Below are 42,365 nucleotides of genomic sequence, written 5' to 3' on the forward strand. Positions count from 1 at the left end.
ATTATAAAAAATATTATTATAAAGAATAGAATTCTTTACTTTTATAAAAATAATCTATCTAATTTTAAACCATACTAATATTAACATTATTAAAGCTAGAATAATAAACATATATCCTGCAATTTTTACCATTTTTATTACTTTTATAAATATTATATCAGATATTTTTCTTCTATAACTAAAAAAATATAACGGAATATTCTCGCTATTAATTACATAACGATAACAAACTCAAAAATTGATTTACAATAATTAAGATAATTATTACAAATATACAAACCATATAATATACTCTAAAGAAAGTAAATTCTTTTTACTATCGTCACCGTCTTTCATTACGTCTATAAAATTTTCCAATTATTATACTTTACCTTATCTAAAAAATTCTTCTCTTTATTTATTTCTTGTTTCAATTTTAATATTACAGGAGAAGAGTTATTTTCAGTTAAACAATTTAATTTCACCCAACATATTCCTTTAGAATCATTTATTTCACTATCATTTAGATACTCCAAAATATTTTTTTGCAAGGGTTTTATTTCTATGTTATAAAATATCATAATATGATGTGTTGTATGCCCAGTTTCTTCTGTTACAAAGACATCGTATGCCTTTGGGTTATAATACTCTGATATTTCATATCCAGTTTCTTCTTTAAACTCTCTTAACAGTGTTTCCGTTAATCCCTCATAGTCTTTCTGACTTCCACCAGGTAAATCATATCTATTTTTATACGGTCCTTTATTTTTTTTTATACATAACAACTCTCCATTATTTATATATATTCCATAAATTCCTATATGTGTGCTAAGTGTATTCATTTTTTATCACCTCCTTTGGAATCCTATTCGCAACTATGACCCTGTGCTTTGATATTTCTTTAATCCAAAATTCCATATTGTTTTATAGATTAATATAAGAAGAAATGGACCGAATAATATTAGAAGTAACGATTCCAAATTAAAACTATCATGTAAATTTATTAAATTTACCACTGGAAAGTATCCCACAAATGCAAATGGAATAACTATTAGTACTACTTTAATAAAAAATGGATAAATATTAATTGGATAATTTGCTAATTGATATATTTGCCATAAAACTGTTTTTATACCATCATTTGTTATCGAAAAAAAACTAAATGATACTAGTGCTAGATATATAGCCTCTCTTACTAAAACTGCCGATATTATAAACAAAATAAATTTTATTATAAATAAATAATTCACATCAATACCTAAATTATATAGTGAAAAAAACACAATAACTATACCTGTAATTAACTCAAATAAAGCTTCCTCATCTAATTGGAAAATAATAAATTGATAAAGTATATTAAGCGGTCTTAATAAAAACAAATCAAGTTCTCCTGTTTGAATTAAATATGGAACTTCTAATGTTGTAACGAAGAAAAATTCCCATAACGCCGATGTTAATGTTAGAAAACCATATAAAAGTAATAATTGATATAAAGAAAAGCCACCGATTAAATCTGTATAATTTAGCGTAATAAGTAAAATAAATAATGTTGTAAATGTATCAAGTAAATAACCTATATTCCCTATGAAAAAATCAAGTTTATAACTTAATATTCTTTTTACATCCATTTTAAAAAACTCTACATATAAATATAAGTGTTTCTTCATCCTAACCTCCCATTATATCAAACTTCTTAAATACGTACTGTGATAATTTTTTTGAAACTATCAATAGTGTAATCAACCAAAATATTTGTATTCCTAGAATAAATAAAATTTTCCCGAAATCGTTATCATATACTATTATAGAGATGGGGGCATACATTATAGCATAAAACGGAGTAACTTCCGATATTTTCAATAATAATTTTGGATATAAATCTAGTGGTAGTAATCCACCTCCAAAAATAATAAGTAGGGCATTTACTAATTCAGAAATACCATTTATCCTTATAAATACTGTTGACAAGAGTGCAACAATATAACCTAATAAAAATGCAATAATATAACTTAATAAATACACTAACATAAAAAGTATTAATCGATTAAAAGATAAAATTTTAAACACTAAATTATAAAAAAACAAGATATAAACAACTAAAATAGGTAATACTTGAAACTTTAATTTGTATAGAAAGTTACCTAAAGTAGTGAAGAATGTTATAACCAGTAGCCCGTTAGGTCTATTCAAATAATTAATAATATTACCTTTTAAAATTTTGTCAGATACAAAATTTGTAGTTATTTTCATAGGTAATATTATTTGTAGCATAATAGCTAATAAAACATAAGTTATAATTTCATCAATATTAGTAGAATTATATTTTTCAACATAAATCCATATACTGTACTGTACTGTATTAATACCATAGAGAGTGATGCTATTATTTGCATTATTGTATTAAATTTATATTGTAATAAATTTTTATACTGATATAAAGTATAGGAAAAAAATCTATTCATAGTCATCACCTGTCTTATCCTTCACAAGCAATACTTCTTGAAGATCTAAATCCAATACTTCTGTTTGAGTAACGATACTTTCATTCGGTATTAATTTTATTATATCTAACACATTAAATTTAGTTTCATCAAAAACAAATTCTTTAGAATCAATATTTGTGCGTAACGATAATATTCCTTCTTTTTCTAAATCTACCAAGTTTCTTCCATACATTTTTAATTTTTTATATTTATTAAAAATTTTCTTAAAACTTTTCACTTCACCGTCATAGCTTATTTCACCATCACTTATTAAAATCATTCTTTTACATATTTTTTCTATATCTGAAATTTCATGTGTTGTTAATATAATAGTTGTATTATACTTCTCATTTATTTTTAGTATAAGTTCCATAATTTTCTTCTTTATTTCTATATCTAAACCGATTGTCGGTTCATCCAAGAAAACTAATTGGGGTTTATGTATAATACTAGCTATAAACTCTCCACGCATCCTTTGCCCTAAAGAAAGTTGTCTGACTGGTTGATATAAGTATTCTTTTACATTTAATTCTGTTATCAAGTAATCTAACCATTCTTTATTATTCACATCATAAATTTTTGATAAATATTTGAAGGAGTCTATTAATGGCAAATCCCACCATAGATGTGATTTTTGCCCAAAAAGTGCACCTATGTATTTGGCATTTTTTTGTCTGTTAATAAAGGGATCTTTACCGAATACTTTTATAGAACCTTTTGTACTTGTTAATATCCCCAGTAATAATTTTATAGTTGTAGATTTCCCCGCTCCATTATTTCCTATGTATCCTACAATCTCTCCTTCTTTTATACTAAAGTTTATATCCTTTAACGCTCTCTTTATTTTCTTTTCTGTATTAAAAAAACTGATTCTATTTTTAATTATGTAGTCTTTGTTAAGATTATCAACTCTTATTATCTCTTTCATATAGTTCCTCATATTTTTAAAATTTTCTATATATTAATGTTTTGTATATCATAACCATTGTTTTTATGAATTTTCTTTATATATGTCTTTACCATAAATTAGATACCGTTCTTTATCCAAGACTTTTTCATAACTTTTAATATTATTAATACTAAAATAAAAATAGAAACAATATATATTAAAATTTCCGGCATATTTAACATACTATAATCACCTGTAGAAAAATATTTCTCAAAACCCTTGTAAGTCTTATTAGTAGCGTCAAAGAAAGCAAAAGTCGAATTTCCACCTAACATACTGTTTACAACTATTCCTAATATCCAAAAAACTATATTCACTCCAAATGAAAAAAGTATATTAGAAAACAAAAATGCAAATATACCGGAAATTAATAAAATACTAATAATTACACTAATAAAATAAAAACATATTATTAAAAAATCTTTAAAATTATCATAATACAAAGATAATATTATTAAAGCTGATATGGCTGATATAAAATACCAAAAAAAGATCACCAAAAATTTTTGAATAAAATATTTAAATACCGTATAGTTTAAAGTTTTATAAAATATAATATTTTTTTCTTTATAATCTACATTAATAAAATTTATAATAGGAATAGAAATTATTAATGGACCAAACTGAGTAAATACCGTATATACGGATAAGATAAATTGGTAATAATTTACTTGATTTATATTGTCTATAGTTTTCAGTAAAATATATCCAAATATAAACATTATATATGACGAAAACATTATAAATAAAAACAATTTATTATTCAAAGCACGTCTAAATTCCATATTTATATATCCCCTTTTATATATTTTTCAATAACTAATTCTTTGTTTTTATACTCTTTTATATTGTAATTTTCTATTAAGTAATATTTACCACCTAACTCAGATAAATCTGCCATATTATGTGTAATATTTAAACATACGACATCACTGAATTTATTAATATATTTATTTATAAATCTATACAACTCCAGTGTGGTTTGCTTATCTAAGCCATTTGTAAATTCATCAAAAATAATAATTTTAGGTTTTTTCGTTAAATAGAACAATAATTTTAATTTCTGTTTCTGACCATCGCTTAGTTTTGATATTTGAATGTTTTTATCTATGTTATTTATATTAAGTGTATTTTTTAATTCTTCCACAAGATAATCATCTCTGTTTAATACTTTTTCTAAGTCTTTCCACTTTAAATCAGAAGGAATATTACTATATGAAGAAATTACTACTACATCATTTGCACATACTGTACCTGAGTAGTCAAATCTCCCTTTCAATGCCTTTACCATACAAGACTTTCCTGAGCCATTTCTACCTATTAAATGCGATACTCCGCTACTAAACTCTATATTTACATTATCAAATAATTTTTTGTTTTCTATTTTTAAAGAAAAATTTTCAAATTTCACACTTATTATCCTTTCCATATACTTATATCAAATAGATAGAATTATATTTAACAATACTATTATCTTAATAATTACTTTGTTTCTCTTATGAATTTTTTTCATTTATAAAAATATTATATCAAAATAACTAATATGTTCCAATATAATATATTACAAAATATTTAGTTTATACAAATGAGCCTATCATAGAATTTATTTCTACAGTATCTTTTAGGTTGAATTTCTCCTATTATTCTTGTATATTAATATTAATAATCAAAGGAGGTGTTTTTATGAACATCAACACAAATAATTTAGTATCAATAACAGAAGCTAATCAAAACTTTTCTAAGGTTGCACGTATGGTCGATGAGAACGGCTCAGTAGTAATATTAAAAAATAATACCCCACGTTACGTTTTAATAGAATTTAATGAGTTCGAACAAGAACAACAAGCAACTGATGAAGATATTTTAACAATCTCTAAACGTTTAATGAAAAAGAATAAAGAAGCCTATGAGGTTTTGGCTAAATGATTAAACTTACTACAAACCAAGTTTTACTTCTTCTTTTTATATACTAAAAAATAAATAGAAGCGATGGTTTTCTTCCATCCCCTCTATTTATTATACAGCTTATATTTTTGTACTTTGTATCACTTAAAAGTACCGGTATTACTAGAATTGAGTTACTATAACACCATATATAATCTTTTTTATTTAATACCCATTTACTTTTTCTTATGCCCGTATTAAATATATTCTCTATCTTTATTAACATAAATTTAATATTTATTTACAATTTTATATTTTCTAATAATATATTGCAGCTGTTTTTGTGTGATTTTTTCTTTTTTATAATCGATATTTTCCTCAGTCAAATAATTTAAAACTCGTCGTATACTTACATAACCGGTTTTTGCTATAATAATATGGTCTAACATTTCTATTCCTACTATCTCTCCAACTTCTAATAAATTAACCGTCGTTTTAATATCTTCTAATGATGGTGTTGCATCTCCGCTCGGGTGATTGTGAATACATATTACACTTGACGCACTGTTTTTTATTGCATTTTTGAAAATTTCCCGTGGGTGAATAATTGACACACTAAGACTACCTTTAAAGACTTCTCGTTGTTGTAAAATTTTTCCCTTTGTATTAATATCAAGTGTAACGAAAACTTCTTGTGTTAAATTTTCTAATGAAGATTTTAAATAATTCGCTATTACATTGGGATTATTGCATATTACTTCAGGTTGCTCGGTTGCATAAATTCTTCTTGCAAATTCAATATTAGCAAGTATATGAATGGCTTTTTCATCACCAATTCCTTTATGCTTCGTCAATTCATTAAAAGTTACCTCTCGAAGATTTCTTATTCCGCCGGCATCTTTTAAAATACCGGTAGCAAGTTCTAACACATTTTTCTCTTTTGTTCCTGTTCTTAAAAGTATTGCCAAAATTTCCCTATCACTAAGGGATGTTGCACCAAGTGTTCTTAGTTTTTCCCTCGGGCGTTCATCCATCTCTAACTCTTTAATCGTATATCCCTTTACCATAAAATTGCCTCCCTTATTAAAATTATTGTTAAATAGGATAAAGTAATAAACGGTACCAAAGCAATCTTAGACCCTTTTTTAGCTTTCTTTAAAATTAATAACCCTATCGCAAAACTTCCGGCATATAAAAAAGTAAAAATCAATAAATACACTCCCTCATAAAAATTAAGACCAAGAGCTAAAATACAGAAAATTTTTATATCACCGTATCCCATTTTAAAACGTGTTAAAAAATATAAAATATGAAAAAGAACAATTAATTCGAAAAAATTATAAAAAGAAAAAAATTTAAAATTATAAATTACAAAAATTATACTGCAAAATAATAACGGGAAAAATAATTCATCAACTACTTCAAAACACTTCACATCTTCTATAGAAATAAAAGAAACTAAAACAGCAATTACAAGATGAAAAATACTTAAAAAAATAAACTGCTTCTGAAAAATAAAATATAATAAGGTTAACATACTCGCAAAAACTTCATATAAAAAAATATCAATAGGAATATGAGTATGAAAATAACGACAACGCCCTTTATTAATAATAAAACTTACAATCGGTATTAAATCACTTAACCCTAATAGGTGTTTACAACTATCGCAACAACTTCTTCTATACAAAAAACTTCTTTTATTGCTACTATCAACAAAACATTTTACTCCACTCGCAAAAACACTCATTATTACAACATAAAAACAAAGTAATACTCCCTTTTCCATACTATTTCTCCCTAAAATAACATTTATAGCCTTATTGTATCATACTGAAAAATATTTTAAAATAGATTTTAACCTAAAAATAAAGACAGCTTTTTGGCTGCCTTTATCTTTTATGTTTCATTCATTATTTAACAGGTAATACTGCACCATTCCATTTTTCTTGAATGAATTTTTTAGTATCTTCCGATTTTAATGCTTCTAAAATTTTCTTAACAACAATTTTATCTTTATCCCCTTCACGTACAGCCAAAATGTTACCATATGGGTTATCCTCTGTTGCTTCTTCAACCAAAACAGGGTCTTTTGTCGGATTTAAGCCGTTATCAACCGCAAAATTGGCGTTGATAGAAACTAAGTCGCCCTCTCCATTTTCGTAGAATTTAGTCATTAAGGCAGGATCATTCTCGTAACTGAATTTCAAGTTTTTAGGGTTTTCAGAAATATCATCAAATGTAGCTGTTATCGGATCAACACCATCTTTAACTTTTACTAACCCTTTTTTAGCTAATAACTTAATTACACGTCCCCACTCAGATTTATTATTACTTACTAATATTTGTGCTCCATCTTTTAGTTCAGAAACATCTTTTACTTTTTTAGAGTATAATCCGATCGGCTCCAAGTGTACTGCCCCGGCATCTTCAATTTTATAGCCATTTTCTTTAACTGCATTTTTTAAAAACGGTACGTGTTGGAAATAGTTAATATCTATTTCTTTATCGTTTAACGTTTTGTTAGGCACATAATAATCTTGGTAAGTAATAATATCTAATTTGATTCCTTCTTTTTCCAACTGTGGTTTAACATGCTCCAATAATACCGCATGTGGAACGTTAGTTGCTCCTACTTTAACAGTTACAGGATTGCTCGGGTCTAATTTTTCAACATCAATACCTTTTTTCTCGCTTGATTTACTTGAACAAGCTGTTAAAACTACTACAAGTGCTAAAAGACTTGCAACGAATGATAATATTTTCTTCATATGAAAATCTCCTTTTATATTATAATATTTTTTATTAACTGTGAGTTTTCCATAAAATAAAAAACTCCCCTACTCTCCTAAGAGAATAAGGGCGAAATCAATTTCACGGTACCACCTTACTTTTCGTAAATACGAACTCAATCACTACATCTGAATATATTATATATTCAAAGATAATGTGCATTTATAACGTAATGCTCACGAAAAAAGTTTGTTTAAAACTCACTCTTTTTACCATTCAAACCATTTTCATATATCGTCTACATTATGTGCTTACACCTACCCACACTCTCTGAAAAAGTTCTTATATACTACTTATTTGAATATTGGTAATTCTTTAACTTGAGTATATCTTATCATCATCGATATTAATTGTCAATAGTTTTTCTAACTTTTTGCTAAATTTTTTGAAAATTCTTTTTTGTAAGGGTTTTAATTCAGGTAGTTGTCTATTCAAAAAATACATTTTTCTGAGAAATCAATAAAATAACACAAATTTTTTATTTTAAATTATTTTTTTCTAACCACTCGTTTATAATTGATATTGTAACATTTCTGAATTTCGGTGCTTCGTACATATGATCAGAACCTTGAATAATTTTTAATTCAGAATTTTTATAACGTTTTGCTGTAGTTTTTGCGATGTTGGGCGAAACCATTTTATCATCTGTACCGGTTATTACTAAAACCGGTTTGGTTACTTTATCAAAATCGACACTTGCTCCTTTTTGTTTATCTAAAAATGGTAAAGCCATTTGAAAATATACAAAGCCGGACTCCGGAACCAGTTTAGCAAATTCTCTTTCTTTATAATGTAATTCTTGGTTATTCATACAGTAATCATAAAAAGCATGTTTATATGGTGGCATAGGCTTTTTCCAAAAACCCCAACGTAAAAAGTGTTTATAAAAACAAATTACCATATTCGGATAAAAAGCAAAAATTCCGGTAGCCGGTGCCGTTCCCATAAGTACAATACCCTCTACCTCTGTTCTAACAGCTACTAATTGTGCTATTAACCCGCCAAGTGAATGTCCTAATATTATCGGCGGTTCATTTAAACTTTCTACCAGTTGCACAATATCTTCTACATAATCATTAAGGCTTACCGTTCCGATTTTTCTTTCAGCTTCTTTATACGGTAAATCATGGTATCGAAGACTTGGTGTATAAACTTTTAACCCTAATTTTTCCAACTCCGTGGCAAATTCTCCCCAGACACTTCCGTCACACCATGTGCCGTGAATCAAAACGATATTCTTCATAACACTATCTCCTTTAGCAAATTAAATTTTACACTTATTATACTCTAAATAACAAAAAAATAAAATTATTTTGAGAGTGCTTGAAAAATATATTTTTAAAAGTATTTATAATATATAGAACTTTAACATATTCTATTCTTTACACCATAGTTATTACCCTTTTATAAAATAAACTCTATAAATTTATTTCATACATGATTTGCCTTTTTTGTTTCACATTTACTGTATCTCCACAGTTATTTTTAAGTTTATTTTAAGTTTTTATTTGTATTTTTCTGTAAGTCATGATAATATATTTAGTGAGCAACCTAGTTGTGTATTTTTTTAAACACCTATTGATAACGATTATCTCTATCGTGATTTTCTTTAAAAATTATTTTTAAAATACATAACAAAGTTTTGAATAATAAATATACTAAGAGAGGTTATCTTAAATGAAAAAAAATAGTTTATTTACGTTGTTGCTGGCAGGAGTTGTAACAACCGGTGTAAGTGCACCTTATACGGCACTCAATCATAATAACGTAGCAAATGCTACCGATAAAACTGCCGCTACCAACAAAACTTTAGATATTAAAAATCTAAAAGACGGGGAATACTCACTTGATGTGAAAATCTTAAATTTCAGTAATGGAAAAACGGCATCAATGGCAAACGGTGCTGTAAAAAGAGAAAACACACGTCTTATTGTTAGAAATGGGCAATATTTTATCAGACTTTCTTTCCAACCGATTGAACATGGTATGGGAAGTCAAAAATTCAGAGGTTACTTAGGTGATTTAAAATATTACAGCGGTGATAAATCTTATGCTGATAGAATGAAAATCGCTGATAATGAATTTAAAGAAACAACAATAGTAGAAAACTATAACACTAACGAAAAAGATGACTTTTTCGATACTTACAAAAAACACTATCCTTCTCGAACTGCTTATCCTAAGACAGTAGAATATCCTATTGATAAAAATAAAATAACTGCTGATAGCAAACTGGTTACTTTTGGTCAGGTCTACGTTCCTGTTATGGATTCTATTAGTGAGGGTCTTGGAACACAAAACATTATACTAAATCATGATTTTAGTACACTTAAAGTAATTAAAGTAGCAGAAGATCCGAAACCCATTGAACGATATGTTAACATTCATGTTAAAGATGATACTATAGTATCTCCTGTAGTTAGAAAAAATGTTGATACTATCGGAAAATTAGTTCAAGAAAACGAGCAAGAATACTTAGTTCTTACCTATTATAGTAAAATCGGTGAAGGTGAAAAGAATGACGGTCTTCAAAATATTAAATATGCGGATAAAGCTATTGAAAATGCTAAAGACTCTGATTTAAAAACTCCTACAGAGGTAAAAGTAATCCAAACTTTAAAAACTTCCGAAAAGACTTTTGAAATTTCTCAAGCTAAAATCCCCGTTACCGGTAAAAAAGAAGTTTTTGTTTACGGTGATTTTCAATATCCGGCAGGCATATTCAAAAAATACGGAATTGTCTCTTGGGATGATAAAAATGTTAATATCAATAAATCACCTAAAGTAGATGCTCCTAAACTATTCTCTCTTAAACCTGTAGTACATGGAACTACCGTTAAAAAAGCCGGTGACCCTAAGCAGGAATTCGATTTTTCTAAAGACGGTGTTGATTATTCACCATATAACGGTATTAACGGTGATAAATTCAAATTAGCTAATAACTACTTCTTCTCATTAGAAGCTGCATTTGAACGACTTAGTCTTGTGAATACTAAAACTCGTTATCTAAAATATACCTTAGATGGCAGCGAACCGACATTTTCATCACGAGATGCTGTAGCACGTTTTGCTAATGCCAACCCACATAAACCGGAATTTTACTACAACTTAAACATAGATCCTTTTGAAGAAGGTTCAAAAGTACCTACTACCGGTGGAAACTTAACACTAAAAGTAAAAGCATTTAGTGCAGACGGTAAAGAAAGTAGCGAAACAAAAACTTACGTATTACCTTTTGATAAAGAAACACTTGACAAAACAGAAACTACCGTTGACATCGATGGTACCAAGTACAAAGCTACATTATCTTCTGACAGAAAATTCTTACTTGATGAAGATGCACGTCTTGAAGCTACCCCTATTTCTGAAGAAATAATAAATAAAACACTGGACAGTAAGATTAATGAACTTGGCTTAAAAAATGCTAAAACTTTAAAATTAAATATTACTAAAAAAGATGGTTCTAAATTTACTCCTATTACTAAAAACGGTTGGGATGTTGGTGAAAATCCAATCTTTACTTTAAAACTGGAAAATTATAAAGCAACAGCTAACACTCACGCTTATATCTATGAAAACGGTATTCTTCGACCGGTTCCGACAAAAGCTAGTAGAACCGGTTTGGAATTCAATGTTAATAGTGATGAAGCATACTTTGTTATCGCTGAAAAAGATACAAAAGCACTAACTGAAGAAAAAATTGCAGAACTTAAAGAAAAAGCTAAGGAAGCGGAAAAAGTTCTTGCTGAAACTACCAGTATTTCTACTGCAAAATCTAATTTAGAAGCGGAATTACAAAAAGTTAAGAAAAAAATTAAATACAATAGTTTTACATTAAATGCTGTTCTTCTGCATCTGGAAAACATAGATAAAAACCTAAAAATTCTAAAATCTGAAAAAACAACAGATATAAAATACTTGCAAAAAAATGCTAAAACTCTAAGCGATATTGTTGATTCTGATATTTTAAAACAATTATTAACACCTGAAAAACTTGCTTCTTTAAATGAATTAAAAACACGTATGAATAATTCATTAACAGATACCGAAGCACTATCTAAAAATCTAAAAGAATTACAAACCGCATTAAATACATTAGAGTACAAATACCCTACTCAAGACGTTGAGTTCGCTATTAAAAAATTCCATCATCCTGAAGAAACTTCAATGGCAAATAATGTATTTGTTAACAAAGGAAAATTAATCTTCACTCCAACTAAAACTTACTTGGATATTGATTTAAAAACTATGATATTCGGTTCAGTGCATGCTCACTTGTTAGATTTTGATGTCTTTAAAGACCAACTTGATGGAGAAAAACTACCATATCATGTTGTTAATAAATACGATGACCTTAATTCGCTAACCGGAGAAATCGGTAACTTTAATAAAAAATTGCTCGTTGAATTAGAAAAAGATGTAAAAAACAGCTATGATGTTCGTGTACCTAATGACGGAATGGGAACTTCAAGACCGGAGGCAAAATTAGTATTCTCTACTACCATTAATCGTCCTGAAGTGCCAAGTGATGAAGAAATGACAGCAAAAAAACTAAAAGAAACCGTCGAAAATGCAAAAACTGAGATTGAAAAATTATCTGATTTAACTAAAGAACAAAAAGAAAAATTTGTTAAACAATTAAATGATGCAAAAGATATTAATTCAGCTAATAAAATCTTAGAAGATGCGAAAAAACAAAACAAAGAAAATAAATCTGATAAAGACAAATCAGGTAAAAACGATAACGATAACAATAACAACAACAATAACAACAATAATAACAATAACAACAATAACAACAATAATAACAATAATAACAATAATAACAATAATAACAACAATAACAACAATAACAACAATAATAATAATAAACCTACCGATAACGGTAAAAAATTACCTAGTACCGGTATTACAGCCACAACTACTGCCGGCTTAGGTTTCTTAACACTGCTTTTCGCTTTGGTTCTTCGTAGAAAAAACAATAAATAATTACTAAAAAAGGATATACCACTATTAATTTAGTGTATATCCTTTTTATCACTTTGCGAATCGTCTTCAAAAAGTGATTTCCTTTGGAGGCTTTTTATAATTGTTTTATCATGGTTTTAACGGTTTCTTCTATATCATTTGCATATGAGATGGCAGAAATAATTGATACACCGTCTATCCCAATATCTCTAATATCTCTAATATGTTCTGTATTAATACCGCCTATTGCAACGATTGGTAAATCTTTTGCCAATTCTTTTATTTCCTTTAAGCCGGTATATCCTATTGCCCTACCTGCATCATCTTTTGATATTGTTGAAAAAACAGGTCCTACTCCAATATAATCAACATAGTCTAGTTTTGAACTTTTATACTCTGCGGTATTTCCTACTGATAACCCGATAATTGCCTTTGGCAGTAATTTTCGAATTTTTTTCTACATCAATATCTCCTTGACCGACATGAACACCATCTGCTTGAAGCTTTATTGCCAAATCAACATCATCATTGATAATAAATGGTACTTTATATTGCTTACATAGGTTTTGAACCGTTCGTGCCATTTGTTCTTTTTTATCACCTTTTAATGCTTCCACGCCTTTTTCACGAAATTGAAACATTGTTATACCACCTTTAAGTGCTGATTCGACAACATCCGGTAGATATTTATTATCACATGTAGTCGTTCCACAAATAAAATATAATTGTAAAACTTGTCTATTAAACATACTATTTCACCCTTTTATAACGCACTATATCTTCGTCCGTTACCGTATATAAAGCGTTAATAAATTCTACTTTATACGTACCCGGTAGGTCTGCACGTGGCATTTTTTCCGCAATTTCTCCGGCAATATTATATGTCAACATAGCATTCTCCAAAGCGGCTAACGGATTATTGCTATCTACTCCGATAAAACCTGCCAATACCGCACCTAAAAGACACCCTGTTCCTATAACCTTAGGCATCATGGCACTACCATTATATATAGTGAGAACTTCGCCATTTACCGCTATCGCATCTACTTCGCCCGTCACTACTATCGGAATATTATATTTTTTGTTCGCCAATAGTGCCAACTCCGCTACATTATCTACCGTTGCACTGTCAACACCTTTTGACTCTATATCCATTCCTACTAAAGCACCGATTTCTCCTGCATTACCACGTATTACAGCTAATTTATGATTACTAATTAAGTCTTCCAGAACCTTTTTTCTATAAGCACTTGCTCCGCAAGCAACCGGATCAAGCACCGCCGGTACTTTATAACGTTCGGCGAGCGTTAACGCATCTTTGTAAAGTTACCAATTTTCATCGGTTAATGTACCGATATTAATAAGTAATCCACTCGCATAACGTAATAAATCTTCCAAATCATCTTTATATTCACTCATTGCCGGTGATGCCCCGAGTGCTACCAACCCGTTCGCTGTGAAATTTTTCACAACGTCATTAGTAATACAAATAACCAATGGAGCTTTTTCTTTTAATAATTTTATACTGCTCATTATTTTATTCTCCTTTGTATGCTAAATGGTTAACAGGTCCATTCCCATGCCCTATTCCCGGTGCTTCGCTTATCGCCGTTGATATAAATCTTTTAGCTGTTGCCACCGCCTCAACCAAATCACGCCCTTTTGCCAACTCCGCTGTAATGACCGCAGAAAATGTACAACCTGTCCCATGTGTATGACGTGTATTTACACGTTCGCTGAAAAATACATGACGTGAACCGTCTTTGGTAAATAAATAATCCGCAGCATTACCTGTAAGATGACCGCCTTTAATAACAACCGACTGACATCCAACTTCCGATATAATAAATTTCCCTGCTTTATTAATATCCGATTCCGTTATTATTTCAAAATTTACTATTTCTTCTGTTTCCGGAATATTCGGTGTAATAACCGTAGCTAAAGGCAAAATTTCTTGTTTTAAATTTCTTCTTGCCTTATCATCTATAAGTTTATCTCCGCTTGTGGCTACCATAACCGGATCAACTACATACAGATGATTTTTCGGTATATATCGTTTTATTAATCTCATCATATCAGCATTAGCTATCATTCCGGTTTTAATAGCGTGTGGTGCTATATCGTTAAATACACTGTTCAACTGTGCTTCTATCGTTTCTAAATTCAGATGTTGAATATATTGAACACCCAAAGTATTTTGGGCAACAACGCTGGTTACCACTGCCATACCATAGACACCACGTGCCTGAAATGTTTTCAAATCCGCCATAATACCCGCTCCCCCTGTAGGGTCTGTGCCGGCTATCGTCAACGCAATATTTAATTTACTCATTATTCTTTCAACTCCCAACATTCTTGTGTATACGCCATATTAAAGAATTTTCTTTCATGTTCGCAACTTTCCAAAAAATTTTTAACAAGCCGTTTTCTATCAGCAATAGACATATGCTCAGCTAAACGATTAATTATTTTATAATACCAATGTAAACAATCTTTTGCCAAATCTCCGGCATAGAACTCAACCCAAAATTTTAATGGGTGATCGTCTGCCAATTTATTTTCTGCCAGAATTTTCTCTGCTATTTTCGCATAAATCCATGGACATGGCGCCATACCACTAAGTGTTTCTGCCATACCGAAAGCATAGGCATTGTAATACATATGTTTTATATAATGATCAGCCGACGGATACCACTCGCCACCTTTAATAATTTCATTATAATCACGTCCTATATAATCGGCTAAGTTTTTATGAGCGGCAATTTCTTCATTTAAAACAAAATTTATTTGACTTAAAAAGAAATTTTTTTCATCTTTGTTATCACTTTTCGCCAGTAATAATGCGTAAATATCGCTAAAATTAGCTAAATACAACGCATCCGCTTTTAAGTAGTGAACCACTGCTTCCTCTGATAAATCAGCATGAATTAACCCTTGAATAAAGCCGTCATAATAAATTTTATCAATAATCGGCAGTGCCTTTTCTTCCATTATATCTGTAATTTGTTTCATCAATATATCCCCTTAGTATTTTATTTGATTATAAACACAACCTAAAAAACTCCCAAACGTAGTGCATGGGAGTTAAAAAGTGTATTAATATTTACATAAAAAGACAAATTTTCATCACATTTCCTACGCTAGCATTATCTAGTTCAGGTCAAAGGGTCTAACATTCGTTATCTCAGCCTAAAGGCACCCCTAGTGCTTATATTTAATTTACCACCCTATCGTAACAGACTTTTTTTAAAATGTCAATCTTAATGCAATCGTTTTATTTATTTTTATATATCACTTAAATTGCTGATAATTATCTTTATTTTTATAATAAAACAAAGATAATATCCTTATATTTTGCTGAAATTATATATTTTTTTAAATAAATTAAGAATGATTATTATTTTCTTCTTTATTTTTTACAGATTTTATAATATAATATTGCTTAGCGATTTTTTTAAAATCGATTACATATAAATAAGGAGATTTATCAATATGAAAAACAACACATTATTAAAAGTTCTTTCTGCTACGGCAATTTTCTCTGCAATAGCAGCCATTGAAGCCTACAGTCAGGACGAACTTGCATACGCTGCGGAAGATAGTGCTATCCACGCTACAACGGGAGTAAACAAACCTAACACCACCCCGAAAGCACAAACTACCGCTGCTACTTCGACTATCTCTAAACAAGATGGTAAAAACTTAAAAAATGATGAAGGTAAAAAAGTTACAGCTGATAGCTACGAGGCTGCTACATATAAAAATCCGAATAAAGACAGAGAGATTGATTCAAAAACTGTAAAAAAAGAATTTCCACTTAATGTTCAAGGGCATCTAAGAAATGCAAACAATAATGATGAACCGTCACTATATGAACCGGCATTAGATAACAATGTTAAAGTCGAAAAAATTGGTAATAAATACAAATATACATTTAGAATTAAACCGGGAATTACCGATGTCGGTGGAGAATTTTATAATTTTGAATTAAGTAAAATCATATATCAGGATAAGGTGCTGGAATTAAAAACATTAAGCGAAAAACAACGTATTAAAGAAGCATCTATTACATCAGATAAATTATTGGATAAAATTCAATTAGACGGTACTTCTAAATATCCGGACGGACGTGATATGTCTCATTTCGTCACATTGCAACTATATTATGAAACTGCTCGTAAATGGGAAGACAGACCTATTGTTGAAAAAGACGGTTCTACTGAACCGATTACTCCAAAACCTACTAAGCCTACTAAACCTGCAAAACCGGAAAAACCTAAAGAAGAACCTACCCCGGCTAAACCTATTGCTAAAGACCACGAAGCTGAAGCCAACAAAGTTCCCAACACTTTCCCGACTACAGTAAAAGGAGAACTTAACGGGAGAGATCGTAACGAATCTTCTATCTACTCTAACGCCTTTATTAAAGACGTAAAAGTTGAAAAAGTTGGAGATAAATATCAATATACTTTCCAAGTAAAAGAAGGAACATCATCTAATATGTTGCTTCGTAACAAACCGTTTACCCTTTCTAAAATTTATTATAAAGGTAAAGAAATAACACTTACCAAAGTAGATTCAGCTACTAAATTATATGAGGGTAAAATTGTTACCGATAGTTTATTGGACAAAATTCAGCTAGATGTTGTCGTTAATGTAAGGGTAAAAGCCGGTGCAAAACCCCGTTATGAAGATAGAACGACGGAAACTACTTTAGCTTTAAACTTCCCTACGGTAGAAAAAGCTGACAGTCCTTATAATAGCGTTCCGGCTAAACTGCTTAATGCCAATACCGATAATCTTTCTATGGGTAATCCGGCTTTAGTTAGCGAAAAAACTCGTGTTGAAAAAATCGGCAATATCTATCACTACTACGTAACATTCAAAGACTTACATGTAGGACCTATTGTAGGTAGTGTGAGCCGTCTTACAGTTAATGGTAAAGAGGCGGAAGTTAAAGACCTTGGCGGTGATGACCATGAAAAACAATATCACTTCACCAGCTCTGAAAAATTAGCTACTGTTCCTATTACTATGGATATTACCGTTGGTGGAAAATTATTCCATGCAAACACTCCGGCACGTCTATCATTCGACTGGTCTAAAGCTACTCCTTTAACTAAGGAGCAAGTTCCTAATGCCAAAGAAGATAATAAACTTCCAAAAGAACAGAAACCTAGCATTAAAGATGAAAACAAACTGCCTAAAGGACAGGATAAACAAGAAAATAATACTAAAGAAGATAATAAAAAAGTTGAACAAGAAACTTCCGATAAAGAAAAAGATAAAAAACAGGATAAAGATTCTCAGTTTAACAACAATAACTTAAATAATCAAAATTCTATCGGTAATAATTCAACTAATAAAAAAGTATTACCTAATACCGGCGTTGCAACCGCTACCGTTACCGGACTTGGTTTCTTAACTCTTCTTTCTGCATTGGTTCTTCGTAGAAAAATTAATAAGTAGTAAATAATTTTATTAGAGTAGTGTAAATTTTACATTACTCTAATATTTTTTAAATTAAAGATACTAAAAGAATTAATAATGATTATCATTTACTACTTTATTTTTTGTTATTTTTATACTATAATAATAGGTAAGTTAAATAAAATATAAAAAATAAAAGGAGATAATAGATATGAAAAAAAATAATCTATTAAAAGTTTTTTCTGCCGCTGTTATTGTATCCACATTATCAGTGACCGAACTTTCTAATGTGCAATTACCTGCAAAAGTAGCAACAGCTGCTGAAAATACACCTAGTTCAGCCGTGTATGATATTCCTGTTAAACTGATGAACTATTATACACCCAATAAGCTTTCTATGGGTAATGCTGCTATGGTAAAAGCCACCGTACAAAAAGTGGGTAATCAATTCAAATATACTGTAATACTAAAAGATATCACATTTTTAGGAATGAGTGACGGAATCAGAAAATTCTGGGTTGAAGGAAAAGAAATACCTCTTAAATCTATAACTTATCCTGATCCTAAGGTTATAAACCCTGTTCAAGTAGAATTTACGAGTCCTGCACTTAAAAGTTCTTTTGATGTAGAAGTATTTGTTAATGCTATGGAACAAATTATGCCGGGAGGCGGTCGTCAAAAAGCAAAACTTACCTTTGATACTTCAAAAGTCCCTTCTTCAATAAATGATCTTATTTCTGAAGAAACAAAAACTGAAGAAATTCCATATAAAACTACAAAAGTAGAAAACCCTAATCTTGAAAAAGGAACCGAAAAAGTTAAAACACCGGGTAAAAAAGGTGTTAAAACTGTTGTTTATACAGTAGTTACTAAAGCTGACGGTACTCAAACCAAAACTGTTAAATCGGAAGCCGTTACGCAACAACCTGTTAATGAAGTAATTGAAGTTGGTACAAAAGTTGTACAACAAAAACAACCACAAAAAAATATGGTAACTTACTTTGATAATGTCACAGTTAAATTGATGCACGCTTATGAACAAGGTAGACCTTCTATGGGTAATCCCGCTTTAGACGGAATCGTTGTATATAAAGATGGTGATACTTATCACTATATTGTTAAATTCAAAGATTTAACTTTCCCATTTGGTGGAAAATCATTTACCGATGGTATCAAACGCTTCTGGGTTAAAGGGGTTGAATATCCTGTAACACGTACCGGAGGTCCTAACAATCAAGTTCAAGTTCACTTTACAAGTAAGGAAAAATTAACAAACGTTCCTGTTGCTGTGTATGTTCAAACTATGGAAAACATTATGCCGGGAGGCGGTAAACAAAACGCTATCCTAGCGATAGATTGGTCAAAAGCAACTGAACGTCAAGGTGAAGCTCCAGTTGGTGGCGGTGAACCGGGAGGAGGTTCTAATAACGGTATACTACCTAGAACCGGTTTAGAAACATCTTCTTCACTATTAGCAGGTGCTATTACATTAATGGGTGCTGTTTTACTTGGTAGAAGAAAACAAAAATAATAATTAAATATAGTTAGTAGCCCCGCTCTTATTTTGGCATGTTACTACTAACTTTAAAAGCGGGAAAATTTATTCCCGCTTTTTATTTTTGAAAAGATATATTTATTTAGAAAGTGAGTAATAATAATGAAAAAAATATTGAAATTTGTTGCAATAACAATTACTACTTTAGCTTTTATTGTAACATCAAGTAGTGTTCAGTTAAATCATAAAGTTCAAGCTGAAGATAAAGTTTATAGTGTTCCGATTGAGTTATGGCATTCTGAAAATACCGGGCGTTTATCAATGGGAAATAAAGCACTGGCTCCTAAGGCTACCGTTAAGGTTCATGATAATAACACCTCAACAATTACGGTTCAATTCGTTCCGATGGATTTTAATAATATGCACGGTCATTTACTGTCATTAAGCATTTATTCTTCACCAATTTTTTCCGGTAAATTAACTCCGGCTTCTGTCGTAAGCACCTATAACGATACTAACCTTGACGGCGGAACCAGTACCTACCCTAGCAATCTAAGTTTTGACTTCGGAACTGCTAAACCCGATAAAGTCGGAGTTAGAGTTTCTGTTGATGCTATGAATAAAATTATGGGTGGCGACGCTTCTCAAAATGCTATTATAAAATTTAACTGGTCAGCTGTAAAACAGGTTTCAGATAATGAAGATAGTAATGCCGATAAAGATAAAAAAGAAGAGAAAAAGGATGAAAATAAAGCACCGGAAGGATTTGTTACTAAAAAATTAGAAGATTATTTTAAAGAAGATCAAAAAACTAAAAACACCGGTGTTTATAACCTTGATATAACAGGTTCTTATCTAAGTCCATTAACCGGAATTACTGCTGACGGCGGAACTAAAAATGCCGCAATCGGCGAAGGTATGGTTCAAGGGGTTATTTCTCCTGTTAATTCCGGCGGAAACTTAAACGATGCACTTAAAAATCAAAAGGCGGGCGGAGAAAAACGTTGGTCTAAAGCCTTATTACAAAGAACTAAAGACGGAAAATTATATGCTACCGTTCGAATTCACTTAATGAACTGGGTACAACGTAGTAAAGAACAAGGACCATTTATTAAAGTATTGCAAAAAGACGGAGAATTTAAACAAGTTACAGCTTCCGAAACAAAAGTTAATATTGAACAATATAAAGACAGCTATGTTGACTATCGTTTCGAAGTACCGAACGAAAACTTCTTAGCAATGGTTCAAATGTACGTAGAACCTATGAACCGTCCGGTTAGATTTTTCGTTGAAGTAAACACCGATACTATTCAAAACGGAAACGATAATCTTGATATGGAAGTAATAAAAGAAAAAAATTACCTACCGTACTATCTTGGAGGTGGAGCTGTTGTTCTTGTAATAATCGCCGGCATCTTCATTGGCATTAAAAAACGTAAAAATAATGTAGTCACCGAAAATCCTACCGAAGAAATCACAAAAGAGAACGAATAAGAGGTTATATAAACATGAAAAAAAAATTATCACTATTATTAACGATTCTTTTAAGTTTTTCACTGATTTTAACTGCTTGTTCTTCTAACAAGAACGGTAACACAACCGGAGATGATCCGAATATTGCTGATAAGGCTTTTAATGAAACTATTGACCTTACGGGAGTTAACAAAGATAAAAAATCCGAAGAAGAAAACGGTAAACGTGTTGTAATGGATTCTGTTGCTCTTTGTCAAGTTGCAGATGTTCTTGATATTAAACTTGCGGGTATTCCTACAACAAGATTAGGTCATATGCCAAAAAGATATGAAAATACCGTTCAAATCGGCTTGCCTATGAATCCGAATATGGAAGTAATTAAATCAATAAATCCGTCAATCGTTTATTCACCTGATAGTTTACAAGATTGGATTAAAGAAGGATTTGAAAAAAATAATATTCCTTACAAATTTGTCGATATTCGTAGTGTCAGCGGTTTATATTCTGTAACAGAAGATTTAGCTAAAGAGTTTGGAAAAACTGAAAAATTTAACCAACTAAAAAAAGAACATGATACATTTTTTGCAGAGTTTAATAAAAAAATAGCCGATAAGAAGAAACCTAAAGTATTAGTTTTAATGGGATTACCCGGCAGTTACATGGCTGCTACCGAAAAATCATATGTGGGTAATTTAGTAAAACTTGCGGGAGGAGAAAATATTATTAAAGGCTCTGAAGAATTTACACAATTAAACTTAGAAACTGCACTTAATGAAAAACCGGATTACATTTTACGTACTGCACATGCTATGCCTGAAACTGTAATGGAAATGTTCAAAAAGGAATTTGAAACAAATAAAAGTTGGTCGCACTTCGATGCGGTTAAAAATAATAAAGTAATTGACCTTGATAATTCTATATTCGGTATGACCGCTACATATGACTATCAAAAAGGTCTTAATAACTTATACCAAGTATTTTATGGAAACTAATGTTACCAATCCGGAAGTAGCATATGCCTCTTCCGGATTTTTCCTAATAATTACTAAATTATATTTATAAATCTTTACAATCAACTTTATTTATTCGCATTTAGAAAGGAGGAAGTTATGTTGCGTAATAAAAAAATAATCTCTTTTATTATTCTTGTCTTGTTATTGCTGGCAACAATATTTGTTTCTGCAAACAGCGGTAGTATTAAGGCGACCGTTTATGAACTTGTTGTTGGAATTTTTAATAATAAATACGCTAATGTTAATGCTATTGTAGACGTACGTTTCCCTCGTATTGTTATTACGATTTTGGTGGGAGCGGCTCTTGGTGTTAGTGGTTTACTGCTTCAAACCGTCTTAAAAAATCCGCTCGTTGATCCAAGTATTATTGGAGTATCCAGCGGGGCTAATTTATTTTTATATCTTGGTATTGGTCTGTTCCCCCAATTATTAATGTTTAAAACAGTTTTTTCTATCATAGGGGGGATAATTGGGTTTATTATTATCTATTACCTTGCGGGTCATACTAAAAATAATGTCAAAATCATTCTTATCGGTATTGCTATCAGTTATTTCTTTACAGGAATATTAAGTAGCATACAATATATTACTCAATCAAGCCCGTCTACATCATCAGCTTCTAAAACCGTCGCTCTTGGAACCAAAAACTGGGAAGATGTGCGACTTCTTTTAATATGGATTCCGGTGTTATTAATTATCAGTTTGTTTTTAGCAAAACTATGTAATATTTTTACACTTGATGACAATATTATCGCTTCACTCGGAATTAACATTAACAATATACGTTTACTTATTTCATTTGTTGCAGTAGCACTTGCATCTGTTGCAACTGCGGTTGCCGGTGTTTTAGTATTTTTAGCACTTATAGTACCGCATATCGCAAAAATTATTATCGGGCGTAATCATCTCTACACAATACCTTTTAGTGCTGTTTTAGGTGCATTTGTATTACTGCTCTTTGATACTTTAGGACGTGTGGTGTTTGCCCCTGTAGAAATTCCTGCGGATCTAATTATGATGATTATTGGTGGCCCTGCATTTATTATTCTTGTTAAAAGGGGTGTTAACTAATGGAACATATTATTGAAATTAATAATTTATCATTCAAATATAATAATGACACCATGATTTTTAATAATCTGTCATTAGCTATTGAAAAAGGAAAAATTACCACCCTACTCGGCAAAAATGGTTGTGGTAAAAGCACTTTAATTAAAATACTGGCAAAAAATCTTCCTTATCACAGTGGCAGTATTCTCTTGGATAACAAAGAATTAAAAAACTATTCTTTAAAACAACTGGCAAGTACGCTTTCCATAGTTTATCAAAAAAATGAAACTCCTAAAGAAATTACGGTCTATAACATGGTCAGCTTTGCTCGACTTCCATATCAGAATATCTTTTTCTACAGAAAAACACCGGAAGATATAGAAAAAATTGATTTTGCATTGGAACAAACTAATCTTACCGATTATAAAGATAAACGTGTTGATGCTTTATCCGGTGGTCAATTACAACGTGTTTATATTGCGATGTGCCTTGCTCAAAGCACCGATATTATAATACTTGACGAGCCGACAACGTTTCTTGATATTAAATATCAAAAATCAATTATGACATTGGTAAGAGAGTTAAATGCACGTTTCGGTATAACTATTATTATGGTGCTTCATGATATTAACCAAGCGTTGACATACAGTGATAATATTATAGCATTGCATAACGGCACGGTAGTGAAACAAGATAAAGCAAGTGAATTTTATGATACAAAACTGCTAAATACCATTTTTGATGCTGATATACAGATTAGAGATAAAACTGTTATTAGCTGGTAATACTAAAAGCCTAGAAAATTTCTAGGTTTTTTTAACGGTTTTTATCTATAAAAATATGTATTTTCTTATATCTAATAATTTTCCAATTCAAAAGTAAAATTATGCTCTCAATAATTTTTTAAAATCACTCTCATTTGTACTCCATTATGTTTTATTGTAAAAAATGTAGTTCTTTAAACTTTACTATGCTGAAAATTACTGCTACAATAAAAATAGTATATACTATTTAAAAAGAGGAATTGTATGAACACGAAAGAGAAAATTTTAATAACTGCACGAGATCTTATTTACGAAAATGGTTACGCCGGAACTTCTGTCAATGATATTTTAGTAGCCGCTAATATCGGTAAGGGACAGTTTTATCATTATTTCGAATCAAAACATGATATAGCTTTAAAAATTATTGAGTTAAATATTTCTGAGTGGGAACAAAAACTTTTTAAACCTATTTTAATGAGCGATAATAATCCTGATAAAATATTTTGCGATATGATTGATTGGTTTTCTAAGGCACAAGAATCGGGAAAACCGATATTTCATGGTTGTCATATAGGGAATCTAATTGTCGAATTTTCTGCTAAAGAAGAATATTTTAGAACTTTATTAAGAGATTTATTACTTACTTTAGCTGATTTAATCGCAAAAAATTTAATGAGATTAAATAACAACCGTTTTGATACTTATGGTGTAGCTTTTAACGAGGCAAAATTTATTATTGCCGTAATCCAAGGAAACACTCTTCTCCTTAAGGCAACACAAGACATAAATGTTTTCAAAGATAATTTGAATTTATTAAAGAATAAATATCTTAAATAAAAAGGATGACAGTCATATAAAACGACTGCCATCGGGTTAACCTTGTAGAATATTCTTATGTTCGATAAAATCAATCATAGAATAAATTAGAAATTATATAAAAGAAAGTATTTGTACCTACTAGTTGGTACAAATACATATTATCATTTTATCACTCTTTTGTCAATATTCTTATATATATTTTTTACAAATATTTCCGTAATGATTAGTAGTATCTGTACGCCCACAACTAACTTGGGCTAATCCTGAAACTATTTTATCCTTTTTCAAAAGGAACAGCCAAAACTACTTTTGGTTATTTTTTTTAAATAATTTTCTCAACGAAATTAAAGGCTTGTTTCTGACTATTTTTTCATTGCCGATAAATTCTCTCATTTCTTTAAGGCATTTTCCGGCATTTTTTACTACAAAATTAAAACTACCATCTTTTTTAGTGTCTATAAAAAATCCTCGAATATATTTATCTTTGAAAAATATTTGTGCTCTTACCCTTTCGATTTGCTCCCAAGGTATTTGGATATAGTCTTCAGGGTTGCGATGATTATAAAATTCTATAGCTTTATCTCCTACCAAAATATCACCATGTTTATTGCCTATTCCACCTGATAAAAAATTAGCCTTGGTATTGTAAACTACTTTGGTATTTATAGACATTGCCATAAAATCACCTCCTTATTTATTTTTTCTCCAATAGCTTCGTATTCCTGTCAGTGTTATTAATACTATTATAAACATAAATATATAATTTTTAATACTGAAATACTTTGATGCTTCCGTTTTTATAACTTCGATTTTTTTATCAATATTATTATTTTTTTTAACAACCTTGTTATGCTCTTCAAATTTTTCCAAGTCGTTATTGCTGATTTTTGTATTTTTTACCGCAACATAATAAATATATTTCAAATCATTTAACGGTTTTATTTCTTCCACCGATGTATTGGAAATATCCAAGCTTGCCAGATTACCTGCGGTAGCTAATGGAGAAATATCTTTTAATCCTAAATTATCATTAAGCATTAGACGATATAAATATTTCTTACCGTACAACGCTCTTATATCTTCAATACTGTTTTTGTATAATAATAACTCTTCCAAATTTTCTAATTTTCTTAGTGGACTTATATCTATTATATTATTTCTATCTAAATATAAAATTCTTATATTAATTAACTCCTCAAGCGGTGTTAAGTCTTTTATCGTATTTTCTGCTGCAATCAAACTTTCCAATTTTTTCGCATTTTTTAAAAATGTTATATTGTCAAAACCAATTCCTGAAATATTTAAACTTCTTATATTGTCCAGTCTTAAATTATTCGGGACGTAATCTTTTAAAGCTCCGTTCATTGAAATGTCCAGCGACTCTATACTTAATTCATTAAGAAAATCTAAATTATTCATTAAATTTTTTCTTAATGATAATTGTTTTAATTTTTTTAACTGTGCCAAACTTTTGGTATCTTTTATTTTATTATTAGTTAAATTCAAATCTTCTATTTCTTTGAGATTTTCGAGTGGTGATAAATCTTCAATAAAATTATTAGATAGGTTTAATGTTTTTAAATTTGTTGCATATTCCAGTCCTTTTAACGAAAAAATATTCATCCACGGTAATGACAAACTTGTAAATTGTTTCATCATCCCTACCGTAATATCTTTTCCTTTATAATTTTTATCAATATGAAATTTATAATATTCTAATAATGATTCTTTTAAATTCAAATCTTCAAAGTCTATTATTTGTCCACTTTCTTCCTTTGAGAAATTCTTTTTACCAAACGGAACGTAAATATCATTGGCAAAAACGATTTCTGTATTAAGCTGTGAAGTCATTAAACTTAAAGTTGCGATTATAAAAACGCTACACATTACTTTTTTCATTTTGTTCCTCTTTTATTTTTTATATGTTAATATTTTATTTTTAACGACAACTAATCCATAAGCTGCTAGGGGTAGAAGAAAAACAAAATATGGAAAAACATATCTGCTCTTCGCTTCCCAAATCATATGAAATAGTGTCCCACCTACAAACGCTATCGGTATAAGTGCATATACTTCCTGTTTACGTCTATATATTACTACCGAAAAAACAAATGTGAATATATAAACAAACACTTGAAATATTTTCATTAAAAGGTTTAAGAAACTATGTGTTTCATTAAAGTAAATCTGTTTAACGAAAAAGTCTTTAACTTTTTCCAGTTGCGTTTCACTGTCAAAATTACGCTGTGGTGCTGTCACCAATAAACTTTGAAACGTCGGTTCTATAAATTGATTTTCATATTTTCTCTTATAAAAATCCAGTGCATAACTAGGATTTTCTTTAAAAACATTTAATCTCTGTTTAATAGAATTTTTTGCGATTTCTTTTATTTTCTCATCGTTATAGTCCTCTTCCGGCATAATATCATAATTAAATTTATTCCACCAACCGGCCTCTCTTTCCCCTTCCTGCATACCCATAGCAATCCAAGTTATTTTATTTACCCCATCAGAAATTTCTCTTTGTGATTTTACCTCGTAATAATTATAAATAACACTTTTACCTGCCATCATTACAAAAAGACATGAAATAATAAATAATGGCATTTTTTTATCTTTTTTCTTAATAAAATATACTACCGCAACACTAAAAATAGCCAGCATATGAATGATATTATTACCTATCAAAATAATCGAAAAATTAAGTGCAAATAAGCTGATTACCAACATATACCATTGTTTTTGCTTTGTGTACTTTATAAAATAATAATAAGCTACAAGTGTTAAAAACATTCCCGGCAATATACCATAAACAAATGCTACATAAAAAATTAAAGGAAAACACAATCCACTAAGAATAACTACAAGATAATTTGTATCTTCATCATCAAATAATATATTAGATATTTTATATAACATCATTATGATAAAACTTATCGAAAAACTTTGCATAATATACAAAATAAATGTCGCCCTTCCAAAAAGACTAAGTATTATTTGGAATACAAAAATAGTCGTTATTTGGTGTGAGTATATATACAAATAATTATTTCCTTTATCGAGTCCACTATAATTACCACGAATAAAGTTATTTGTTTGATCAATAATATTAAACGGATCAAACTGCACGTAATCACGTCGTAAAATTGCAAATAATATACTCATTATAAAAGCATAAATCATTACAATAAGTACCAAACGCTTTACACTAATAATTTTTTTTAGGTATTTTGTACACATTAAGATAACTATACTAAATATTACGAGAAAAATAATATTTAGTATAGTATTGTCCTGTTTATAATATAATGTTTCTTGATAATCTCTTGGAAATGTTGCTGTTTTTGTTAATACTAACAGTGTATTAAATCCCATTAATAAAAAGAATATAATAGCTATTACTTTTATTAAAAAATTAGCAATTTTAGATAGTATTTCCTTACTCATAGATTATTCCTTTGTTTCTTCGTTTAAAAATTTTTCAACAATAAAGCGTGGACGCTCTTTTGTTTCAAGATAAATTTTTCCTACGTATTCGCCGACAATTCCTAGAGAAATCATAATCATTCCTCCGATAAACCACATTGAAATCATTGTACTTGACCATCCCGGACGTGCCGAACCTGCAAAATAGCTGTATAATGTATAGAAAAATACAATCACCGCTATAAAAATCATCAACATTCCACCGACTGTAATAAAACGAATTAATTTTACAGACAATGATGTAATTCCTTCAAAAGCGAATGCAAGCATTTTTGACAACGGATATTTACTTTCCCCTGCAAAACGCTCTGCACGTTCATAAGTAACAACATCTGTTGGATACCCAATCATAGGAACGATACCGCGTAAAAATAAATTAACTTCTTTAAATTCTGCCAAACCTTCCAAAGCACGTTTACTCATTAAACGATAATCAGCATGGTTAAACACCGTATTAGCTCCTAATTTTTCCATTATACGGTAAAAGGCTTCTGCTGTAAAACGTTTAAAAAATGTATCAGTTGTTCGAGCTGAACGTACTCCGTAAACAATATCACAACCGTCATAATATTTTTTTATCATCTTATCCATTGCATCAATATCATCTTGAAGATCCGCATCCATTGAAATACTCACATCACAATAATCTTTTACCGTCATAAGTCCGGCTAAAAGTGCATTTTGATGCCCACGATTACGGCTTAAATTTATTCCGCTGAACAATGGGTTATTTTTGTGTAATTTTTCTATCATTTCCCATGTTTTATCTTTTGAACCGTCATTCACCAAGACAACTCGACTATCTTCGGCAATCAAGTTTTCTTCTATCATAGTGTTCATTTTTACTTCTAAACGTTTTGCCGTTTCGTTTAATACCTCTTCTTCATTATAACAAGGTATTACCACATATAGTTTTTTCATTACTAATCTCCTAATTACTTTTTACTAATCGCTTTATTAAGTCTATTAAGCAAAGCTACGTTTTCTTTAGTTTCTTTTATAGGTAGCATATATATTTCATCTACCTTCTCATTATCAAACTCTCTTAGAATATTATATAAATTTTTATTCGATTGTTCAATATTTTTTTCGTTGTTCGCAAGAAATTTTACTACTACCGGTAAGTGCTCTACTTTTTTTTCATTATTACTATAAGTTATTAACCCTGTTTTTTTATTTTTTGTTTTTAAATATTCTATTAATTTATCTAAAGTATCATGATAAACTATAAGTTCCGCTTCCGGCGAATAGTGTCGGTACTTCATTCCCGGTGCTATTGGGATTTTAGTTTCAGTCATTATTTCGTCATTATATTTTACACTACCAATACCTAATACAGCTTCAATATTTTCTTTTGTTATCTCTCCGGGTCTTGCTATAACGAGCGGTGTCCGTGTGCAATCAATCACCGTACTTTCTAACCCAAATTCCGCTTGTTCATCTTCGATTATTACCTCTATTTTCCCGTTCAAATCATGGTAAACGTGCGAAAAACGTGTCGGTGACGGTTTCCCGCTGGTGTTAGCACTCGGTGCTGCAAGTAATATGCGCGTTTCTTTTAAAATATTTCGTGCTGTTTTATTCGACGGCATTCTTACCGCTAACGTTTCTAACCCTGCACTAGCTTTTTTTGATATATTGTTATTAACTTTTGCATTTAAAATAAGGGTCATCGGACCGGGCCAAAAATACTCTGCTAATTTTTTTACACGTTCATCTGAATAATCAACAATATTATCCAACTGGCTAATTTCATAAAAATGAATAATAAGCGGATTGTCACTCGGTCTACCCTTAGCAGTATAAATTTTCCCAACCGCTTCATCTTTAGTTGCATCGGCACTTAACCCGTAGACCGTTTCTGTCGGAATAGCAACTAATTTATTTTCATTATAATATTGTTTTAATTTTTTATAAATACTCTCTTTATCAGTGCTTGTATTTATATTAATTATTTCCGTTTCCATATATTCTCCTTACATTGTTAGGTGAAATTCGGGCTAATTATTTTAATAAACAAAAGTCATAATATCACTATAAATATTGTAATAGCTATAATTAATACATAGCTTAAATAATCATATTTTTGATAATGTAATACCTTGTATCGTGTTCTTTTAGCTGTTGTATTATATCCCCGCACTTCCATTGCCGTCGCCAGTTCATCAGCCCTTTTAAGAGTGGCTATAAACAACGGGATAAGTATAGGAATAAATTTTTTTGTTTTTTGGAGTATGTTCCCCTCATTAAAATCTGAGCCTCGTGATACTTGAGCATTAATTATTCTATTAGCTTCTTCCAAAATCGTTGGAATAAAACGCAGTGAAATAGATAAAACCAAAGCAAAAGTCGAAATAGGTATACCAATTTTATTCAAAAATCCAAGACTTTTTTCTATTGCGTGGGTAATTTCCGTCGGTGAAGTTGTCATCATAAAGACTATCATAATCATTACTACCAATGAAAAACGACAGGTAATAAGTATTATGCCGTACAATGCACCGCCGTATAATACAAAACCGTGATAGTCAATTAACCTTTCCCCCGTTCTATTAAACACCAAGTGTATTAATGATGTAAAAAATATTAATACACTAACCGATTTAATACTGAATATTAATTGTTTTAATGTTGTTTTAGATAAGTATACGCTTATTATCAATATTATAAATAATATCAAAAATTCTATAATATCAGTTGCTATAAATACATCAACTAAATACACGGTTACAAAAAACAGTTTTAGTCGTGGATCTAAATTATGAATAACTGTTCCTAGCGGTATATATTTACTAATTAATGAATTATTCATCTTTAGCCCTTTCCAGTAATAATTTTATGCCCATTGTTAAATCGGAATATTTTCTCGGAAATAACCCTATGTCTATTCCCTGATTTTTTAATTTATTATACATTTTTAATACTTCCGGCAATTCCAGTGCGTTTTCCGTTAATATCGTTTTATTGGTAAAAAGTTCTTCCGCACTTCCGCTAAACACTACTCCACCTTTTTTCATTACAAATACCTTATCGGCATACTCAAGCACATATTCCATATTATGCGTTACTAGGACAATTGTCATATTTAACTGTTCTTTTAATTTACTTATAAGTCTCATAATCTCTGTTCTGCTTTTATAATCAAGTGCCACCGTCAGTTCATCAAGTATCAGTGTTTTAGGTTTAAGTGCCAAAACGCCGCAAAGAGCAATTTTTCTCATCTCTCCGCCGGATAGCTCAAATGGTGATTTATCCAAATACTCTTCACTAAGTCCTACCAAATTAATTAATCTTTTTGCACGATTTATCGCTGTCCGTTCGTCAACACCATAGTTTAACGGAGCAAAAATAATATCTTTTAACACAGTTGTTTCAAATAGCTGTTGTTCGGAAAATTGGAAAAGTACAGCTACTTGTTCTCTAAGATTACGCAATGTTTTTGCCAGTTCTTTACGTTCTTTTTTATTTTTAGCTTGTCTTAATACTGTCGTACCGACCGTAACCTCTCCTGTGCTTGGTACTAATAAACCGTTTATATGTTCTATTAGCGTCGATTTTCCACTGCCCGTCTTACCTACAATAACAGTATAACTACCGTCTTGTATATCTATATTGATATTTTTTAGTACCTTTCTTTCATAAGGGGTTTTTTCATTATAATTATAATCTACATTTTTAAAACTAATTTGCATAACTTATCTACCACGCTCTTTTCACCGTCTGTTACTGTAAATATATCGCTATTTGTATATTCATTCAGGTCTCGTTTAAATTTCTCAAAAAAGGGTACTTCTAAATGATAATTTTCCAATATTTGGGCATTATTATATAAATTATTATAATCACCTTTATATACTATTTCACCTTTTTTTAAAATAATTATATTATCAGAATAGATGCTTTCTTCCGCATCATGCGTTATCGAAATAATCGTCAATTTTTGCTCTTTGTTAATTTTTTTTATATACTTTAATATATAACTTCTTGCCCCCGGATCAAGCATACTTGTCGCCTCATCCAATATTAATAATTGCGGTTTAAGTGCCAGAGCAGATGCCAACGCAACACGCTGTTTTTGTCCGCCGGATAATGCTGTCGGTTCGGATTTTCGATATTCTTTCATATCAACAATCTCCAAAACTTCGTCAATAATCATATCCATTTTTTCACGAGGAATATTATTATTCTCAAGTCCAAAGGCTATATCTTCTTCAACGGTGCTACCTACAAATTGATTATCAGGATTTTGAAATACAACCGCTATTTTACTATGAATGTCATTTAGGATTTCTTTTGAATATTTTTTATCATTTAGAAAAATATTACCGCTACTTGCAACATTCTGCCCATAAATTAATTTCATTAATGTTGATTTACCACTACCATTTTCTCCAAGGACGGTTAACCAACTGCCCTTTTCTATCTCAAAAGTAATATTTTTCAATACTTTTTTTTTAGTGTTATTGTATATAAAACTTACATTATCAAATTTTATCATTTTTATGTCCTTGCCTTAACAATATCATTTTATTATACCAAATTTCTTTATATTTCTCAAACTTTAGTACCGGTTACAAAATTAAAATTCTGTAAAAAACAAAATATCCGGTATTTTTAATTTCTTTAAAAATAGTAAATTTATTTTTTAATGACATAACAAGTTCTGATTTATTTTTTCCAATATCAATATAATATTTTAGAATTTTTCTCAAATATCCCCTCTCACTCAATTTTTTCGATAAAAAAGAATTAAGAAAAACCTTTTACACCAAAACAGTGATTAAATGTTCTCCCTAATTCTATTACTCCTAATACCCCAAACCAATTTTTATCTTATTTTAAATTTCTTTAAGGAAAAAATAATCCATGGTACTATGTAAAATTACTTCCGGTTTTTCTATCTGTTTAAAACCTAATAATTCATATAATTTTATTGCCGGAACTAAAGATGAATATGTTTCCAAATAAAGTCGCTTATATCCTACTAATTTCGCATAATCTTCTGCGACTTTCATAAGATGTTTCCCAAGTCCCCTCCCTTTTGATTTAGAAGTTAAATATAATTTTTGAATTTCTGCACAGTCTTTAAAACCGAAAAATTCGGCAATTCCTACTCCACCCAGTATTTCATTATTATCATCCATTATAATAAAATACGCTCTTCTGTATGAATTAATATTATAATATCTACTTAAATGATTTAACTCCGGATCAAAATATGCCGTTCCCGGAATATCCAACTTTTCTTTTTCTAAGCTCGTTTTGATAATTTTTGCTATTTTCTCGTCATCATCAGCTGTAATAAATCTAACATTATTTTTAATCAAAAAATCTTTTATTTTATTATCCATACTATATACTCCTTATACTCCTTTTCTAAATTCATTAATAGTTAATACATTAATAAATTTATTCATAAAAACTGCTTCTTTTTATCTTACCGGTAGCCACCATAAGAGCTAAAAACCCTGATAGAATCTACTTATTAGTAGCCAGATGTAACTGTTCAATGATTTGAAAGTATATTTTAAAGAACTTTTCCTAAATCTAACAACCCTAACAGAAAACTACCTGAAAAAATCTACTTTTATGAAATTACAATTTTTAAGTAACTCCTTATTTATAATATTTTAAAGCATTTTTTATAAATCTATTAACAACTTCATTATTGTATTCTACACATTTTAAATATAAACCTTGTGCGTCAGCACGTGCTCCGGCAAATTGCCTATCCTGTTTTTTAAATATTTCTTCAATATACTCAGCTTCATATTTTCCATTTGCAACATTTATTACAGTCCCAACAATAATCCTTACCATATTGTATAAAAAACCATTACCGGTAATTTCAAAATTAATTATATTATCATTCAAACTGTCACGTTCTATAGAAAAATCATAAACTGTTCGTATCTTGTCTTCGACACTGCTGTTTTTTGAACAAAATGAGGTAAAATCATGTTCTCCTAAAAAATATTGTATTGTACTCTGTGCTTTTTCTAAATCAAAATTAAAAGGTTGATGTCCTACATAATTAATTAACAGAGGATCCACTTCTTTCCCGATATATAATTTATAAAGATATGTTTTTTTTACACTATCATATCTCACATGAAAATCATTATCCGCTAGCATCGCAGATACAATACGAATATCTTTAGGTAAATTGGCATTTATTGCTCTTTTCCATGCTTCGCTCGAAATATTCAGATCACTATCGAAATGCAACACTTGACCGTAGGCATGCACCTTACTATCGGTACGCCCACTCATATAAATACGCACATCTTTTTTGTGTATTTTTTTTAAACTCTGTTCTATTTCTGCTTGAACGGTATTATTATTCGGTTGAATTTGAAAACCGTGGTAGCCGCTCCCATCATATCTACAAAGTAAAACTACCCTCACATTATTCCTCCTTAGTAATTTTTCCTATATCCAACTATAAAATTTTTATGGATAATAAATTATTCCATTTATATCTTAATACGCTTTTGCCTCTTCTTCACTCATCCAAAAATGAATACCACCTGTTGAATCATACCAACGATCTTCATTAAAATTTTTAGCAAAAACCCATTCCCCTAACCTATAACAAAAGTCATTATCAACGGTCGACCACGCTTCATCGTAATGCTTCGTTCCGTCAAAACTTTTTATTTCTAAAACCTTAGCTTTGTCGCATCTACAACAATTCATCGTTGATGATACTCTTTTAGCATCGCCGGGTATTAATAACTTTACTATTAAATTATTAATACATTTTTTATAAGCGATAAATGCCCCCTCTTCAGGACAATGTAATGTAAAGTTTTTAGTCATATTATCAAATTTTATATCTTTTAAATTGGCATTTTCTAAAATCGCACCATATAGATTTGCTCCGCTAATATTCGCTCTTTCTAAATTTGCCCGACGAAGTGAAGCTGTCTGTAGGTTAGAATTTTTAAAATTAGCATTTTTTAATGAACAATCATCTAACAAACAATTTTTCAAACTACTGTTTGTAAAATTAACATTATCTAAACAAACATTAATAAAATTAGAATTTGAAAAGTCAATATTGCTTAAATCATAGTTACTTAAATCACAATTTTTCAATATAATATCCGACAAATTCAATCTATCAGTTCTATTGTTCAGCATGTTTTTTAACTTATCAAAGCTAACTGTTTTCATATCATCACCTCACATACTATTATACAATAAAAGTAAACAGCTGCAAAAATAAATTTTACAATTTATTCCGCAACTGTTTGTTTTTTTTTTATATTTACCCTTATTATCTTTCTACTAATGTCCCATCTTTATAAGCATCAAGTAACACTTTCAACTGTTCTATCTGTATTTTCATCTCTTGACCGGTATCCGTATCCGCTATTGTTTTTCGCTCAACTTTCTTATCAACAACACGACGTGTCGACACAATATCCGTTTCATCTTTAAGAGCTTTTTTCTTACTTTGAAATATGTCATGTCGCATAATCTGTAATCCATAAGAATTATAAGTCAATGTATATCCGCCATGCCCCGTAGTTTTATGATAAGCACGTGACATACCGCCGTCGATAACAATAGTACGTCCGTTTGCTTTAATCGGATTTTCTCCTTTTATTTCTTTAACCGGAGTATGGCCGTTAATAATATGCCCACTTTCTGACAATCCAAATTCTTTTAGTAACTTAATACAAAATGCTTCATTATCACGCAATTTATAATAAGCATTTTTCACTTCTTCATGAGATGCCTTATGTTCTATAAAGTAACGTTCAAATGTAGTCATATCACGTTTACCGAAGAGCGGAGAATATTCGCCTTGCCATAGATAGAAAAATAATCCATCACCGCTTCGATCATTACTGTAAAAAATACTACGAACTTTTTTATCAAAAAAGTCCAACATCGCTTTTCCTGTATAAGTTTCTCCTCTATAGGTAAATGTTTGGAAATTACCGTTCACATCAACCGGCATACAACCATGAATTAATAGATTACCGTTATAGCATTTATACATCGCACCTTTATTGATAAATAATTCAATATGTTTTTTTAATTTCTCACTGGTGGTAAATAGCTCTCTTAATTTTCTCACTACTTTTTCTTCTTCCTTATTTAGTTTATAAGGATTTTTTCTATCAACGGTTGGAAAATTGCATGATGTCATAGGATATGTTTTCCCACGTACCTCTACCGTCTTTTTCTCAAAGTTTATTTTATCAAGTAAAGCACGACTACCTAAATTAAATTCCGGATTTGTATCAATTGCCTGTTTTTCCAATTTAAACTGAATTACCGCTATAGCCTTGTGCATACGTGCTATTTGCATAATTTCATGTTCACTGTATTTTAATTCATCATTTTTCGATAATTTCGGCATAAATTCCTTACAAGGATCATCTTTATAATATGTTTCACTAAGATTTAATAAACTTCTTAAAGAAATTCCATATCTGTCTTCTATAATATCCAAATTATCATATCTCGCACAAATTCTCAGTACATTCGCCATAGTAATTGCATCGCCACAATATGCTCCAATCCACAACATATCATGATTACCCCATTGAATATCCACAGAATGATAATTAAGCAGACGATCCATGATTTTATCAGGATAAGGCCCACGATCATAAACATCACCCACTATGTGCAAGTGATCAATAATCAGTTTATGAATAGATAAACTAAGTTCAATAATAAACTTATCCCCCGCCCCCAATTCTATGATATTTTCAACAATTTTCTCATAGTAAACAGCTTTATCACGTGTTTGCATTTTGTATAACAATTCTTCAATAATGTAACTAAAATCACTCGGTAAAATTTTTCTTACTTTTGAACGTGTATACTTACGTGCTGCTATTTGGGTTACTTCTAATAAACGTAAAAGCAAAATCTTTTGATATTCTTTATACTCAATCTGAGTAAATTCTTTTTTCAGTATATTTAATTTTTCTTCCGGATAATAGATAATTGTTGCCAATAAATTTAACTCTTTTTGTTGTAATCTATTGCCGAAAACTTCTTTTAATTTTTCTTTAATTACACCGGAACCGTTACGTAATACATGGTCAAACGCCTCATATTCGCCGTGAATATCACTAAGAAAATGCTCTGTCCCTTTTGGCAATGATAAAATCGCCTCAAGGTTAATAATTTCTCTCATTGTTTCATTAATATTTTTAAAATTATTTGATAATAAACGTAAATGTTCCCTAGATATATCCATAGTTTTCTCCTTGAAATCGTTTTATATCTATCATTCTATCACTTTTTTTATCAGATTTCAATTAGAAAACGTATCATAATGCTAAAATTAGATTGTTATTATTTCCCGTTATTTTAAATATCAAATTCAATTATTTTTTCGTTATTCTGATAAAAGGTTTTACTGCAGTAGTTTTAATTTCAAGAATATCACTACCCTATATATTATATTTTTACACATTTAATTCGGTATCTTTCATATAAGAATAACCCTAGTAAAATTAAATACCTACAATTTTTACTTTTGATGAATTATTATCAGAATATACTTCCACTCCGGCTCGTATCCGTTCTTTTAACTCACTAACATGGGATATTATTCCGATGTTTCTGCCATATGACTGCAATTCAATAAGAGTTGAGATAGCGGTATCGAGCGTTTCGCTGTCTAGTGAACCGAACCCTTCATCTATAAAAATCGTTTCAAGAGAAATACTACCGCTTTCTTGCTGAATAATTTCAGCAAGTCCTAATGCTAGGGATAGTGAAGCTAAAAATAACTCACCTCCGGAAAGAGAACTAACATCTCTGTTACTGTTCGAATTAACGTCATATACTTCTATATCCAAACCTTGAAGTCCATTACCTTTTTGACGTTCTAATTTTCTTATAAAACTGTAACGTCCCTCGCTCATTTTTAAAAATCGTCTTGAGCCGGCTTCTAATATCAGATCAAGATAATAACCTTGAACATATGTTTCAAGAGATTTTTTATTATCGGTTTTTCCACTAATAACATTGCTTAAATGGATAATTTCATTGCTGTTACCAACCTCTTTTTTCCATATATTATATTCACCTAGTAAAGCATTATACAACTCATTATTTGCGTTAAAAATTGTTTCAAGAACAACCGCTTCTTTCTTTATTTCCTCTAAGGAATTTCCTTTTTTGTCCAATTCTAATTTTATTTGTTTCAACTGTGGGCGTTGTTGCCCTAATAGTTCTTTTTCCAATCTCTCAATATTATTCAATAATATATTTACGTTGTTATTATATTCGTTTACCGTTAAACGATATTCTTCTAATTTTTTTATTTCAGATAAATTATCATTGGCAATTTCAATATTATTGTAGTAGTGTTTTAATTTTGAATTATTAAATTCTTCAGTTAACTTACTTTTGTCAATTTCCAACTTTTCAGACTGCTCTTTATTATTTTTTATTTCAAAATCTAATTTAACATCAACGAGTGCTAAGTTATTTTTGGTTTCGTTATATATTTTTTCTTTTTCCTGAAAATCTTTTATTTTATCCAGTAGTGAATTATAATATTTTTCAAAATCATCAACATTATCTTTTATTTTTTCTTTATATTGACTTATTTTAATCTGAGCGGATAATAATTTTTCCTTATAGCTTTGTTCTTTTTGCAAAACTTCTTCTAATTGTACTATTTCTTTTTCTGACTCATTTACAGCTTTTTGTATTTTTTTAAAACTTTGTTTTATTTTATCACTTTTCTCTTTTAATATGTTCTCGTTATTACTTAATTCTTCCAACTCTTCGGCGGCTTGTTTATTTATCCCTATTTTCAACACACCGGATTTTTTCTCCAATTCAGCTATATCTTCTTTATTTTTTTGGAATGTTGTTTCCAATTTTATTATTTCTTTTGTAATATTTTCCAACTCATCTTTACAATTAGAATCTAACTGAACTACATTTTCTTTTTTAGGAAGATGTTTTATCTTTTGCTTACAAACTGGACAATCATCACCAATATGAAGTTGCTCCACTAAATTATTTATTAATTCTCTATTTTTATTTTTTTCTATTTCATCTACTTTATTTTCCAACTCTTCTTTAGTTATTAATAATCTTTCTAATTTAGATTTATAATCCTTAACTTTTTTTAATTTATTTTCTATCTCTGCTATTAATTTATAGTAATTTTCCAGATTTTCTACTTCATATTCTTTCTTTAAAATTTCCAGCTTAATATTATTTAATTCTTTTTCTACTAGGGTATTATCTTCTTCTATTTCTTTTTGTTTAGCGATTTGTCCTTCCAAACCTGCTTTACATTCCCTAAGTTTATTCTTATCAGCTTCTAAATTACTAATCTCCAAAAGATATTTTTTTTCATCAAAAAATGCCTCTTTGTAGCTTTTAATATTATTGTAAAAATAGACTCTTTCTTCTGCATACTCTAATTCTTTTTTATTTGTTTCGGCAATGCTCTTTAAATAATCTCCTAAATTATTATTATTCTCCAATTCCTTAATATAATTTGCTTTTTTCTCTATTAATTCTTCACTTTTATTTTTTTCACTCTTTATTTTTTCCAACAAAGTATAATACAACTCTATTTTATGTTTATTTTTCTCTAATTCTTCTAATTTCTCTATTATTTGATTAAGGCTTGTGATATTTTCTTCTTTAGCTTGTAAGTTTTTATATTCATTATTGTAATTATCCAACTGAATAAACTTATCATCTACTCTACTTAACTCTAAATAGTTATTTTGAAGTTTTAAAAACTCCTCTTCTTTTTCTTTTAAGCCTTGATCTAAATTATTTTTTTCTTTTTCTTGTTTTTTAAGCTCATCTTTTAAATTATCAAAACTATTTTCTTGGAGATATTCTACCTCTTCCAACTTATTTGAAAATTTAAAATGACTAAATCTATTTATCAATTCTTTTTCTTTTACCTTATATTCACTCGCTAATTCTTTAGCATAGTTTTGTAATTTTTCTACAAATTTTTGATATAAATAAGTATTAAATAATGAGCGTAAGATTGTAGCCTTTTCTGATGATTTTGAGAGTAACAGCTTTTTAAACTCTCCTTGGGGTAAAATTATAATTTGACAAAATTGTTTATCATCAAGTCCTAATAATTCAACTACTTTTTCATTCACCGTTGTTTCTTTACTAGCAATAACTTTTATATTATCTCCATTTATTTGCATAAATTCAACTTTACCGGCTGTTAGCGATCTGTTCCCTTTTTTAAGATACGCTAGGGTTCTTTCTAAACGATAGCGTTTTTCTCTTATCTCAAAATCAAAAATAACCTTTGTCTTAATTTTATCATCGGCAGTTTTCGAGCGTAAACTATCGATATTCTTTCCACCGCTAGTTTTATTATAAAGCGCATAGACCATTGCATCAAACAGAGTTGATTTACCTGCACCGGTTTTACCTGTTATAAGAAATATCGGTTCATTTATTATTTTACTCCATTCTATTACTTCATGTTTATACGGTCCAAACTCCTGTAATTCTAATCTAATTGGTTTCATCGCTATTCACCACCTTAAAAATATTCTCCAGTGTTTTTTTCTGAATATCTGTAAGCTCTACACTAACTTCTTCTTTGTAAAAGTTTTCTATAAGTTCTAACGGAGTTTTTGATAACATTTCTTTGGTTAAACTTTCTTTTTCGCTATTTTCTTTTTTTGTTTTTTTCTTTAATAACAGTGTATTGGGATACATTGCCTGTATTCTTGGCATCGGATCTGTTATACCGTCCAATCCGCTAAGTTCCATACTAAAAAAATCATGTTTAAAATTAAAGTTATTTTGAAACTCTTTAGTCATTACTTCGTTATAATCTGCCACTACATTATACAGTTTTCGTAGTGGTTCCAACGGTAAAAACTGTTCTTCAAATGAATTTTTCGTAATATTAATAAGCCTTGTCCCTTTTGTTTGTTTTGCTTCACTAAATGAATATGCTAACGGGCTACCACTATATTTTATTTTTTCTTCGTTACACGCATTCGGATTATGAAGATGTCCAAGTGCCACATAATCAAATTTTTCAAAAACATCAACAGCCACATTTTCAACAGTACCGACAGAAATTTCACGTTCGGAGTCGGTTTCTAAACTGCCGGCTACAAAAGTATGTGCAACAAGAATATTAACATTCTTCTCATTCATGGTACTATATATTTCATCAATAACTCTCTTAGTCGCTTTATGATGTGTATCAAGTGTATTATCGTTAAAATACTCCCTTGCTTCATACGGCTCAAAATATGGTAACAAATACATATCTACATTATCAAATGTTATTTTTTTAAAACTTTGCTCAAGTGTTGTATGTAAGTAGAAATTATGCTGACTGAACCACGCTTTTCCTACCGAAAGTCGCTCTCTATTATCATGATTACCGCTAATTGCAACAATCGGTAAATTATGTTTGATATTAATATCTGAAAGTGCCTGTTGTAGTAAATGCGTCGCCTCTTTACTCGGAATACTCTTATCGTATAAATCACCCGCAATAATAAGTAATTCCGGATGATATTTCTCTATTTGATTAATAATTTGATTAATAATATACTCTTGATCTTCGAGTAGACTAATCCGTTGTAATTTTTTTCCAATATGCCAATCGGCTGTATGCAATATTCTCACGCCAATTCCTCCGCTATATTTAATATAATTATTATAACAAATTTTTTTACCCAAACCAAAATAATTATACAACTTTATAACTAGCTACTTTTATTTGTTGTAAATTTATACATATATTATTTTACAAATATTACAGCAATG

The 42,365-nt window shown here is 29.8% G+C and carries 35 protein-coding genes, 2 pseudogenes and 1 riboswitch; of the genes and pseudogenes, 9 read left to right on the forward strand and 28 right to left on the reverse strand.

Going from position 1 to position 42,365, the window contains the following annotated elements; all coding sequences use genetic code 11:
• Window positions 1-341: 341 nt before the first annotated feature.
• The 6 genes from HMPREF1983_RS07335 to HMPREF1983_RS07360 form a co-directional block, all read right to left on the reverse strand.
• Window positions 342-821 (reverse strand): NUDIX hydrolase, encoded by a 480-nt coding sequence (locus HMPREF1983_RS07335; RefSeq protein WP_021753690.1) that lies wholly within the window; start codon window positions 819-821, stop codon window positions 342-344.
• A gap of 33 nt (window positions 822-854) precedes the next feature.
• The gene (locus HMPREF1983_RS07340) at window positions 855-1,646 is read right to left on the reverse strand and encodes an ABC transporter permease (RefSeq protein ID WP_021753691.1); all 792 of its coding nucleotides are present in this window, start codon (window positions 1,644-1,646) and stop codon (window positions 855-857) included.
• A 1-nt stretch (window position 1,647) separates the two neighbouring features.
• Entirely contained in the window at window positions 1,648-2,007 is a 360-nt protein-coding gene (locus HMPREF1983_RS07840; protein WP_162790166.1) for an ABC-2 family transporter protein, read from the reverse strand.
• A 426-nt stretch (window positions 2,008-2,433) separates the two neighbouring features.
• Entirely contained in the window at window positions 2,434-3,390 is a 957-nt protein-coding gene (locus HMPREF1983_RS07350; RefSeq protein ID WP_021753693.1) for an ABC transporter ATP-binding protein, read from the reverse strand.
• A gap of 98 nt (window positions 3,391-3,488) precedes the next feature.
• Window positions 3,489-4,196 carry an ABC transporter permease gene (locus HMPREF1983_RS07355; protein ID WP_021753694.1) on the reverse strand — a complete coding sequence of 236 codons (708 nt, stop codon included), beginning with the start codon at window positions 4,194-4,196 and terminating at the stop codon, window positions 3,489-3,491.
• A gap of 2 nt (window positions 4,197-4,198) precedes the next feature.
• A complete protein-coding gene (locus HMPREF1983_RS07360) occupies window positions 4,199-4,822 on the reverse strand; it encodes an ATP-binding cassette domain-containing protein (protein WP_052526619.1) in 624 nt (207 codons plus the stop codon).
• A gap of 272 nt (window positions 4,823-5,094) precedes the next feature.
• Between HMPREF1983_RS07360 and HMPREF1983_RS07365 the strand changes: the two genes are divergently transcribed.
• Window positions 5,095-5,337 carry a type II toxin-antitoxin system Phd/YefM family antitoxin gene (locus HMPREF1983_RS07365; protein ID WP_021753696.1) on the forward strand — a complete coding sequence of 81 codons (243 nt, stop codon included), beginning with the start codon at window positions 5,095-5,097 and terminating at the stop codon, window positions 5,335-5,337.
• A gap of 248 nt (window positions 5,338-5,585) precedes the next feature.
• Here HMPREF1983_RS07365 and radC read toward each other — a convergent pair whose 3' ends face one another.
• From radC to HMPREF1983_RS07385, 4 genes are all read right to left on the reverse strand, one after another.
• A complete protein-coding gene (gene radC, locus HMPREF1983_RS07370) occupies window positions 5,586-6,362 on the reverse strand; it encodes a RadC family protein (protein WP_021753698.1) in 777 nt (258 codons plus the stop codon).
• Complete coding sequence (locus HMPREF1983_RS07375; RefSeq protein WP_021753699.1) at window positions 6,356-7,084, reverse strand: prepilin peptidase; 729 nt, start codon at window positions 7,082-7,084, stop codon at window positions 6,356-6,358. The genes radC and HMPREF1983_RS07375 overlap by 7 nt, the downstream gene beginning before the upstream one ends.
• Before the next feature lie 124 nt (window positions 7,085-7,208).
• Window positions 7,209-8,066 (reverse strand): MetQ/NlpA family ABC transporter substrate-binding protein, encoded by an 858-nt coding sequence (locus HMPREF1983_RS07380; RefSeq protein WP_021753700.1) that lies wholly within the window; start codon window positions 8,064-8,066, stop codon window positions 7,209-7,211.
• A gap of 500 nt (window positions 8,067-8,566) precedes the next feature.
• Window positions 8,567-9,331 carry an alpha/beta fold hydrolase gene (locus tag HMPREF1983_RS07385; RefSeq protein ID WP_021753702.1) on the reverse strand — a complete coding sequence of 255 codons (765 nt, stop codon included), beginning with the start codon at window positions 9,329-9,331 and terminating at the stop codon, window positions 8,567-8,569.
• Between the two features lie 434 nt (window positions 9,332-9,765).
• Between HMPREF1983_RS07385 and HMPREF1983_RS07390 the strand changes: the two genes are divergently transcribed.
• Entirely contained in the window at window positions 9,766-13,077 is a 3,312-nt protein-coding gene (locus HMPREF1983_RS07390; protein ID WP_021753703.1) for a hypothetical protein, read from the forward strand.
• A 94-nt stretch (window positions 13,078-13,171) separates the two neighbouring features.
• Here HMPREF1983_RS07390 and thiE read toward each other — a convergent pair.
• The 4 genes and pseudogenes from thiE to tenA all read right to left on the reverse strand — a co-directional run bounded on the left by thiE (window position 13,172) and on the right by tenA (window position 16,068).
• Window positions 13,172-13,805: pseudogene (thiE, locus tag HMPREF1983_RS07395) on the reverse strand (thiamine phosphate synthase).
• Between the two features lies 1 nt (window position 13,806).
• Window positions 13,807-14,589: pseudogene (gene thiM / locus HMPREF1983_RS07400) on the reverse strand (hydroxyethylthiazole kinase).
• 4 nt (window positions 14,590-14,593) lie between these two features.
• The gene (gene thiD / locus HMPREF1983_RS07405) at window positions 14,594-15,388 is read right to left on the reverse strand and encodes a bifunctional hydroxymethylpyrimidine kinase/phosphomethylpyrimidine kinase (RefSeq protein WP_040461340.1); all 795 of its coding nucleotides are present in this window, start codon (window positions 15,386-15,388) and stop codon (window positions 14,594-14,596) included.
• Entirely contained in the window at window positions 15,388-16,068 is a 681-nt protein-coding gene (gene tenA, locus HMPREF1983_RS07410; protein ID WP_021753709.1) for a thiaminase II, read from the reverse strand. The genes thiD and tenA overlap by 1 nt, the downstream gene beginning before the upstream one ends.
• Window positions 16,069-16,170: 102 nt before the next feature.
• A riboswitch (TPP riboswitch) is annotated at window positions 16,171-16,269 on the reverse strand.
• 279 nt (window positions 16,270-16,548) lie between these two features.
• Here tenA and HMPREF1983_RS07415 point away from each other — a divergent pair.
• The 7 genes from HMPREF1983_RS07415 (at window position 16,549) to HMPREF1983_RS07445 (ending at window position 25,118) form a co-directional block, all read left to right on the forward strand.
• Window positions 16,549-18,525 carry an LPXTG-motif protein cell wall anchor domain protein gene (locus HMPREF1983_RS07415; RefSeq protein ID WP_021753710.1) on the forward strand — a complete coding sequence of 659 codons (1,977 nt, stop codon included), beginning with the start codon at window positions 16,549-16,551 and terminating at the stop codon, window positions 18,523-18,525.
• 172 nt (window positions 18,526-18,697) lie between these two features.
• Window positions 18,698-20,017, forward strand: coding sequence for a G5 domain-containing protein (locus HMPREF1983_RS07420; RefSeq protein ID WP_021753711.1), 1,320 nt, complete (start codon window positions 18,698-18,700; stop codon window positions 20,015-20,017).
• Between the two features lie 126 nt (window positions 20,018-20,143).
• A complete protein-coding gene (locus tag HMPREF1983_RS07425) occupies window positions 20,144-21,475 on the forward strand; it encodes a heme-binding Shp domain-containing protein (RefSeq protein WP_021753712.1) in 1,332 nt (443 codons plus the stop codon).
• A 14-nt stretch (window positions 21,476-21,489) separates the two neighbouring features.
• On the forward strand, window positions 21,490-22,446 hold the full coding sequence (isdE, locus tag HMPREF1983_RS07430) for a heme ABC transporter substrate-binding protein IsdE (protein ID WP_021753713.1): 957 nt from the start codon (window positions 21,490-21,492) through the stop codon (window positions 22,444-22,446).
• A gap of 117 nt (window positions 22,447-22,563) precedes the next feature.
• A complete protein-coding gene (locus tag HMPREF1983_RS07435) occupies window positions 22,564-23,538 on the forward strand; it encodes a FecCD family ABC transporter permease (RefSeq protein WP_021753714.1) in 975 nt (324 codons plus the stop codon).
• Entirely contained in the window at window positions 23,538-24,302 is a 765-nt protein-coding gene (locus HMPREF1983_RS07440) for an ABC transporter ATP-binding protein (protein ID WP_021753715.1), read from the forward strand. The genes HMPREF1983_RS07435 and HMPREF1983_RS07440 overlap by 1 nt, the downstream gene beginning before the upstream one ends.
• Before the next feature lie 243 nt (window positions 24,303-24,545).
• Window positions 24,546-25,118: a TetR/AcrR family transcriptional regulator gene (locus tag HMPREF1983_RS07445; protein ID WP_021753716.1), complete on the forward strand. Its 573-nt coding sequence runs from the start codon at window positions 24,546-24,548 to the stop codon at window positions 25,116-25,118.
• Window positions 25,119-25,403: 285 nt separating this feature from the next.
• On the opposite strand, the gene HMPREF1983_RS07450 is transcribed toward HMPREF1983_RS07445, so the two are convergent.
• The 14 genes from HMPREF1983_RS07450 to HMPREF1983_RS07515 all read right to left on the reverse strand — a co-directional run bounded on the left by HMPREF1983_RS07450 (window position 25,404) and on the right by HMPREF1983_RS07515 (window position 42,224).
• Window positions 25,404-25,778, reverse strand: a complete 375-nt coding sequence (locus tag HMPREF1983_RS07450; protein ID WP_021753717.1) for a DUF956 family protein — start codon at window positions 25,776-25,778, stop codon at window positions 25,404-25,406.
• A gap of 12 nt (window positions 25,779-25,790) precedes the next feature.
• Window positions 25,791-26,999: a leucine-rich repeat domain-containing protein gene (locus tag HMPREF1983_RS07455; protein ID WP_021753718.1), complete on the reverse strand. Its 1,209-nt coding sequence runs from the start codon at window positions 26,997-26,999 to the stop codon at window positions 25,791-25,793.
• A 12-nt stretch (window positions 27,000-27,011) separates the two neighbouring features.
• The gene (locus tag HMPREF1983_RS07460; RefSeq protein WP_021753719.1) at window positions 27,012-28,547 is read right to left on the reverse strand and encodes a hypothetical protein; all 1,536 of its coding nucleotides are present in this window, start codon (window positions 28,545-28,547) and stop codon (window positions 27,012-27,014) included.
• 3 nt (window positions 28,548-28,550) lie between these two features.
• Window positions 28,551-29,507 carry a glycosyltransferase family 2 protein gene (locus tag HMPREF1983_RS07465; RefSeq protein WP_021753720.1) on the reverse strand — a complete coding sequence of 319 codons (957 nt, stop codon included), beginning with the start codon at window positions 29,505-29,507 and terminating at the stop codon, window positions 28,551-28,553.
• Window positions 29,508-29,521: 14 nt separating this feature from the next.
• Window positions 29,522-30,553: an L-threonylcarbamoyladenylate synthase gene (locus tag HMPREF1983_RS07470; RefSeq protein WP_021753721.1), complete on the reverse strand. Its 1,032-nt coding sequence runs from the start codon at window positions 30,551-30,553 to the stop codon at window positions 29,522-29,524.
• Window positions 30,554-30,609: 56 nt separating this feature from the next.
• Complete coding sequence (locus HMPREF1983_RS07475) at window positions 30,610-31,398, reverse strand: energy-coupling factor transporter transmembrane component T family protein (protein ID WP_021753722.1); 789 nt, start codon at window positions 31,396-31,398, stop codon at window positions 30,610-30,612.
• Window positions 31,391-32,278 (reverse strand): energy-coupling factor transporter ATPase, encoded by an 888-nt coding sequence (locus tag HMPREF1983_RS07480; protein ID WP_021753723.1) that lies wholly within the window; start codon window positions 32,276-32,278, stop codon window positions 31,391-31,393. Before HMPREF1983_RS07480 ends, HMPREF1983_RS07475 begins: the two co-directional genes overlap by 8 nt.
• A complete protein-coding gene (locus tag HMPREF1983_RS07485; protein WP_021753724.1) occupies window positions 32,254-33,084 on the reverse strand; it encodes an energy-coupling factor transporter ATPase in 831 nt (276 codons plus the stop codon). Before HMPREF1983_RS07485 ends, HMPREF1983_RS07480 begins: the two co-directional genes overlap by 25 nt.
• Before the next feature lie 340 nt (window positions 33,085-33,424).
• The gene (locus HMPREF1983_RS07490) at window positions 33,425-33,937 is read right to left on the reverse strand and encodes a GNAT family N-acetyltransferase (protein ID WP_021753726.1); all 513 of its coding nucleotides are present in this window, start codon (window positions 33,935-33,937) and stop codon (window positions 33,425-33,427) included.
• A 265-nt stretch (window positions 33,938-34,202) separates the two neighbouring features.
• On the reverse strand, window positions 34,203-34,994 hold the full coding sequence (gene truA, locus HMPREF1983_RS07495; protein ID WP_021753727.1) for a tRNA pseudouridine(38-40) synthase TruA: 792 nt from the start codon (window positions 34,992-34,994) through the stop codon (window positions 34,203-34,205).
• A gap of 75 nt (window positions 34,995-35,069) precedes the next feature.
• Complete coding sequence (locus HMPREF1983_RS07500; protein WP_021753728.1) at window positions 35,070-35,765, reverse strand: pentapeptide repeat-containing protein; 696 nt, start codon at window positions 35,763-35,765, stop codon at window positions 35,070-35,072.
• Window positions 35,766-35,868: 103 nt separating this feature from the next.
• Window positions 35,869-37,815, reverse strand: a complete 1,947-nt coding sequence (locus HMPREF1983_RS07505; RefSeq protein ID WP_021753729.1) for a fructose-bisphosphatase class III — start codon at window positions 37,813-37,815, stop codon at window positions 35,869-35,871.
• A 259-nt stretch (window positions 37,816-38,074) separates the two neighbouring features.
• The gene (locus tag HMPREF1983_RS07510) at window positions 38,075-41,101 is read right to left on the reverse strand and encodes an AAA family ATPase (RefSeq protein ID WP_021753730.1); all 3,027 of its coding nucleotides are present in this window, start codon (window positions 41,099-41,101) and stop codon (window positions 38,075-38,077) included.
• The gene (locus HMPREF1983_RS07515; protein ID WP_040461342.1) at window positions 41,088-42,224 is read right to left on the reverse strand and encodes an exonuclease SbcCD subunit D; all 1,137 of its coding nucleotides are present in this window, start codon (window positions 42,222-42,224) and stop codon (window positions 41,088-41,090) included. The genes HMPREF1983_RS07510 and HMPREF1983_RS07515 overlap by 14 nt, the downstream gene beginning before the upstream one ends.
• Window positions 42,225-42,365: the final 141 nt, after the last annotated feature.

This window comes from Gemella bergeri ATCC 700627 (assembly GCF_000469465.1).
In the GTDB taxonomy this organism is placed as follows: Bacteria; Bacillota; Bacilli; order Staphylococcales; family Gemellaceae; genus Gemella; species Gemella bergeri.

What these genes read in the sequence shown, in the direction of transcription:
- HMPREF1983_RS07335 (WP_021753690.1), bottom strand. Translation starts at nt 821, where the DNA reads ATGAATACACTTAGCACACATATAGGAATTTATGGAATATATATAAAT.
- HMPREF1983_RS07340 (WP_021753691.1), bottom strand. Translation starts at nt 1,646, where the DNA reads ATGAAGAAACACTTATATTTATATGTAGAGTTTTTTAAAATGGATGTA.
- HMPREF1983_RS07840 (WP_162790166.1), bottom strand. Translation starts at nt 2,007, where the DNA reads ATGTTAGTGTATTTATTAAGTTATATTATTGCATTTTTATTAGGTTAT.
- HMPREF1983_RS07350 (WP_021753693.1), bottom strand. Translation starts at nt 3,390, where the DNA reads ATGAAAGAGATAATAAGAGTTGATAATCTTAACAAAGACTACATAATT.
- HMPREF1983_RS07355 (WP_021753694.1), bottom strand. Translation starts at nt 4,196, where the DNA reads ATGGAATTTAGACGTGCTTTGAATAATAAATTGTTTTTATTTATAATG.
- HMPREF1983_RS07365 (WP_021753696.1), top strand. Translation starts at nt 5,095, where the DNA reads ATGAACATCAACACAAATAATTTAGTATCAATAACAGAAGCTAATCAA.
- radC (WP_021753698.1), bottom strand. Translation starts at nt 6,362, where the DNA reads ATGGTAAAGGGATATACGATTAAAGAGTTAGAGATGGATGAACGCCCG.
- HMPREF1983_RS07375 (WP_021753699.1), bottom strand. Translation starts at nt 7,084, where the DNA reads ATGGAAAAGGGAGTATTACTTTGTTTTTATGTTGTAATAATGAGTGTT.
- HMPREF1983_RS07380 (WP_021753700.1), bottom strand. Translation starts at nt 8,066, where the DNA reads ATGAAGAAAATATTATCATTCGTTGCAAGTCTTTTAGCACTTGTAGTA.
- HMPREF1983_RS07385 (WP_021753702.1), bottom strand. Translation starts at nt 9,331, where the DNA reads ATGAAGAATATCGTTTTGATTCACGGCACATGGTGTGACGGAAGTGTC.
- HMPREF1983_RS07390 (WP_021753703.1), top strand. Translation starts at nt 9,766, where the DNA reads ATGAAAAAAAATAGTTTATTTACGTTGTTGCTGGCAGGAGTTGTAACA.
- thiD (WP_040461340.1), bottom strand. Translation starts at nt 15,388, where the DNA reads ATGAGTAAATTAAATATTGCGTTGACGATAGCCGGCACAGACCCTACA.
- tenA (WP_021753709.1), bottom strand. Translation starts at nt 16,068, where the DNA reads ATGAAACAAATTACAGATATAATGGAAGAAAAGGCACTGCCGATTATT.
- HMPREF1983_RS07415 (WP_021753710.1), top strand. Translation starts at nt 16,549, where the DNA reads ATGAAAAACAACACATTATTAAAAGTTCTTTCTGCTACGGCAATTTTC.
- HMPREF1983_RS07420 (WP_021753711.1), top strand. Translation starts at nt 18,698, where the DNA reads ATGAAAAAAAATAATCTATTAAAAGTTTTTTCTGCCGCTGTTATTGTA.
- HMPREF1983_RS07425 (WP_021753712.1), top strand. Translation starts at nt 20,144, where the DNA reads ATGAAAAAAATATTGAAATTTGTTGCAATAACAATTACTACTTTAGCT.
- isdE (WP_021753713.1), top strand. Translation starts at nt 21,490, where the DNA reads ATGAAAAAAAAATTATCACTATTATTAACGATTCTTTTAAGTTTTTCA.
- HMPREF1983_RS07435 (WP_021753714.1), top strand. Translation starts at nt 22,564, where the DNA reads ATGTTGCGTAATAAAAAAATAATCTCTTTTATTATTCTTGTCTTGTTA.
- HMPREF1983_RS07440 (WP_021753715.1), top strand. Translation starts at nt 23,538, where the DNA reads ATGGAACATATTATTGAAATTAATAATTTATCATTCAAATATAATAAT.
- HMPREF1983_RS07445 (WP_021753716.1), top strand. Translation starts at nt 24,546, where the DNA reads ATGAACACGAAAGAGAAAATTTTAATAACTGCACGAGATCTTATTTAC.
- HMPREF1983_RS07450 (WP_021753717.1), bottom strand. Translation starts at nt 25,778, where the DNA reads ATGGCAATGTCTATAAATACCAAAGTAGTTTACAATACCAAGGCTAAT.
- HMPREF1983_RS07455 (WP_021753718.1), bottom strand. Translation starts at nt 26,999, where the DNA reads ATGAAAAAAGTAATGTGTAGCGTTTTTATAATCGCAACTTTAAGTTTA.
- HMPREF1983_RS07460 (WP_021753719.1), bottom strand. Translation starts at nt 28,547, where the DNA reads ATGAGTAAGGAAATACTATCTAAAATTGCTAATTTTTTAATAAAAGTA.
- HMPREF1983_RS07465 (WP_021753720.1), bottom strand. Translation starts at nt 29,507, where the DNA reads ATGAAAAAACTATATGTGGTAATACCTTGTTATAATGAAGAAGAGGTA.
- HMPREF1983_RS07470 (WP_021753721.1), bottom strand. Translation starts at nt 30,553, where the DNA reads ATGGAAACGGAAATAATTAATATAAATACAAGCACTGATAAAGAGAGT.
- HMPREF1983_RS07475 (WP_021753722.1), bottom strand. Translation starts at nt 31,398, where the DNA reads ATGAATAATTCATTAATTAGTAAATATATACCGCTAGGAACAGTTATT.
- HMPREF1983_RS07480 (WP_021753723.1), bottom strand. Translation starts at nt 32,278, where the DNA reads ATGCAAATTAGTTTTAAAAATGTAGATTATAATTATAATGAAAAAACC.
- HMPREF1983_RS07485 (WP_021753724.1), bottom strand. Translation starts at nt 33,084, where the DNA reads ATGATAAAATTTGATAATGTAAGTTTTATATACAATAACACTAAAAAA.
- HMPREF1983_RS07490 (WP_021753726.1), bottom strand. Translation starts at nt 33,937, where the DNA reads ATGGATAATAAAATAAAAGATTTTTTGATTAAAAATAATGTTAGATTT.
- HMPREF1983_RS07500 (WP_021753728.1), bottom strand. Translation starts at nt 35,765, where the DNA reads ATGAAAACAGTTAGCTTTGATAAGTTAAAAAACATGCTGAACAATAGA.
- HMPREF1983_RS07505 (WP_021753729.1), bottom strand. Translation starts at nt 37,815, where the DNA reads ATGGATATATCTAGGGAACATTTACGTTTATTATCAAATAATTTTAAA.
- HMPREF1983_RS07510 (WP_021753730.1), bottom strand. Translation starts at nt 41,101, where the DNA reads ATGAAACCAATTAGATTAGAATTACAGGAGTTTGGACCGTATAAACAT.